A 55,649-nucleotide genomic window follows, 5' to 3' on the forward strand; every position below is an offset into this window, starting at 1 on the left:
GCTGCTGGGCGCCTCGGTGGTGCCCGTCGAATCGGGCTCGCGCACCCTGAAGGACGCCCTGAACGAGGCCATGCGCGACTGGGTCACCAATGTCGAGGACACCTTCTACATCATCGGCACCGTGGCCGGCCCGGATCCCTATCCCCGCATGGTGCGCGACTTCCAGACCATCATCGGCCGCGAATGCCGCGAACAGATGCCGCGCGACGCAGGCCGCCAGCCCGACTATGTGATCGCCGCGGTGGGTGGCGGGTCGAATGCCATCGGCATCTTCCATCCCTACATCGAGGACGAATCCGTCCAGCTGATCGGCGTCGAGGCCGCCGGCGAAGGCCTGGACACGGGCCGACACGCGGCGTCGCTGAACCGTGGCGTGGTGGGGGTGCTGCATGGCAACCGCACCTACCTGCTGCAGGATGCGCACGGCCAGATCACCGAAACCCATTCCGTATCCGCCGGCCTGGACTATCCGGGCGTCGGTCCCGAACACGCCTGGCTGCACGACAGCGGGCGCGCGCAGTACGTCGGCATCACCGACCAGGAAGCCCTGGCCGCCTTTCACGACTGCTGCCGCATCGAAGGCATCATGCCTGCCCTGGAATCCTCGCACGCCATCGCCCAGGCGGTGAAGCTTGCCCCGACCCTGCCACGCGACCGGATCATCCTGGTCAACCTGTCGGGCCGGGGCGACAAGGACATGCACACCGTGGCCGAATACAGCGGCATCACGCTCTGAGGCTCAGGAACCCATGACCACGACTTCTTCCAATGCCCGTCTGGCGGCCCGCTTCTCTTCGCTGGCGGGGCGGGCGGCCTTGATCTCCTATGTGACGGCGGGCGATCCCCTGGTGGCGTCCACACCGGCGTTGATGCACGCCCTGGCGGCGGCCGGCGCCGATGTGATCGAGCTGGGCGTGCCGTTTTCCGACCCCATGGCCGACGGCCCGGTGATCCAGCAGGCCGGAGAGCGCGCCATTGCCGCGGGCGTCAGCCTGGAATCCGTGCTGGGCTTCGTGGCCGAATTCCGCCGCCAGGACACCGAGACCCCGGTCGTCCTGATGGGCTATGCCAATCCCGTCGAATGCATGGGCCAGGAAGCCTTCGTGCAGCGGGCCGCCCAGGCCGGTGTCGATGGCGTGCTGACCGTGGACTACACGCCCGAGGAATCGGCCGGATTCGCTGCCTTGCTTGGGCAGGCCGGCCTGGACCCCATCTACCTGCTGGCGCCGACGTCCGTCGATTCCCGCATCCGCGACGTCGCCCGCCTGGCCCGGGGCTATGTCTATTACGTTTCACTCAAGGGCGTGACTGGCGCCGGTCACCTGGATACCGACGACGTGGCGCGCCGCCTGGCCGAAATCCGCCGCCACGTGCGCATCCCCGTGGGCGTGGGCTTCGGCATCCGCGATGCCGACAGCGCCGCACGCGTGGCCCGGCACGCCGATGCCGTGGTGATCGGCAGCAAAATCATACAGATCATCGAGGAAGCGTCCCTGCGCGACGGCCCGCAGGCGGCCATCGGTGCGGCCGCCCAGTGGCTGGCCCAGGTGCGCCAGGCCATAGAACCCATCCGGAAAGAAGGTTGACCATGAGCTGGTTTGAAAAAATCCTCCCCCCGCGCATCAACCGCAACAGCGATTCGGCCTCCAAGCGGGTGCCCGAAGGCCTGTGGGTAAAATGCCCGTCCTGCGAATCCGTCCTCTATAAAGAAGACCTGCAGGCAACCCTGAACGTCTGCCCCAAGTGCAGCCACCACATGCGGATCGGCGCCCGGGCACGCATCGACGCCCTGCTGGACCCCGAAGGCCGCGAGGAAATCGGCGCCCAGACCCGCCCCATGGATCCGTTGAAGTTCAAGGATTCGCGCAAATACCCGGAACGCCTGACCGAAGCAGCCAAGCAGACCGGCGAGACCGAAGCGCTGGTGGTGATGAGCGGCACGGTGCTGTCGGTGCCCACGGTGCTGGCGTGCTTCGAATTCGCCTTCATGGGGGGATCGATGGGTTCGGTGGTGGGCGAGCGTTTCGCCCGGGGCGTCCAGGTGTCCATCGACCGGCGGATGCCTTTCGTCTGCGTGTCGTCGTCGGGCGGTGCGCGCATGCAGGAATCCCTGTTCTCGCTGATGCAGATGGCCAAGACCACCGCCATGCTGCACCAGCTGTCCGAGGCCGGCCTGCCGTTCATCAGCATCCTCACCGACCCGACCATGGGCGGGGTGTCGGCTTCCTTCGCCTTCATGGGCGACGTGGTCCTGGCCGAACCCAATGCCCTGATCGGTTTCGCGGGTCCGCGCGTGATCGAGCAGACCGTGCGCGAGAAGCTGCCGGAAGGTTTCCAGCGCGCCGAATTCCTGCTCCAGAAGGGCGCCATCGACCGGGTGGTCGATCGCCGCGAGATGCAGGCCGAACTGGCGCATCTGCTGGCGCTGTTCACCCGCCAGCCGATCGAGGTCGTGAAGGCCGCCTGACGCCAGCCGGCGGCTGCCGCCCCAGGGCGGCATGCAGGAACGGCAACGCCGTCTCCCCAATGAAAAATGCCCGAAGCAAGCGCTTCGGGCATTTTTTCGTGGGTGGGAAGCCTTAGTGCGTGGTTTCCACCTGCTGCAGCGGTTCGTCCTGCGTGCGGGCCACCGGCTTGCGGGCTCGGCCCAGGGGCTTGGGCGGTGCGGGCGGCACATAGGGCGCGGTGGAGCGGGTCTCGACCATCTGCATGCCGGCGGCCTGCAGGGTTTCGTCCAGCGAGGCCAGGGAGATCGGCCGGGATGGTTCCTGCACTGGCGCGGCGGATGCGGTTTCCTGCACATCAGGTTCCCTGTCTTGCGCAGCCGCGGTGTGCTCGGCGGTCACGACCGTTTCCTGGGGCTCGGCCTGGGGCGCCGTATCGGCGGCCGGGGCGGCGTCTTCCGCCACCGGCTCGGCCGCAGGCGTGGGCTCGGCCACGGGTGCGGTTTCGACTGCGGTTTTGGCGGCCGGCTCCTGCCGGACGGGCTCGACCGCTTGCGGCGGCACGGCGTGTGCGAACGGAGCGGCGGCGGGGGCTTCATCGGCCACGGGCTGGGTTTCGGCCAAGGCAGGTGCCGGCACATCGACGGCTTCGGCCTGCGCGGGCTGGGCAGCCGGCGTTTCGGCCGGTACCGGCGCGGCGGGTGCATCGGCGGTCAGCACTTCGGGATCGAAACGCGGTGTTTCGTGCGTTTCGATGGCCGGCGTGTCGTCTTCGGTGGCGATGGACGCGGTTTCGGTGGAAGCCGAGTCGGCGGCATCGCTGCTGCGGCGGCCACGGCGGCCGCGACGACGGCGGCGTTTGCGTTCCGGATCCGGGGTATCCAGGTCGGTGTCGGCTTCGGCGTCCACGGCCGGGCCGGCGACGGGGGTGTCGTCATCCTGCGCGTCGGCGTCGGGCGTGCTCTGCGGCGCATCGGGCAGGCCGTAGGGGTTCGCGGCGGACTGGGGCCGGGCCTGGGGAGCGGCCGATTCGTCGGCCGGGGCGACAGCCTGTTCGGCCTGCAGGGCGATCGTTTCGCCGGACAGGGCGGCCGATTCGGCCGGGCGGTTGCGGCCGCGGCCGCGGCGGTTGCGGCCACGGCGCGGTTCGGCGGTTTCGTCATGGAGCTCGACGGCGGAAGCTTCCGCCTGGACCGGCTGGGCGATGTCCTGGGCCGGGCGTTCGCGGCGGGCGGCGGGGCGGCCTTCCGTGCGTTCGGCACGTTCCGTGCGTCCGGCACGTTCGCCGCGCGGGGCGTCGGAGCGGCGTTCGCCCCGGCGTCCACCGTTGCGGCCCGCGCCGTTGCGCCGGCGGCCGTCGCCGGATTCGCGCGCCGGCGCGGCGGCTGGTTCGGGGGCAGGGGTGGCCGTGCCGGAGGCGGAGCCCGTGATCCAGCCGATCAGGCGCTTGAGCAGACCGCCCTGCGGGGCAGCGGGCGCGGCGGTGGCGGGGGCTGCCTCGGCAGCGCGAGGCGCGCGTTCCACGTGGGCCGGTGCCGGCTGGGCGGGCTGGATGCCCTTGACCAGGGCTTCGGGCCGGGCCTTGGCTTCCTGGGCCTTGTTCGGCTGCCAGATGAGCTTGTCCTCGGGTTCCTGCGCGAGTTCGAAACTGGTCTTGTTCTCGTCCAGGCGCGGGTCGTCGTGGCGCAGGCGTTCGATGTGGTGGTGCGGGGTTTCCAGCGACTTGTTGGGGATGAGGACCAGATTGACCTTCAGGCGGGATTCGATCTGGCTGATGTCGCGGCGCTTTTCATTGAGCAGGAAGGTGGCGACGTCGACCGGCACCTGGGCGTGCAGGGCGGCCGTGCCTTCCTTCATGGCTTCTTCCTGGAGCAGGCGCAGCACGTGCAGGGCGCTGGACTCGGCGTCGCGGATCACGCCGGTGCCGGTGCAGCGCGGGCAGGTGACGTGCGAACCTTCGTTCAAGGCCGGGCGCAGCCGCTGGCGGGACAGCTCCATCAGGCCGAAGCGGGAAATCTTGCCCATCTGGACACGGGCGCGGTCGAAATGCAGGGCATCGCGCAGGCGCTGTTCGACGGCGCGCTGGTTCTTGCTGTCCTCCATGTCGATGAAGTCGATCACGATCAGGCCGCCCAGGTCCCGCAGGCGCAGCTGCCGCGCGACTTCGTCGGCCGCTTCCTGGTTGGTGCGCAGGGCGGTTTCCTCGATGTCGGCGCCGCGCGTCGAACGCGCGGAGTTGACGTCCACCGCCACCAGGGCCTCGGTGTGGTCGATCACGATGGCGCCGCCCGAAGGCAGCGTGACCGTGCGCGAGTAGGCGGTCTCGATCTGGTGTTCGATCTGGAAGCGGGAAAACAGGGGCACGTCGTCGCGGTAGCGTTTCACGCGGTTGACGTTGTCGGGCATGACCACGCTCATGAACGCGGTCGCCTGGTCGTGGATGTCGTCCGTATCGATCAGGATTTCACCGATTTCGGGCGAAAAATAATCGCGGATGGCGCGGATCACCAGGCTGGATTCCAGGTAGATCAGGATCGGTGCCTTGTTCTCGCGGGCGGCCGCGTCGATGGCGCTCCAGAGCTGCAGCAGGTAGTTCAGGTCCCATTGCAGTTCCTCGACGCTGCGGCCGATGCCGGCGGTGCGGGCAATCATGCTCATGCCGGAAGGGATTTCCAGCTGATCCATGGTTTCGCGCAGTTCCTGGCGGTCCTCGCCCTCGACGCGGCGCGACACGCCGCCGCCGCGCGGGTTGTTGGGCATCAGCACCAGGTAGCGGCCGGCCAGGGAAATGAAGGTGGTCAGGGCGGCGCCCTTGTTGCCGCGCTCTTCCTTTTCGACCTGGATGATGAGTTCCTGGCCTTCGGTCAGGGCGTCCTGGATGCGGGCGGTGCGCACATCCACGCCTTCCTTGAAGTAGCTGCGGGCGACTTCCTTGAAGGGCAGGAAGCCGTGGCGGTCTTCGCCGTAGTTGACGAAGCAGGCTTCCAGGCCCGGTTCGATCCGGGTGATGACGCCCTTGTAGATGTTGCCTTTGCGCTGTTCGCGCCCGGCGGTCTCGATGTCCAGATCGATCAGCTTCTGGCCATCGACAATCGCGACGCGTAGTTCTTCTTGGTGCGTCGCATTGAACAGCATGCGTTTCATGAGTGGGTTTCTCCGTAGTCAGGGCGCGCCGGATTCGGCGCACGGCCACGGGTCACTCGGTGTGCGATGCAGCAGTCTGCGAGGAGATCGGTGCGCTGACGAGGTCAGGCCGCGCCGGTCTCCTGGGGAGGGGGCACGGTGCGCCGGTAGGCGCAAGGTTCTGTCAGCAGGGAGGTCAAGGGCACGATGCGTGATTGACGAAATGATTGCTGGGAACGGCGAACGCGGGCTGTGGGCCGCATCCGGTGCGGAAGAGCGAGCAGAATCTGCAGCGTCGCACGCGGCCTGACGTCGATTCCTGCGCCCGGCGGCAGTGCGCGGGGGAAGGGAACCGGGACGGAGCCGGCGACCAAGGACCTGGAGGCTGGAAGTGAGGCAGTACAATGGGGTCCCTGCTGCCAGACGGAGATGCATCCATTGCGTCTCTACGCCCGGCGGTTTCCAGCCTCTATGGGCTGTTGCGATTATATGCCGCTTTTCCCTATGCGCAAAATAGTTGATCCCCCCGCTTCGCCGCCGTCCGTCCGTCTGGTGGCCGTGGGGACCGAACACGAAGGGCAGCGGCTGGATAATTTCCTGTTCAGGCTCTGCAAGGGCGTGCCCAAGAGCCACGTCTACAAGGCCATCCGCGACGGCCAGGTGCGGGTCAACAAGGGCCGTTGCCGGGCCGAGACGCGCCTGTCGGCCGGCGATTCCGTTCGCATCCCGCCGCTGCGCCTGCCCGCGCCGGGGACGTCGGCGCCGGTGCCGCCGGCAGCCTTTCCCGTGCTGTATGAAGACGCCCACCTGCTGGTGATCGACAAGCCCGCCGGCGTGGCCGTGCATGGCGGCAGCGGGGTGTCCTTCGGCGTGATCGAGCAATTGCGCGCGGCGCGTCCCGAAGAACGCCTGCTGGAACTGGCGCACCGCCTGGACCGGGAGACATCCGGGGTGCTGATGGTGGCGCGCAGCCGCAAGGCCCTGGTGGCCCTGCACGACATGATGCGCGAGAGCAGGGGCCGCAAGCACTACCTGGCGCTGGTCGTGGGCGACTGGGTCAACGACCGCCAGCACATCCGGCTGCCCCTGTTGAAATACCTGACGCCGGACGGCGAGCGCCGGGTGCGCGTCGACGCCCTGGGCAAGCCCGCCCATACCATCGTCACCCTGCGGCACCGCTACGCCGGGCGCTATTCCCTGGTGGGGGCCGAACTGCGCACCGGGCGCACCCACCAGATCCGGGTGCATCTGGCGGCGCAGGGGCATCCGATCGCCGGCGACGAGAAATACGGGCCGGATGAGATTCGCGCCGCCCTGGCCGCCCAGGGTTTCCGGCGCATGTTCCTGCATGCGCACCGGCTGGAGATCCCGCATCCGGTTTCCGGCGAACCCCTGGTTTTCGAAGCCCCGCTGCCGCCCGCCTGCCTGGCGCTGCTGGACCATCTGGAACACGACCGTCCATGACCTCCCCGAGCCTGCCGGAAAAACAATATCGCGCCGTGATCTTCGACTGGGACGGCACCCTGCTGGATTCCACGCACCATATCGTCGGGGCGCTGCTGGGGGCCTGCCGCGACCTGGGCCTGCGCGAACCATCGCGCGAAGAGGCCGGCTGGGTGATCGGGCTGTCGCTGCAGGCGGCCTTGTACCGCCTGGTGCCGGACCTGGGCGCCGATCGTGTGGACATTTTCGTCCAGCGCTATCGCGCCCACTTCATGGCGCTGCAGCATGAAATGCGCCTGTTCGAGGGTCAGGATCTCCTGCTGCGCGAACTGAGCGCGGGCGGCGCGGTGCTGGGCGTGGCCACGGGCAAGAGCCGCCGCGGCCTGGACGAATCGATCGAACGGCTGGGCCTGCGCGACCTGTTTCGCGCCACGCGCACGGCCGACGAAGCGCGCGGCAAGCCGGATCCGGATATGCTGTTGCAGTTGCTTGCCGAACTGGGCCTGGCGCCGGAATCGGTGCTGATGGTGGGCGATACCACGCATGATGTCCTGATGGCGCGCGCCGCCGGAGTGGACAGCCTGGCGGTCGCCTATGGGGCCCACGCACCGTCGCTGCTGGAATCGGCCGGGCCGACGGCGCTGGTGGCCACGGTGCCCGACATGCAGGCCTGGATCCGGTCGCGAGCGGGCTGAACCCCGCCGGAATCGACTGTTTTCCTGCGCGGCGCCGAACTTTTTTCTCTGGCGGCGATCTAATCCGGATTGCCACTCTGCAGGTGGATCATCATGCGCGCACCCTGGGAAATCGGTATTCCGCCCTCTGAAATCACGCCCGAGTCCGTCTGGTTGTCGCGACGGCGCTGGCTGCGGCAGGCCGCCCTGGGGTCGCTGGCGCTGGGCGCCGGTGGCCTGGCCAGGGCGGTGCCTGCCGATGGGCTCGAAGGCGCCGTGCTGGAAGCCCCGCGCGATGCCCGCTGGTCGACCGATGAGTCGCCCAATCGCTGGAAGGACATCACCACCTACAACAATTTCTACGAGTTCGGCACCGGCAAGGGCGACCCGGCCGAATATGCCGGCCGGATGCGGCTCGAGCCCTGGACGGTGCGGATCGACGGCGCCGTGCGCAAGCCCATGACCCTGGACGTGGATGCGCTGCGGCGCCTGGCGCCCCTGGAAGAGCGCGTCTACCGGCTGCGCTGTGTCGAGGCCTGGTCCATGGTGGTGCCCTGGACGGGTTATTCCCTGTCCCACCTGCTGCGCCAGGTCGAGCCGACGGCGGACGCCCGCTATGTGGTGTTCACGACCGCGCTGCAGCCCGATGCCATGCCGGGCGTGGCGGCCGGGGTCCTGGACTGGCCCTATGTCGAGGGCCTGCGCATGGACGAGGCCATGCATCCGCTGGCGCTGCTGACCTTCGGCGTCTACGGACGCGTCCTGCCGCCCCAGAACGGCGCGCCCTTGCGGGTGGTCGTGCCGTGGAAATACGGTTTCAAGTCGGCCAAGTCGCTGGTCGGGATCCATCTGCAGGCCGAGCCGCCCGTCACCAGCTGGATGCGTGCCGCACCGCGGGAATACGGGTTCTATGCCAACGTGAACCCGGCGGTGCCGCATCCCCGCTGGAGCCAGGAAACCGAACGCCGCATCGGAGCCGGTTTCTTCGCGCCCCGCCTGCCCACGCAGCCCTTCAACGGTTATGCCGAGTCGGTGGCCGGGCTGTATGCGGGCATGGATCTGGCGCGCAACTTCTGATGGGTGCGCGTGCAGCCGGCATGCAGTCCGCCGCGCCGGGGGCCGGCGCGCGCCGGCCGCGTCCGGGCGGGGGGCGGCTCCTGGGGGTCTGCATCCATGCCTGCGGTTTGTTTCCCCTGCTGCGATGGTTCGCACTCGGGGCGGCCGGGGGGTTGGGGGCCAATCCGCAGGAATTCCTGACCCGTTCCTCGGGCATCTGGGCGTTGGCGCTGCTCTGGGCCACGCTGGCCGTGACGCCGGCGCGCCGGCTGGGCTGGACGAGCCTGCTGCGCCATAGGCGCAAGCTGGGCCTGTATGCATTCTTCTATACCGTGCTGCACGTCCTGGCCTGGGCGGTCTGGGACCGCGGCGGTGTGCCGGCCGCGATGTGGGAAGACCTGTGGCGGCGCGACTTCATCGGCGTGGGCGCTCTGGCCGTGCTGTGCCTGGTCCCGCTGGCGCTGACGTCCACCCAGGGCTGGATGCGGCGCCTGGGGCGCGGCTGGAAGCGCCTGCATACACTGGTCTATCCCGCCGCTGCCCTGTCGGTGCTGCATTTCGACTGGATGCGGGCGGGGAAGAACGACTTCCTGGAACCGCGCCTGTACGCCCTGGTGCTGGCCCTGCTGCTGGCCGCGCGCCTGCCGGGGTGGTGGCGTGGCTGGCGCACGGCGCGGCGCGGCGCCCCGGGCAGCCAGGGCTGAGACCACCACCCCGGCCGGCTTCAGCTGGCCAGGTACAGGAACAGCGTCGGCTTGCGTTCGAAATCCGGCGGCCCGGCCTTGCGCCACTGGGCGATGGTGCGCGTGGCGATGGCCTCGTCGTCGCAGGTCAGGGAACTGGCGATGCACAGCCGGGTCGTGTCGCGCAGGGTGCGCAGCAGGGCCTCGAAGAGCGCGCTGTTCCGGTAGGGCGTTTCGATCAGGATCTGGGTCTGCTGCTGCTTGTGGGATGCCGATTCCCAGGCGCGCAGCTGGGCGTCGCGCTCGTGCGCCTTGACCGGCGCGTAGCCATGGAAGGCGAAGCGCTGGCCCTGCAGGCCGCTGGCCATCAGCCCCAGCATGATGGACGAAGGCCCGGTCCAGGGCACGACCCGGATGCCGGCGGCGTGCGCCTGGGCCACGACCAGCGCGCCCGGGTCCGCCACGGCGGGGCAGCCGGCTTCCGAAACCAGGCCGATGTCTTCGCCTGCGGGCACGCCGTTCAGCCAGGCGCGGATTTCCGCGGCCTGCGTGTCCGGCTTCAGGGTATGGATGAGGATTTCCTGGAGCGGAACGGTGGTTTCGACCTGCTTCAGGAAGGCGCGCGCCGATTTCGCGTTTTCGGCGATGAAGCAGCGCAGCGTGGCGGCGATTTCGCGGGCGGCGAGCGGCAGCCAGCGCCCGGGGTCGGCCTGGCCCAGGCCGACGGGGATCAGGTGCAATGTGGTCATGGTTGTCCGTTCCCGGTGTGGGCGCCCAGCGGTTCCAGGCCGAAGGCCCGCAGCATGCGGCACAGGGCGATCAGGGGCAGGCCGATCAGGGCGGTGGGATCGTCGCTGCGCATGCGCTCCATCAGGGCCACGCCCAGGCATTCGGCCTTGGCGCTTCCGGCCGTATCATATGGCTGCTCGACGCGCAGGTAGTGTTCGATCCGGGCGTCGTCCAGGGCCAGGAAGCGGCATTCGGTCGGCACGTGTTCCAGCAGATGGCGCTGCCCGTCGGTGACGCACAGGGCCGTATGAAACAGGACGTCGTGGCCGCCGAAGCGGCGCAGCTGTTCGCGGGCTGCCTCGAAGGATCCCGGCTTGCCGACGGGTTCGCCCTGGAACGCGGCGACCTGGTCCGAACCGATCACCAGGGCGCCAGGGTTGCGCGCAGCGATCGCGGCGGCCTTTTCCCTGGCCAGGCGCAACGACAGGTCGAGCGGCGTTTCGCCCGGCAGGGGGCTTTCGTCGATGTCCGGGGATTGGACCGAAAAGGGCAGGTTCAGCCGCTGCAGCAAGGCGCGGCGGTAAGGTGAACTGGAGGCCAGTATGAGCGGCATGGGGAAATCCTGGTAAGCGTGCGCCAGTTTACCGTGCGGAGCGGGTCTGCGAGTAAACATTGACCCTGTGCCCTGGGATCGAGTATCATCTAAAGTTTTCCCGAGCAACAAAACTTCATGGTCATCGATGCGATCGGGTTCGCACGGGCCGGACAGGCCCTGGATGGCGTCGTGCGAGCGGACCGGTTCGCGCGCCTGTGCCAGGATCTGCCCGAACCCCAGGACCACGATATCCGCTGGCAGGTGCGCGGGCGGGCCGATGCGTCGTCCGGCCAGTCCTGGCTGGATGTCGAGGCCAGCGGCCCCGTGCGGGTCGTCTGCCAGCGCTGCCTGGAAGTCTTCAGCCTGACGCTGCGGGTGTCCAGCGCGCTGGGCCTGGTGGAAACCCAGGCGCAGCTCGATGCCATGGATGCGCTCGAAACCGAAGGCCGTGGCCCCGAGATCGAATACCTCGTGGCCGAGCAGCGCCTGGATGTCCTGGGCCTGGTCGAAGACGAGCTGATCCTGGCGCTGCCCTATGCTCCCCGCCACGATGTGTGTCCGGGAGACGGGGATGTGCCGGAAGCGCCCCGGCGCCCCTCGCCGTTCGCTGTCCTGGAACGGCTTGGGAAAGACTGAATTTTTCGTTTAACACACGGGCTTGTGCTTACCTTAAAATGAGCGGCCCCGATCACAGGAGTCATCATGGCTGTCCAGCAAAACAAAAAGAGCCCGTCCAAGCGCGGCATGCATCGTTCGCACGATTTCCTCACGGCTCCCGCCACGGCCATCGAGCCCACGACCGGTGAACTGCACCTGCGCCACCACATCAGCCCGAACGGCATCTATCGCGGCCGCAAGGTCCTGAAGACCAAGAACGACGAATAAGCCATCCGCGCCTAGGTTCCTCCACGCGCCGATGTCCCATTCCAATCCGACCATCGCCATCGATTGCATGGGCGGCGACCATGGCTTGCCGGTCACCGTGCCGGCGGCGATGGCGTTCGCCCAGTCGCACCCCGATACCCGGTGCCTGCTGGTCGGCGACGAGGCACTGATCCGCCAGGCCCTGCAGCAGAACGCGGCGGCGGCCGGCCAGTTCGAGATCCTGCATGCCTCCGAAGTCGTCACCATGCACGATTCGGTGGAAGTCGCCCTGCGCCGCAAGAAAGACTCTTCGATGCGGGTGGCGGTGCAGGCCGTGAAGGACGGCCGCGCCGATGCCGCCGTATCGGCCGGCAACACCGGCGCCTGGATGGCGATCTCCCGCTACGTGCTCAAGACGCTGGACGGCATCGACCGACCGGCCATCGCCACCGCGCTGCCCAACCAGAACGGCGGGTCCACCACCGTGCTGGATCTCGGGGCCAATGTGGATTGCACGGCCGAGCACCTGCTGCAGTTCGGTCTCATGGGGGCCGCCCTGGTGTCCGCCGTGGACCGCCGCACACAGCCCTCCGTCGGCCTGCTGAACATCGGCGAGGAACTCATCAAGGGCAACGAGGTCGTCAAGCAGGCGGCCGACCTGCTGCGCGGCAGCGGCCTGAACTTCTACGGCAACGTGGAAGGCGACGACATCTTCAAGGGCACGGTGGACGTGGTCGTCTGCGACGGCTTCGTCGGCAACGTGGTCCTCAAATCCGTCGAAGGCCTGGCGCGCATGATCAGCGGCATGATGCGCGAGGAATTCCGCCGCAATCCCCTCACCATGGCCGCGGGCCTGGTGGCCACGCCCGTGCTGCAGCGCTTTCGCGCCCGCGTGGACAATCGCCGCTACAATGGGGCGGCCCTGCTGGGCCTGCGCGGCATCGTCATCAAGAGCCATGGCTCGGCCGACGCCTATGCCTATGGCCAGGCGCTGCAGCGTGCCCGCGAAGCCGTGCTCAACGGTCTCCTCGAAGGCACCATCCAGCGTCTTGAAGTCCTGCGCGGCCGGCTGCAAACCCCCGCAGCAGGCGACCCGGCCCCGACGGCCTAGCCTTCTTTTTCCGGAATCGATATGCCTTACGCCAGGATCACAGGAACGGGCGGCTATCTGCCCCCACGCGTCGTCAGCAACGATGATCTGGCCGCCGACCTGGCCACGCGCGGCATCGAGACCTCCGATGCCTGGATCACGGAGCGCACCGGCATCCGCCAGCGCCACATCGCCGAACCGGGCACCAAGACCAGCACGCTGGCCACGGCGGCCGCGCGCGCAGCCCTGGACAGCGCCGGCCTGGCGGCCGAACAGCTCGACCTGATCATCGTCGCCACCTCCACGCCGGACTTCATCTTCCCCAGCACCGCCTGTCTGGTGCAGGCCAACCTGGGCGTGGGCGGTGCCGCCGCCTTCGACGTCCAGGCCGTGTGCAGCGGTTTCGTCTATGCCCTGGCCACCGCCGACGCCTTCGTGCGCGCCGGCCGCGCGCGCCATGCCCTGGTGATCGGTGCCGAGGTCTTTTCCGGCATCCTCGACTGGAACGACCGCCGCACCTGCGTGCTGTTCGGCGATGGTGCCGGGGCCGTGGTCCTCAGCGCCTCTGACGAACCGGGCATCCTGGCCACCCGGCTGAATGCCGACGGGCGCCAGCAGCACATCCTGTGCGCCGCGGGCAACGTCGAGGGCGGCCAGGTCACGGGCGACCCCTTCCTGCGCATGGACGGCCAGGCCGTGTTCAAGCTGGCCGTCAATTCCCTGACGCGTTCCGCGCACGAAGTCTGCGAGGAAGCCGGCATCGACGTGTCCGAACTCGACTGGATGGTGCCCCACCAGGCCAACATCCGGATCCTGAATTTCATCGCCCGCAAGCTCGACCTGCCCGAAGAAAAGCTCATCGTCACCCTGGACCGGCATGCCAATACCTCGGCGGCCAGCGTGCCGCTGGCGCTGGACGTCGCCTGGCGCGACGGCCGCATCCGCGCCGGCCAGACCGTGCTGCTGCAAGGGGTGGGCGGCGGCTTCACCTGGGGCTCCGTCCTCGTGAAAATCTGAAGACCTCGACAATGAAGATTGCATTCGTATTTCCCGGCCAGGGCTCGCAGACCGTCGGCATGATGGACGCGTGGTCCGAGGACGCCGGCGTCCAGGCCACGCTGCGCGACGGCGACCAGGCCCTGGGAGAAGACCTGTCCGGCCTGATCGCCCGCGGTCCCGCCGAGACCCTGAATCTGACCACCCACACCCAGCCCGCCATGCTGCTGTGCTCCGTCGCCCTGTACCGCGCCTGGCGGCAGGCGGGCGGCGTCGAGCCCGCGCTGGTGGCCGGCCACAGCCTGGGCGAATATTCCGCCCTGGTGGCGGCGGGGGCCCTGGACCTCGCAGACGCGGTCCGCACCGTGCGCGTGCGGGCCGAGGCCATGCAGTCCGCCGTGCCGGTGGGCGAGGGCGCCATGGCCGCCATCCTGGGGCTGGACGACGAAGCCGTGCGCCAGGCCTGTGCCCAGGCTGCCGAAGGCCAGGTCGTCGAGGCCGTCAACTACAACGCCCCGGCTCAGGTCGTGATCGCCGGCCATACGGCCGCCGTCGAGCGCGCCTGCGAACGGGCTCGCGCCGCCGGCGCCAAGCGCGCCGTGACCCTGCCGGTGTCGGCGCCCTTCCATTCGCGCCTGCTGGAGCCGGCGGCCGCCGTGCTTGCCCGGACGCTGGCCGGCGTGGCCGTGGCGTCCCCGGCCATCCCGCTGATCAATAATGTCGATGTCGCCCGGCCGACGGATCCGGATGCCATCCGCGATGCGCTGGTGCGCCAGGCATGGCACCCGGTCCGCTGGGTGGAGACCATACAGGCCATGAAGCAGGACGGCGTCACCCACATCGTCGAATGCGGGCCCGGCAAGGTCCTGTCGGGACTGGTCAAGCGCATCGACCGCGAAATCAACACCTTCAACATCACTGATCCGGCGTCCCTGAAAGAAACGCTGGAAGCTCTGGGAGGCTGACATGTCGGAACCTGTGCTGGCGGGCAAGATCGCCCTCGTGACGGGCGCTTCGCGCGGCATCGGCCGCGCCATCGCCCTGGAACTGGCCGCTGCTGGCGCCACGGTCGTGGGGACGGCAACGTCCGAGACGGGTGCCCAGGCCATCACCGAAGCCCTGGCGCCGCAAGGCGGCCGCGGTGCGGTCCTGGAAGTCAATGATCCTGCGGCCTGCGACGCCCTGCTGGCCGAGCTGGCCGGCCAGGGCGGGCCGCACATCCTGGTCAACAATGCCGGGATCACCCGCGACGGCCTGATCCTGCGCATGAAGGACGAAGACTGGGCCGCGGTGCTGAACACCAATCTTTCGTCCGTATTCCGCCTGTCGCGCGGCGTGGCCAAGACCATGATGAAGGCCCGCTGGGGCCGCATCATCAACATCACCTCGGTGGTGGGCTACAGCGGCAACGCGGGCCAGGCCAATTACGCCGCCGCCAAGGCCGGCGTGGCCGGCATGTCGCGTGCCCTGGCGATCGAGCTCGGCAGCCGTGGCATCACGGTGAACTGCGTGGCGCCGGGCTTCATCGATACCGACATGACGCGGGCCCTGAACGAGACCCAGACGGCTGCGATCCTGCAGCAGATTCCCCTGGGGCGCCTGGGCTCGGCGGCGGAAATCGCCCATGCGGTCGCCTACCTGGCCAGCCCCCAGGCGGGGTATGTAACAGGGACGACGTTGCACGTCAATGGTGGTATGTACATGTAGGGATCGGGAACGGAGCCGGCCCGTCTAAGGTAAAATCCGTTCAACCTCAGCAGGCAGGCCCGGGTGCGACCGTGCTTCCCCAGGAAGCCGTCCGATGGCCGGGACTGTTTTTTTTGACACAAACCCGCAGCCCCGTTGAACTCATTTGGCTATAATTCGCGGGATTTTTCCTAACTGGAGATATGCATGGAAAGCATCGAACAGCGCGTCAAGAAGATCGTCGCTGAGCAACTCGGCGTCAACGAAGCCGAGATCAAGAACGAATCTTCCTTCCTTGACGACCTCGGTGCCGATTCGCTCGATATGGTCGAGCTCGTGATGGCCCTCGAAGACGAATTCGAAACCGAAATCCCCGACGAGGAAGCCGAGAAGATCACGACGGTCCAGCAAGCGGTCGACTACATCACCTCGCACAGCAAGCAATAACCTTCACCACCCTGCTGCGGCTTGCCGCGCCAGGGCACGACGGCCTGTCGCACCGAGCCGGACAGGCTGCCGGGGCGGTTCGTGGCGGGCGCCATCGGCGGGCTGAAGCAGCCCGCCCAACCGGGTCCGCCGCGGACCGCCTTTTTCATCGCCGGGGCGCCCGGGATGAAAACGCTGCCCCTGCAGGCAGCAGGCAGGCATCGCCTGCGCGGCGCGGGGCCCTCTTTCATTTCCAGTTTCAGGAGCCGAGTCAGTGAAACGACGTGTCGTCATAACCGGGTTGGGCATCGTGTCGCCCGTGGGCAACGATGTCCAGACCGCCTGGGACAATCTCATCCACGGGCGCTCGGGCATCGGTCGGGTGACGCGTTTCGACGCCTCGGTGCTCAACAGCCAGATCGCCGGCGAAGTCAAGGGCTTCGACGTGACCGAATACATGGGCGCCAAGGAAGCCAAGCAGATGGATACCTTCATCCATTACGGCGTGGCGGCCGGCATCCAGGCCTGGCGCGATTCCGGCCTGGACATCTCCGCCGAGGACGCCGACCGCGTCGGCACCATCATCGGCTCGGGCATCGGCGGCCTGCCGCGGATCGAGGAAACCCAGATCGAATATCTGCAGCGCGGCGCGCGGCGCATCTCGCCGTTCTTCGTGCCGGCCTCGCTCATCAACCTGATCTCGGGGCAGCTGTCCATCATGCTGGGTCTGAAAGGCCCCAGCTATGCCGTGGTCTCGGCCTGCACGACCGGCCTGCACTCCATCGGCGATGCCGCGCGGCTGATCGAATATGGCGATGCCGACATCATGGTGGCGGGCGGGGCGGAAAGCTCCGTGTCCCCCCTGGGCATGGGCGGCTTTGCCGCGATGCGTGCGCTGTCCACCCGCAACGACGATCCCGAGACCGCCTCGCGCCCCTGGGACCGCGACCGCGACGGCTTCGTCCTGGGCGAAGGCGCGGGCGTGCTGGTCCTGGAAGAGTACGAACACGCGCGGCGCCGCGGCGCCCGGATCTACGCCGAATTCCTGGGATTCGGCATGAGCTCCGACGCGCACCACATCACCAGCCCGGACCAGGACGGTCCGCGCCGGGGCATCCTGCATGCCCTGCGCAACAGCGGCGTGACCCCCGAGCAGGTCAGCTACGTGAACGCCCACGGCACGTCCACCCCGCTGGGCGACAAGAACGAGACGGCTGCGCTCAAGCTGGCGTTCGGCGATCATGCATACAAGCTGGTGGTGAATTCCACCAAGTCCATGACCGGGCACCTGCTGGGCGCCGCGGGCGGCATCGAGGCGGTCTTCACGGCCCTGGCGGTGCACCATCAGATCTCGCCCCCGACCATCAACCTGTTCAACCAGGATCCCGAATGCGACCTGGACTATTGCGCCAACGAGGCGCGCGACATGAAGATCGACGTGGCGCTGTCCAATTCCTTCGGTTTTGGCGGCACCAACGGCTCGATGCTGGTTGGACGCATCTGACCGCTCGATCGGACGCGCCCCCGGCCCCGTGCGGGTCCAAGGGGGCGGCATGACCGAGCGCGACGTCGATCTCGCGCTGGTCGAGCGTGTCAGGCGCGGGGAGCGCCATGCCTTCGATCTGCTGGTGATCAAGTACCAGCGCAAGATCATGCGGCTGCTGTCGCGCATGATCCACGATCAGGCCGAGATCGAGGACGTTGCCCAGGAGGCCTTCATCAAGGCCTATCGCGCCTTGCCCCAGTTCCGGGGCGACAGCGCCTTCTATACCTGGCTTTACCGCATCGCCCTGAACACCGCCCGCAATTGGCAGGCGGCCAGTTTCCGCCGGCCCGCCACCGTGGCGCCCCTGGAAAACGAGGACGGTGAAACTTTTGACCAGATCGATGGCCTAAGCGATCACAGTACCCCTGAATCGCTGATGGCCAGCCGGCAGGTCGCCCAGGCCGTCAACGAGGCCATCGACGATCTGCCGGACGATCTGCGCACTGCGATCGTGCTGCGGGAAATCGAGGGGATGAGTTATGAAGAGATTGCCAGTGTCATGCAATGTCCCATCGGCACGGTCCGTTCGCGCATCTATCGTGCCCGCGAAGCCATCGCGGCCCGTTTGCGGCCGGTCATGGAACGCGATTCGGAACACCGCTGGTAAGGAGCCGTCATGAACGCCAAATCCGATTCCATTGCGACCGAACCCGCCTGGGAGGCCTCGGTGTCCTCCTGGGTGGACGGCGAGGCCGACATCCGCTCCGAGGAACTCGATACGCCCTACGGCCGCCAGATCTGGGATACCTATCACCTGATCGGCGATGTCATGCGCAGCCCCGACCTGGCAATCCAGCCGTCCGACCGCTTCTACGCGCGCGTGTCGGCCGCCATCGATGCCGAGCCGCCGATCGTCGCGCCCTCGCCGCTGGTCCGGCGCCACCTGATGCGCAACGGCCTGTCGGGCCTGGCGGTCGCGGCCGCGGTGGCTTCCGTCGTCTGGATGGCACGTCCCTTCTTCTTCACCCCGGATGCGTCTCCCGCGGCCCCGGTCGTGGCCCAGGCCGAAGAGCCGGACGCCGCCGATCCGGGGCTGGCCGACTACATGGCTGCGCACCAGTCGATGGCGGGTGCCGGCGCCGTGCGCCAGGTTTCCTACGACGGGATGGGGGCGCGCTGATGCCGGCCTGGGCGCGGACCGCATGCCGGGCCGGGCTGGGCCTGGTGCTGGCCTTGTCATGGGCCGCCGCCATTGCGGCAGAGGACGACCCCCTGGCCTTCCTGCGCCAGGTCCAGTCCGCCGCGCGCACCCTGGACTATGCCGGCGTCACGGTCTACCAGCAGGGCCGCATGCTGCAGGCCACGCTCCTGGTGCACCAGGTCGACGGCACGGGCGAACGGGAGCGCCAGGAAGTCCTGGACGGCACGCCCCAGGAATGCCTGCGGCAGAACGGCATGGAACAATGCCTGCTGCCCGAGCATCGGCTCATCGTCATGCGGCCCGCACACAGCGATCATTTTCCGGCGCTTCTCCTGGGCGAAGGCAGGGCCATCGCCCAGCACTACGACTGGAAATCCCTGGGCCGCACCTATCGCGTGGCCGGGCGCGAATGCGCCGTCTCCGAACTGCAGGCGCGCGACGACCTGCGCTACAGCTACCGGATCTGCACCGACCTGAAGAACCACCTGCTGCTCAAGAGCCAGACCCTGGATGCCCAGGGTCGCCTGGTCGACCAGATGGCCTTCAGCAGCGTCCATTTCGGTGCCGATATTCCCCCCGGGTCGCTGGCCTCGCGCTGGGACACGCGCGACTGGAAGCTGCGGACCGAATCCAGCCAGCCGGCCAACCTGGCATCGCGGGGCTGGCGTTTCGTGTTGCCCGCGGGCTTCCAGCCCATCGCCGAACTGACGCGCCAGATGGGGCCTGGCCACATGGTGGATCAGCTCGTGCTGTCCGATGGTCTGGCCGCAATTTCGATCTTCATTGAAACCTTTGACCCGAAACGCGATCAAAACATCAGACAGGGCGGCCTGCGGCAGGGCGCGATGAGCATCTACCGCATGCGACTGGCATCCTACTGGCTGACCGCCGTTGGAGAGGTGCCCGCGCAGACCGTGCATGACCTGGCCCATGCGGTGCAGTACCTGCCCCAGGCCGCCCAGTGATCCCCGTATCCTCCAAGGAGAATTTCATGGTTTTTCATCTGCCGTATGCCGCCGCGAAGCGTGCGGCGGCGAGCGCCGCCGTCTGCATGGCGCTGGCGACCGTCCTGCCCATCGGCGCTGCCCAGGCGCAGGCGGTGGCCGCCCCCAGCGCGGCACTGCCCGATTTCACCCAGGTGGTGGCCGAGACCGAAGGCTCGGTGGTCAACATCCGCACCACCGAGGCGGTGCCGGTGCGCCGTTCGCCGATGATGCCCGGAGACGGTGATCCTTCCGAGCTGTTCCGCTGGTTCTTCGGGCCGGACTTCATGCCCCCGGGCTTCGGCCAGCCCAACCAGAACCCGCGCGCCCGGCCCAAGCAGCCGCCCCAGTCCCAGGGCGAGCGCACGGTGCCGCGCGGCATCGGTTCGGGCTTCGTGATCTCCGAAGACGGCTACATCCTGACGAACAATCACGTCGTGGACAATGCCAACGGCATCTTCGTCACCATGACCAGCGGCAAGGAATACAAGGCCAAGGTCATCGGCACCGACGCGCGCACCGACATCGCCCTGATCAAGATCGATGCCTCCGGCCTCAAGCCGATTCCCATCGGCGATTCGGACAAGCTGCGCAAGGGCCAGTGGGTGCTGGCGATCGGCTCGCCCTTCGGCCTGGATTCCACCGTGACGGCCGGCATCGTCAGTGCGATCAATCGCGACACGGGCGACTACCTGCCGTTCATCCAGACCGACGTGGCCGTCAACCCCGGCAATTCCGGCGGTCCGCTGATCAACCTGCAGGGCCAGGTGGTCGGGATCAATTCCCAGATCATCTCGCGCAGCGGGGGATTCATGGGCATTTCCCTGGCCATCCCCATCGACGAGGTCATGCGCGTGGTCGAGCAGCTCAAGGCCCACGGAAAGGTCACCCGTGGCCGCATCGGCGTGCAGATCACCGAGGTCCAGGACGATGTCGCCAAGGCATTGGGGCTGGACAAGGGCCAGGGCGCCCTGGTCAGCAGCGTCGAGGCCGATGGTCCCGCCGCCAAGGCGGGTGTGCATCCGGGTGACGTGATCACGGCTTTCAACGGCCAGGCCATCAAGCACATGACCGACCTGCCGCGCCTGGTGGGGTCGACCCGTCCCGGCACGAGCGCCACGATCCAGGTCTGGCGCAAGGGCAAGTCGCTCGAGCTCAAGACCACGGTCGCCGAACTCGACGACAAGGCCGCGGCCCAGAGCGGCGAAGCGCCGTCCGCCAACGATGGCACGGACCGACTGGGCCTGAGCGTCAAGGCGCTGCCGGCCGATGCCGGCGACCAGGGCGTCGTGGTCGAGCAGGCCGAGGGCGCTGCGGCGGAAGCCGGCATCGAACCGGGCGACGTGATCCTGCGGATCAACGACACCGACATCACCAGCCCGAAGCAGTACGCCCAGATCGTCAAGGGCCTGGACAAATCCCGGCCGGCCGTGCTGCTGGTCAGCCGCGACCAGCAGTCCCAGTGGGTGATCATCAAGCCGCAGTGATGGCTGGCCCGGGAAAAAGCTAAAATACGGCCTGAACGAGAAGGGGACGCCCCGCGGCGTTCCCTTTTCGCTTGGGAACGCGGGGTGGCCCCAGGCCCCGCCTCCGGTGGCGGGCGCGGGCATGCCCGGCGCCCGCCATCCGCACCGCGCGGGGGCCCCATCCACCCTGTCGCCGAGCACCCGCTTTTCTATCCTTATGGACCATATCCGCAACTTTTCCATCATTGCGCACATCGATCATGGCAAATCGACCCTCGCCGACCGCCTGATCCAGCGTTGTGGCGGCCTGCAGGACCGTGAAATGGAAGCCCAGGTCCTGGACTCGATGGACATCGAGCGCGAGCGCGGCATCACCATCAAGGCCCAGACCGCGGCATTGCGCTATACGGCGGCCGACGGCCGCGTCTACGCCCTGAACCTGATCGACACGCCGGGCCACGTCGACTTCTCCTACGAAGTCAGCCGCTCGCTGTCGGCCTGCGAGGGCGCGTTGCTGGTGGTGGATTCCACCCAGGGCGTCGAGGCGCAGACGGTTGCCAATTGCTACACCGCGATCGAACTGGGCGTGGAAGTCGTGCCCGTCCTGAACAAGATGGACCTGCCTTCGGCCGATCCGGACGCCGCCGCCGCCGAGATCGAGGACGTGATCGGCATCGATGCCACCGATGCCATCCAGGCCAGCGCCAAGACCGGCCTGGGCATCGACGAAATCCTCGAAGCCGTGGTCACGCGCATCCCCCCACCCAAGGGCGATCCCGATGCGCCGCTGCAGGCCCTGATCATCGACTCCTGGTTCGACAACTACGTCGGGGTGGTGATGCTGGTGCGCATCGTCAACGGCACCCTGCGACCCAAGGACAAGATCCTGCTGATGGCCACCGGCGCCACCCACCTGTGCGAGCAGCTGGGCGTCTTCACGCCCAAGTCCCAGCCGCGCGACCAGCTGTCGGTCGGCGAGGTCGGCTTCATCATCGCCGGCATCAAGGAACTCGAGCACGCCAAGGTCGGCGACACCCTGACGCTGGCCGGCAAGCCTGCCGCCATCCCCCTGCCGGGCTTCAAGGAAGTCAAGCCCCAGGTCTTCGCCGGGGTCTATCCGGTCGAATCCAGCGAATACGACCAGCTGCGCGATTCCCTGGAAAAGCTCAAGCTCAACGATTCCTCGCTGATGTTCGAGCCCGAGGTCTCCCAGGCGCTGGGCTTCGGCTTCCGCTGCGGCTTCCTGGGGCTGCTGCACATGGACATCGTCCAGGAGCGGCTGGAGCGCGAGTTCGACATGGACATCATCACCACCGCGCCGTCGGTGGTCTACGAAGTCCTGCACCGCGACGGCACGCTGCTGATGGTGGACAGTCCTTCGCGCATGCCCGAAGTCGGGCACATCCAGGAAATTCGCGAACCCATCATGACCGTGACGCTGTTCATGCCCCAGGAATACGTCGGCCCGGTCATGTCGCTGTGCACGTCCAAGCGCGGCGTGCAGCTGGACATGAGCTACCACGGCCGCCAGGTGCACCTGCGCTACGAAATTCCGCTGGCCGAGATTGTGCTGGATTTCTTCGACCGACTGAAATCCGTGTCGCGCGGCTATGCGTCCATGGACTACGAGTTCAAGGAATACCGCGTGGCCGACGTGGTGCGCGTGGATCTGCTGATCAACGGCGACCGGGTCGATGCCCTGTCCATGATCGTGCACCGCGCCAACGCCCGCCACCGGGGGCGGGAAGTGGTCACGCGCATGCGCGGCCTGATCCCGCGCCAGATGTTCGATATCGCCATCCAGGCCGCCATCGGGGCGGAAGTCGTCGCCCGCGAGAATGTCAAGGCCTTGCGCAAGAACGTGCTGGCCAAGTGCTACGGCGGCGACATCACCCGCAAGAAGAAACTGCTCGAAAAGCAGAAGGCCGGCAAGAAGCGCATGAAGCAGGTCGGCAGCGTGGAAATCCCGCAGGAGGCCTTCCTGGCTGTCCTGCAGGTGGAAGACAAGTGAAAAAGGACGTCGCATGAGTTGGGATTTCGCTCTGTTGCTGTTCGTCGCGCTGGTCGTGACGGGCCTGGTCTGGCTGCTGGACCTGGGCATTCTGCGCGGCCGGCGCCGCGCCCGCGCCCAGGCGGCCGCGCAGGCCTGCCGCAACAACGCCGCGGGGCTCGATCCCGCCGCCCTGCAGGTCGAATGCGACCAGATCTACGAGCGGGCCAACCGTCCTCCCTGGTGGGTGGAATACTGCACCAGCTTCTTTCCGGTGATCCTGTTCGTGTTCGTGCTGCGTTCCTTCGTGGTCGAACCCTTCCGGATCCCGTCGGGCTCCATGCTGCCGACGCTCGAGAACGGCGACCTGATCCTGGTGAACAAGTACGAATACGGCATCCGCCTGCCTGTGATCGACCGCAAGGTCCTCGAACTGGGTTCGCCCCAGCGCGGCGACGTGGTCGTGTTCCGCTATCCGGTGGATCCCTCGGTGGACTACATCAAGCGGGTGGTCGGGGTGCCGGGCGACGTGATCGAATACCGCAACAAGGTCCTGACCATCAACGGCGAGCCGGTCAGGCGCGTGCGCGACGGCGATTACTACGAGCCCGACCGCGCGGTCTACGTGGGTCAGTATCGCGAGCAGCTGGGCGATGTGTCGCATCGCATCCTGCTCAACCTCCAGGCGCCCCAGGAATTCATGCCGATCACGCGCTTTCCCGATTTCCAGGCCTGCTCCTACCTGTCCGACGGGGTGCGCTGCACGGTGCCCGCCGGCCATTACTTCATGATGGGCGACAACCGCGACAACAGCCTGGACAGCCGCTACTGGGGCTTCGTGCCCGACCGCAACATCGTCGGGCGCGCGTTCTTCATCTGGATGAACTTCGGTTCGCCCAGCCGGATAGGCGGGTTCGAGTGATGGCTTCCCTGGATTCCCTGCAGTCCGCGCTGGACTATCGCTTCCGGGATCCGGGCCTGCTGGAGCGGGCCCTGACCCATCGCAGCCACGGCATGCCCCACAACGAGCGCCTGGAATTCCTGGGTGATTCGGTGCTGAATTTCATCGTCTCCACGCTGCTGTTCGACGAGCATGCCGAGATGGACGAAGGCGATCTGTCGCGGGTGCGGTCCAACCTGGTCAAGCAGTCCGCGCTGGCCGATATCGCCCAGACGCTGTCTCTTTCTGCCCACCTGCGCCTGGGCGAAGGCGAACTGAAAAGCGGCGGTTTCCGCCGGCCCTCGATCCTGGCCGATGCGCTCGAGGCGATCTTCGGTGCCATCTACCTGGATGGCGGCTATCCGGAAATCAGCCGGGTCATCGAACGCCTGTACCGCCCGATCCTGGCGCACATCGATTTGCGCACCTTCGGCAAAGACCCCAAGACCCTTCTGCAGGAACTCGTCCAGGGGCGCGGCCACCCGCTGCCGCACTACGAGGTCGTCGCCACCCGTGGGGCGGCGCACGACCAGATGTTCGACGTGGTGTGCGAGGTGCCCGCGCTGGGCATCCGGGTGCAGGCTTCCGGCAGCAGCCGGCGGGCGGCCGAGCAGGCAGCCGCCGGCCAGGCGATCACCGCCATCGAATCGCTGGGGCCGGCGCGCCGGTCGGCACGCCGCCGCAAGCCGGCCCAGCTGTCCCTGCCCGTGGCTGTGGCCCAGGAAAAGCCCCAGGCCCCGACTTCCCAGGACAAGAAATGAATGCCTCCAGCCCCAGCCGTTGCGGTTTCGTCGCCATCGTGGGCCGCCCCAACGTGGGCAAATCCACCCTGGGCAACGCCCTGGTCGGGGCGAAGCTGTCCATCGTTTCGCGCAAGGCGCAGACGACCCGCCACCGCATCCACGGCGTGCTGACGCGCGACCAGGACCAGTTCATCTTCGTCGACACCCCCGGCTTCCAGACCCGGCACGGCGGGGCGATGAACCGCATGATGAACCGGGTGGTCACCCAGGCCCTGGCGGAAGTCGATGTCGTGGTGCACGTGGTCGAGGCCGGGAAATGGTCGGCGGGCGATGCGGGCGTGGTGCCGTTGCTGCCGAAGAACCGGCCGGTGATCCTGGCGGTCAACAAGGTCGATGCGGTCAAGGACAAGAATTCCCTGTTCGCCTATGTGTCGCGCCTGATGGACCACTTCCCCTATGCGGCCGTGGTGCCGGTCAGCGCGCTGCGCGACGTGCAGCTCGAAGTCCTGCTCCGGGAGATCGCCAGCCACCTGTCGGAAGGCGAGCACCTGTTCGAGCCCGACACCCTGACGGACCGGCCGCTGCGCTTCCTGGCGGCAGAGCTGATCCGGGAAAAGATCTTCCGCCTGGTGGGCGACGAACTGCCCTACGGTTGCACCGTGGCCATCGAGCAATGGGAAGAAAACGACGAGGGTGCGCGCATCGCGGCCTGCATCGTGATCGAGCGCGACAGCCACCGGCCCATCCTGCTGGGGGCGGGCGGCCAGCACATGAAGCGCATCGCCACCGAGGCCCGCCAGGACATCGTCAAGCTGCTCGACAAGCCGGTCTTCCTGGACGTCTACATCAAGGTCCGCAAGGGCTGGTCGGATCGCGAAGCGGCCCTGAGGGAACTGGGCTATGAGTAGACGTGGCCAGCGCATCCTGGATGCGCGCGGCTATGTGCTGCATGCCAGCCCCTGGCGTGAAACTTCCCTCGTCGTCCAGGCCTTCACCCGCGACCACGGCTGCGTGGCGCTGGTGGCCAAGGGGGCCAAGCGCCCCTATTCGGCCCTGAGGCCGGTGCTGGTCGGCTTCCAGCCGCTCTGGCTTTCCTGGACCGGTTCGGCCGAGATCCACACCCTGACGCGCGCCGAGTCCGGCCCGATCCGGCTGCTCGACGGCCGGGCGATGATGTCGGGCTGGTACATGAACGAACTGATCCTGCGCCTGCTGGCCCGCGAAGACCCGCATCCGGGTGTGTTCGACGCCTACGAGGCCACGCTGGACGCGCTGGCCGGCGCGCGCGGCCGCCCCCATGCCGCGGCGCTGCGCCGCTTCGAGTGGCTGCTGCTGGAGCAGGCCGGCTATGGACTGGATGCCCCGATGCCCGACTTCGATCGGGCGGACGCCGAGCCGGCCCTGCGCCAGGCGCTGCGGGAACGCCTGGATGAACTGCTGGATGCGCCCCTGCGCACGCGCCAGGTTCTGATGGACCTGCAGCGCTACTGAGACCTATGAAAAAGGGCATCCTGCTGTCGGTGGCGTCCTCGGCGCTGTTCGCCACCATGTACTTCTACGCGACGCTGATGCAGCCCTTCGATGGCGACATCGTGTTCGCCTGGCGGATCCTGATGGGCCTGCCGATGCTGGCGCTGGTGGTGCAACGCGCGCGCGGCTGGGGCGCGGTGCGCCAGACTGCCCACGATTTTTCCCGGCCCCGTTTCCTGGCGGCCATGATCGCATGCTCGCTCCTGCTGGGAGTCCAGTTGTGGCTGTTCGTCTGGGCGCCGCTGCATGGCCAGGCGCTGAACGTGTCCATGGGCTATTTCCTGCTGCCGCTGGTGATGGTCCTGGTCGGGCGGCTGTTCTATCGCGAGCAGCTCAGCGCCTGGCAGGCCTGGGCAGTGGCGTTCGCGGTGCTGGGCGTCGGGCACGAGTGGTGGCGCCTGGGGACGGTGTCCTGGACCACGCTGCTGGTGGCCCTGGGCTATCCGCCGTATTTCATGCTGCGCCGCCGGCTGCGGGTCGATTCGCTCACCAGCCTGTGGTTCGACATGTTCTTCCTCCTGCCCGCGGCCGTGGTGATCCTGCAGTCCCAGGCGGGCGAGGCCGTGCGCCTGTTCGCCGCGCATCCGCGCCTGATCCTGCAGGTCCCCCTGCTCGGGCTGTTGAGCGCGGTGTCGCTGTCCATGTACCTGGCGGCCAGCCGGATGCTGCCCATGTCCCTGTTCGGGCTGTTGAGCTACGTCGAGCCCGTGCTGCTGTTCTGGGTGGCGTTCCTGCTGATGGGCGAGCCCGTGGCGCCTGCGCAGTGGCTGACCTATGTGCCGATCTGGATCGCGGTGGGCCTGGTGGCTGCCGAAGGCGTCAGAAAACTGCCCTCGCGCGCGTCCGGCTGACCCCGGTCTGCTGTCCGTCGGCCTCCAGGCGGTGCCATGCGGCGGCGATGCGTTCGACGGCGTCGCGCAATTCGGCCTCGGGCCGTGTCCAGGGCAGGCGCACGAATGTGTCCAGCCCGCCACCGGGAGAAAACACGGGGCCCGGCGTCAATGCGACCCGGCTGGCCGCGACCGCGGCGGCCAGCGCGGCCGCTCCCCGGTGCGGCAGTTCGCACCACAGCGTCAGCCCGCCCGCGGGCGGGTTGAAGCGCCAACTGGGCAGATGGGTCTTCACGAGCCCGATCAGGGCGTCGCGTTGGGTGCGCAGGCGTTCGATCTGCCGTGGTGGCACGGGCCCCAGGCGCAGCAGGTGTGCGGCGGCGAGCTGCTCGACGACGGGCACCCCCAGGTCGAGCGACATGCGGGCCTGCACCAGTGTCCCGACGAGCGTGCGGGGGGCGCGGATCCAGCCGATGCGCAGTCCTCCCCAGTGGGTCTTGCTCATGCTGCCGAGCGTCACGGCCTCGGGATCGAAGACGGCGAACGGCGGCGGCATGGCCTGGCCGTCGAGGGCCAGGGCATGGTGGGTCTCGTCCACGATCGCACGCGTCCCGTGGCTGCGCAGGGCCTGGGCCAGCTGCCGCCGCTGCGCCGCGGGCATCACGGCGCCGGTCGGGTTCTGGAAGTCGGGGATCAGGTAGACAAAATCCGGCCGCACCCGCGCAAGGGTGTCCGCGATTCCGGCGATGTCCCATCCGTTCCCGTCCAGGGGGCATTCGTGCAGCTGCAGGCCCGATGCGCGCAGCATCTCGCTGGCGTTGGGGTAGGTCGGGGATTCGAGCAGCACGCGTCCCGGATGTCGGGCCAGGGCGCGCACGACGACGCCAGCCGCCGTCAGGGCGCCGGGCGTGATCACGATCTGACCTGGGTCGGTCGGCAGCCCCCGTGCGGCATAGCCGGCAGCGATGGCTTCCTGCAGGACCGGCAGGCCGGAGGGAAAATAGCCGTGCCTGCCCAGGTAGGCCGGCAGGTCGGCCAGGGCCGCCGCATAGGCCGCCATCACCTCCGCCGGGGCGGAGTCGGCGGCGCAGCCCAGGTCGATCCAGTCGTCGCCGGCGCCGCCGGCAACGAGCACACGGTCGTGGGCACGCTCATGGCCGCCCGGCACGGCCGTGAAGGTGCCCGAACCCTGCGCCGCATGTGCATAGCCATTGTCGCGCAGCGTATCGTAGGCGCGCGTGACGGTGGTGCGGGACAGGCCTAGGGCAGCCGCCAGCGCCCGTTCGCTGGGCAGCCGCACATTCAGTGGAATCCGCCTGTCTCCGATCAGCAGGGTGAGCCTGTCGGCCAGGCCGGAATAGGCAGGCCCCGCCGGCAGCTCGCCCACCAGTTCACGCACGCGGCGCGCAGAAATGGCTTCTTTCATAAGAGCCACTTTCTCATGATTGGCTATTTTCTACAAGGCCAATATTCGGCAAGATACCGCCATGAATACTTCGATCGAACTCGTCCAGCTCGGCCCCCTGGCGCAACTGCGCACGGGAAAGCTGGCCAGGCGCCTCGTGCAACTGATGGTCGGCCTGTTTTTCTATGGCGTATCCATGGCGATAATGATACGTGGCGATCTCGGGCTGTCGCCCTGGGATACGCTGCACATCGGTCTCACAGAACGCCTGTCGCTGAGTTTCAGCGCGGTGGTCATCGGCCTGTCTTTCCTGGTGCTGCTGCTGTGGATCCCCCTGCGGGAAATTCCGGGGCTGGGCACCATCGCCAATGCCATCGTGATCGGCCTGTCAGCCGACCTGGGCCTGCGGATGCTGGAGACGCCCGAAGGTCTGCCCGCGCGCCTGGTGCTCACCGTCGGGGGCGTGCTGCTGTGCGGCCTGGGTTCGGCCTTGTACATCGGCGCGCAGCTGGGCCGGGGGCCCCGCGACGGCCTGATGACCGGGCTGCACCGCGTCACCGGCCTGTCGCTGCGGCTGGTGCGCACGGGGCTCGAGGTGGCGGTATTGCTCATGGGCCTGGCCCTGGGCGGCCTGGGGCTGCTCGGGATCGGCACCGTGCTGTTTTCCCTGGCCATCGGCCCGCTGACGCAGGCCCTGCTGCCGTGGGTCCTGGTGGCGCCCCGGCAGAGATGATAAAAAACGGCGGACCGAAGTCCGCCGGGGTGTTTCAGACGCCTGGAATAGGGGGGTTATTCGCGATCGCCGCCGAAGATGCCCAGCAGCATCAGCAGGTTGGCGAAGATGTTGTACAGGTCCAGGTAGACGGCCAGGGTGGCGGTCACGTAGTTGGTTTCGCCGCCCTGGACGATGCGCTGCAGGTCGACCAGCAGGAAGGCCGAGAAGATGCCGATGGCCAGCACCGACAAGGTCAGCATCAGGGCCGGGATCTGGAAGAACAGATTGGCCAGCGAAGCCAGGATCAGCAGCACCACGCCCACGAACAGGAATTTCTGCAGGTGGGTGAAATCGCGCTTGGTGGTCGTGGCGACGGTGGCCATGACGCCAAAGACCGCCGCCGTGCCGCCGAAGGCCAGCATGATCAACTGGGCGCCGTTGCCCAGGCCCAGGACATGGCCCAGCAGACGGGACAGCATCAGGCCCATGAAGAATGTGAATCCCAGCAGCAGGGCGACGCCCAGCGAGGAATTCTTGTTGCGTTCGATCATGAACATCAGGCCGATGGCGCCCACCAGGAACACCAGCGTGCTGATGCCCGGGCTGGAGGCCATGGCCTGGTTCATGCCGAAGGCCAGGCCGACGGCGGCCCCCAGGACCGTGGGAATCAGCGACAGCGCGAGCAGCCAGTAGGTGTTGCGCAGGACGCGGTTGCGGACGGCGACCGAGGCCGAAGCCGGGTAGGCGCCGGTGTCGGGAAGGGTGTTGCGGAAGTCGGACATGGCGGTTTCCTGTGATGCGTGAGACCGATGCGGGCACCGGCCGGAATGATTCAATCTTACAACAAGCTGAACGGCATCGTCCATAAGGAGCCCGGACATCGTCCGGGGCCGGCGGGGTGGCGGCACATGCTGTTGGACACTCAGGCGCCGCGATGGTTCCCGGCGGCGGGATGGCTTGCGGGCAGGCGGTGGCCGCGGACGTCGTGGCCTGCCTGCTGGTATTGGGCCCAGCGCCGCCGCGCGGCCTGGATGTCGGCCTCGTGGCCGGACACGATTTCCAGGATGCGCTCGAAACGTTCCGCCTGCGGCGGACAGTCCAGGTCCAGGTTCAGCAGCCAGCCCGGGGAAGGCATGCCGGCCAGGGCCGAAGGATCGCTCACCAGGATCACGTCGGCCCGGTCGGCCAGGGGGTCGCCGGCCCGGGTGTGCGGGATGAAGCTGGTGGGCTCGAATTCCCAGAGCAGGGCGTCGAAGCGCCGCAGGCGGCGCTCGTCGGTGCAGTACACCAGCAGTCGGCGGCCCGCGCCGACGTGGCGCGCCGCGGCATGGCAGGCCGTGCGCAGCCGGTGGGCCGCGCCGTAGGCGAAATCCACCCGGCTCATCGGCCTGCATCCCTGTGGCGAACCGGCATACTGTTTACCCGGTCCTGCGTGCTCATGCCTGGCATTGTCCCAGCAGGTAGCTCACCAGCAGGGGCACCGGGCGGCCAGTGGCGCCTTTCTGCTTGCCTTCGAGCCAGGCCGTGCCGGCGATGTCCAGATGCGCCCAGGGATACTTGCCGGTGAAGCGCGACAGGAAGCAGGCTGCGGTTACCGAGCCGGCGGGCCGGCCGCCGATGTTGGCCATGTCGGCAAAATTGGATTTCAGCAGGTCCTGGTAGGCGTCTTCCAGGGGCATGCGCCAGGCCGGATCGAGCGCCTGCCGGCCGGCGGCGAGCAGGTCGGCCGCCAGGGTTTCGTCCTGGGTGAACAGGCCGCTGTTGACATGACCCAGGGCGATCACGCAGGCGCCGGTCAGGGTGGCGACGTCGATCACGGCGGCGGGCTTGAAGCGCTCGGCGTAGGTCAGGGCGTCGCACAGGATCAGGCGGCCCTCGGCGTCGGTGTTGAGGATCTCGATGGTGCGACCCGACATGCTGGTGACGATGTCGCCGGGCTTGTTGGCCGTGCCGCTGGGGAGATTTTCGCAGCTGGGCACGATGCCGATGATTTCGCGCTGCAGGTTCAGTTCGGCAACGGCGCGCATGGTGCCCAGCACGCTGGCGGCGCCGCACATGTCGAATTTCATTTCGTCCATGCCGGGGCCGGGCTTGAGCGAGATGCCGCCTGCGTCGAAGGTGATGCCCTTACCCACCAGCACGATGGGGGCGGCCTTGCGGGCGGCCGTCCCGGCCGGGGTGTGGCGCAGGACGATGAAGGCGGGCGGTTCGGCCGATCCGCGCGCCACCGACAGGAAGGAACCCATCTTCAGGGCCTCGATCTTCTTCTGGTCCAGGACTTCGGCCTTCAGCGTCTTGAACTGCTTGGTCAGGCCGCGCGCGGTGTTGCCCAGGTAGGTGGGGGTGCAGACGTTGGGGGGCAGGTCGCCCAGCAGGCGGGCCAGGTTCATGCCCGCGCCGATGGCCGCGCCCTGGTCCAGGCCCGTGCGCGCGCGCGCAGCCTGGCTGCGGCCCAGGTGCAGGACGAAGGTGCGCAGCTTCGTGGCGGTCTTGGGCTTGCTGAGGGTTGCGTCGTAGCGATAGGTGGCGGCGCTGACCAGCCGGGCCGCCGTGCGTGCGCAGTCGGCAATGTCGGCGTCGGCGCAGGGCAGGGCGCACAGGGTGGAGACCGCATGGTTCAGCCCGGCGCGCACGCAATAGGCTGCCAGGGCTTCGTGGGCGCGCGCCAGGGTGGCCGCCAGGAGGCGGTCCTGGGCGCCCAGGCCGAGTAAAATGACCCGTTCGGCGGCGATGCCGGCAGGTGCGTGCAGGGTCAGGATGCCGCCGGGGGCGGCGTCGAATTCCGCCTTGACGATGGACCGGATCGCGCCTTTGGATGCCTGGTCCAGCGCGTCGGCCGCGGGGCTCAGGACGCCGTCCTGGAACACGCCCACGGCCAGGGCCTGGGTCTTCAGCGTGTGCAGGGATGCCGACGTCGTTGTGCTAAATTCCATTCGTTTTCCTTGGGTCCGGTGGATTCGAGAGTAGACGGTCCATTATTCCGCATTTTCCCATGTCATTGTTCAAGCGCGCCGTCTTCTCCGAGATCACCAGCCACGCGGGCATCGTGTTTTCCACGCTGCTGGTGGTGTGGCTGAGCGTGCTGATCGTGCGCCTGCTGGGCGAAGCCGCCAATGGCGACATCGGGGCCAACGTGGTGCTGGGCCTGGCCGCCTTTTCCAGCATCACGGCGCTGCCGGTGATCCTGTCCGTATCCCTCTTCGTGGCGGTGCTCACCACCATCACGCGCAGCTATCGCGAATCGGAAATGTCCGTCTGGTTCGCCAGCGGCCTGTCGCTGGGCCAGTGGCTGCGGCCGGTGATGCGCTTCGCGCTGCCGGTGGCGGCCGTGGTGGCCGTGCTCACGCTGTCCGCTTCGCCCTGGGCCTACGGCCAGATCGCCGAATACCGCCAGCGCTTCGAGCAGCGCTCCGACCTGTCCAAGGTCTCTGCCGGCCAGTTCATCGAAACCGACGACGGCCGCCGCGTCTTCTTCGCCGAATCCCCCACGCGGCCGGACGACGAACTGGGCAGGGTGGTGGCACGCATCATCGAGCCCGACTGGCTCAGCGTGATCACGGCCGAAAGCGCCGCCATCCGGGCCGAGACCAATGGCGACCGCTTCCTGGTGCTTGGACCGGGGCACCGCTACGACCTGAAGCCGGGTTCGCCTGAAATGCGCATGCTGGATTTCGACCGTTACGGCGTGCGCATCGAAAGCCGCACCGATCCGGGGGCGCTGGAAGCCAAGCGCCAGCAGGCCCTGCAGCAGATCAAGGCGCGGCCGACGCTGGCGCTGATCGCCAGCGGCGATCCCGAATCCATGTCCCAGCTGATGTGGCGGCTGTCGCTGCCGCTGGCGGTGCTGAACCTGGCGCTCATCGCGTTGCCGCTGGGGGCGGTCAATCCGCGCCTGGGGCGTTCGGGCGACCTGCTGATCGCCGGCCTGCTGGCGCTGCTGTACATGAACCTGATCAATCTGTCGCGCGGCTGGATCGCCAACGGCACGCTGTCCTTCGGCGTCGGCCTGTGGCTGGTCCATGCCGCTTTCCTGGCCCTGGGCCTGGGGCTGATGTGGCGGCGGATCCGCATGCCCAGGCCCAGGCGCCGCAAGGTTCCTGCGGCCTGAGTCGTGGCCTGGGCCCTGCTCAGGCGGCGGATGCGGGATCCCCGTGGTCGCCGTGCCCCGGGCGCTGGGCGGCGTACGACGGCGTCCAGTCGCCGGCCGGGGTGCGCAGCACCCGGGCGCGGCCATGCAGCAGGTCGCGATTCAGGGCCACCGTCTGCTTCAGGTAATCCCATAGCGCCATCACGCGGCGGGTACGGCGCAGGTCTTCGTGGCAGTACATCCAGAAACTGCGCGTGACCAGGATAGAGTCGGCCAGCACGGGTTCCAGGCGTTCGTCCTGCGCCGCCAGGAAGCAGGGCAGGATCGCCAGCGCCTGGCCTCCCAGGGCCGCCTGGTACTGGGCCAGCACGCTGGTGCTGCGGAACACCACCCGGGAAGGCTGCACCAGGTCGTCCAGGTAGCGCAGCCGGTCGCTGAACAGCAGCTCGTCCACATAGCCGATGAAGGTGTGCCTGCCCAGGTCGGCCTGGCGGCGGATCGGCGCATGGCTGGCCAGGTAGTCGCGGGTGCCGTACAGCCGCAGGCTGTAGTCGGCCAGCTTGGTGCACAGGTAGGGGCCGCGCTGCGGGCGTTCGAGCGCGATGGCGATGTCGGCCTCGCGCTTGGACAGGCTGATGAACCGCGGCACCGGCATGATGTCCAGCGTCATTGCGGGGTGGCGGCGCTGGAAGTCCACCATCAGGGGGGTCAGGACCGTGCTGCCGAAGCCTTCGGTGGAGCCGATGCGCAGGTGGCCCGAAGGCATCTGGGCTGCGCCGGACAGGGATTCGCGGGCCGCCAGCAAGGTGCTCTCGACCTGCTCGGCATGAGCGAAGAAGCGCAGGCCTTCCTCGGTGGGGGTGTAGCCGCTGGCACGCGATTTCTCGAACAGCGTCACCCCCAGGTCCTGTTCCAGCGCCCGGATGCGCCGCGTGACGGTGCTGTGCCGAACCCCCAGGCGCTGTGCGGCCGCGCTGGCCCGCTGCGTGCGCGCGACTTCCAGGAAATAGCGGATCGCATCCCAATCGGGCATGGGTTTTCCTTGTGCAAATATCGTCAATGAATGTGCAAATATTTTGATGGTAATAAGTTTTTTACACAACTAAACTGGGCCGGGGAGCGACGACTCCCGATCCCGCCGCACAAAGAGCGGCCCAGGGAATCTCAACGACAACGGAGACAAGACCATGCAGAAATTCACGCCCACCCTGGCGGCCGTGTTATGCGCCGCCGCGATGTCGATGTCCGTTTCGCAGGCGGCGACTCCGCCGGTCAAGATCGGCGTGCTGACCGACATGTCGGGCACGTATGCATCCATGGGTGGCATGGGCTCGGTGGCGGCGGCGCAGCTGGCCATCGACGATTGCCTGAAGGCCGAATGCAAGGGCATGTCGATCGACCTGGTCTCGGCCGACAACCAGAACAAGGCGGACGTGGGGGCGGCGCGCGCCCGCGAGTGGTTCGACCGCGACGGCGTGACGGCGATCGCCGACCTGACCAATTCCGCCGTGGCCCTGGCGGTGCAGAACATTGCCCGCGAAAAGAACAAGGTCGTGATGTTCTCGGGGCCGGCCACCACGGACCTGACCAACAAGAATTGCTCACCGGTGGGCTTCCACTGGATGTTCGACGTCTATTCCCAGTCGATCGGCGGCGTCAAGGCCATGTTCGACAAGGGCGGCAAGTCCTGGTTCTTCATCACGGTGGACTATGCCTTCGGCCATTCCCTGGAAAAGGGCGCATCCGACATGGTCAAGAGCCTGGGCGGCACGGTCAAGGGCTCCGTCCCGCACCCGCTGAACGCGCCCGACTTCGCTTCCTACCTGCTGCAGGCGCAGACTTCCGGCGCCCAGGTCGTGGCCCTGGCCAACGGCGGCCAGGATACCGTCAACGTGATCAAGCAGGCGCGTGAATTCGGCATCGTCAAGGGCGGCCAGCGCCTGGCGTCCCTGCTGGTGTTCCTGTCCGACCTGCGCGCGCTGGGCCTGGAGACCGCCCAGGGCCTGAGCTACGTGGACGGCTTTTACTGGGATTTCGACGACGCTTCGCGCGCCTGGTCCGACCGCTTCGCCCAGGCCTTCCAGGGCAAGAAGCCGACCATGACGCAGGCCGGCGTGTATTCCAGCGTGCTGCATTACCTGAAGGCCGTGGCGGCCACGGGTTCCACGCAGGGCGATGTCGTGGCGGCGAAGATGCGCGAGATTCCGATCCAGGATCCGATCATGCACAATGCATCCATCCGCCCCGACGGCCGGGTGATCCACGACATGTACCTGTACGAAGTCAAGACGCCCGCCGAGTCCAAGGGCGAGTGGGATCTGTCCAAACTGGTGGCCACGATTCCGGCCCAGGACGCCTTCCAGCCCCTGTCGGCCTCGACCTGCAGTCTGGTCAAGCATTGATTTCCGCTTTAACGCATCTACCCCGGAGGTTTGAATGAGCGACATCCCACGCGTCCCGCTGCTGATCGGCGGGGAACTCGTCCAGTCCGAAACCAAGGAATGGCGCGACGTCATCGATCCGGCGACCCAGGAGGTGGTCGCCCGGGTGCCTTTCGCCACGCCTGCCGAAGTCGAGCGGGCGGTGGCCAATTCCAAAGAGGCCTTCAAGACCTGGCGCAACACCAGCCAGGCCAAGCGCCGCCAGATCATGGTGGATTTCGCGCAACTGCTGCGCGAACACACGCCGAAGATCGCCGAGGTCATTTCCCGTGAGCACGGCAAGACCCTGCCCGACGCCGAAGGCGAAGTCGCCCGCGGCCTCGAGGGCGTGGATCACGCCGTGTCGGCCAACACCCTGCAGCTGGGCGACTACGCCGAGAACGCCGCCACCGGCATTGACGTCTACTCGGTCCTGCAGCCCCTGGGCGTCTGCGCCGGGATCACGGCCTTCAACTTCCCCGTGATGCTGCCGTGCTGGATGTTCCCCATCGCGGTCACCTGCGGCAACACCTTCGTCTACAAGCCGTCCGAGCAGGATCCCACGGCCTCGCTGATGGTGGCCCAGCTGGCCCTGGAAGCGGGCCTGCCGCCCGGCGTGCTGAACGTGGTGCACGGCGGCCCCGACGTCGCCAACGCGCTGTGCGACCATCCCGACATCAAGGCCGTGTCCTTCATCGGCTCGACCCGCGTGGGCACGGAAATCTACCGCCGCTCCTCGGATGCCGGCAAGCGCTGCCAGGCCATGATGGGCGCCAAGAACCACAGCGTCATCATGCCCGATGCCGACCGCGAGGCGGCGCTGAATTCGATGCTGGGCGCCGCTTTCGGCGCGGCAGGCGAACGCTGCATGGCGATTTCCGTGCTGGTGCTGGTGGGCGAGGCACAGAAGTGGCTGCCCGATTTCGTGGAACGCGCCCGCAAGCTGAAGGTCAACGTCGGCACCGACCGCCAGGCGGACCTGGGCCCGCTGATCTCGCCCGCCGCGCGCCAGCGCGTCGAGGGGTTCATCCAGAAGGGCATTGACGAAGGCGCGGAACTGCTGCTCGACGGCCGCGGCATCCAGGTGCCCGGCTATGAAAAGGGCAACTTCGTCGGCCCGACGGTATTCAGCGGCGTGAAGGCCGACATGAGCATCTACCGCGAGGAAATCTTCGGTCCGGTGCTGTCGGTGGTGCTGGTGGACACGCTGGAAGAGGCGGTGGAATTCATCAATGCCAATCCCAACGGCAACGGCACCTCGATCTTCACGCAGGACGGCGGCCATGCGCGCTACTTCCAGAACAATGTCGACGTCGGCCAGGTGGGGATCAACATTCCCATCCCGGTGCCGGTCGCCTGGTTCAGCTTCACGGGCTCGCGGGCCTCGAAGCTGGGCGACCTGGGCCCCAACGGCCGCCAGTCGATCTACTTCTGGACCCAGACCAAGACCGTGACCGCCCGCTGGCAGGCGCATCCGCGCGAGGTCAACACCACGATCTCGATGAAATAGCCGCCTGCGGCGCCTGCTCGCCGCTGTGCGCGGCGGGCAGGCAGGACCGGGATGCGCGCCCAGCGTATCCCGGGACCTAAACTAATAACAAAAAATCATATAAACTAGGTTCTATATTCCATATAATGGCTCTTCCTATAGGGCCATTGCCATGAACCTGCAGCAATTCCGATTCGTCCGCGAAACGATCCGGCGCAACTTCAATCTGACCGAAGCCGCCCGTTCGCTGTACACGTCCCAGCCGGGGGTGTCCAAGGCCATCATCGAGTTCGAGGATGAACTCGGCGTGCGGATCTTCGAGCGCCATGGCAAGCGCCTCAAGGGTCTGACCAAACCGGGCCAGGCCGTATCCGAAGTCATCGACCGCATCATGCGCGAAGTCGACAACCTGAAAAAGGTCAGCGACGAATTCGCCCAGCGCGACGAGGGCTCGCTGGTGATCGCCTGCACCCACACCCAGGCCCGCTACCTGCTGCCGCGCGTGATTCCCGCGTTCCGTGCGCGCTTTCCCAAGGTCCACGTGTCGCTCGCCGAAGGCAATCCCGAGCACCTGGCCAAACTGGTCCTGCACGAGCAGGCGGACCTGGCCATCGCCACCGAGACGCTGGCCCAGACCCCGGGCCTGGTGGCCCTGCCAGTGTACGCCTGGGAGCACACTCTGGTGGTGCCGCCCGACCATCCCCTGACCGAGCTCACTTCCAGCGCCGCCCGCAATCTTTCCCTGGAACATCTGTCCCGGTATCCCATCGTGACCTACGACCGGGCGTTCTCGGGCCGGCGCGCCATCGACGAGGCCTTCGACCGGGCCGGGATCGTTCCCGACATCGTGCTCGAAGCCATCGACGCCGACGTGATCAAGACCTATGCCGACATCGGCCTGGGGATCGGCATCATCGCGGGCGTGGCGTTCGACCCGCGCCGCGACAAGGGCCTGGTCGGCCTGCCCGCCGGCCATCTGTTCGGCAGGCACACCACCAGCGTCGCAATCAAGCGCGGCGTGTTCCTGCGCGATTTCGTCTACGTGCTGATGGAGATGCTGGCGCCGGAACTGACGCGCGACGTGGTGGCCGAGGCCGTCTCCCAGCCCGCTCCCCCGGTCCGGGACGCTGCCTGATCCGGGCTACACCCCCAGGTAGGCGCGCTTCAGTTCCGGGTCCTCGATCAGGTCGCGGGCCGGCCCTTCGCGCACGACGCGGCCGGTTTCCAGCACATAGGCCCGGTCGGCGGCCGCCAGCGCCAGGTGGATGTCCTGCTCTACCAGCAGGATGGTGACCCCCTGGTCGCGGATGGCGGTCAGGTTCTCCATCAGCTGGTCCACGATGATCGGGGCCAGTCCCAGGCTCATTTCATCGACCATCAGCAGGCGCGGACGAGCCATCAGGGCGCGCGCCATGGCGCACATCTGCTGCTCGCCGCCGGACATGCTGCCGGCCAGCTGTCGCCGCCGCTCGGCCATGCGGGGGAACAAGCCATAGACCTTGTCCAGGTCGGCGCGCACGCCCGGCTTGTCGTCGCGCCGGTAGGCGCCCATCAGCAGGTTGTCCTGCACCGACATGCGGGGAAAGAGCTGGCGGCCTTCGGGCACCTGGACGATCCCCTGGCGGAAGATCGCGTCGGGCGTGAGCCCGCCGATGGGGCGGCCTTCCCATTCGATGGTGCCCGACTGGACCGGCAGCAGCCCCGAGAGCGTGCGCAGCAGCGTGGTCTTGCCGGCGCCGTTGCTGCCCACCAGCGCCAGGAATTCGGCCGGCCGGACATCCAGGGAGACCGATTGCAGCACTTCGACCAGGCCATAGCCGGCCGACAGGCCGCGGATCCGCAGCAGCGGGTCCTGAGAAGAGGGCGGGGTGGCGTTCATGAGCGCTTCTTTCCGAGATAGGCTTCGACGACGCGGCTGTCGGTGAGCACGCTGTCGGGAGCGCCGTCGGCGATCTTCTCGCCGTGGTGCAGCACCATGATGCGGTCCGACAAGGTGCGGATCGCCTTGATGACGTGCTCGATGACGATGACGCTGATGCCGGTGTCGCGCACTTTGCGGATGATGTCGATGACCTCGTCGATCTCCACCAGGTTCAGGCCGGCCATGACCTCGTCGCACAGCAGCACGCGCGGCTGCATGGCCAGGGCCTTGGCCAGTTCCAGCCGCTTGCGGTCCGGGCCCCCCAGGTCTTCGGCGCGGTGGTCGACGTGCTTGCCCAGGCCGACGAATTCCAGGCATTCACGGGCGCTTTCGCGCGCCAGCGCCAGTTTCGACTGGCCCCGGCCGCGACCGAACAGGGCGCCGACCGCCACGTTGTCCAGCACCGACAGGCCGGGAAATGGCTGCATGATCTGGAAGGTGCGGCCGATGCCCAGGCGCGCCCGCCGGAAGGCGGCCAGGCGGTCGATGCGCCGGCCCTCGAACCAGACCTCGCCCTCGGTCGGGGCGAGGGTGCCGCTCAGCAGGCTGATGAGCGTGGTCTTGCCGGCGCCGTTGGGGCCGATGAAACCCAGGATCTCGCCGGGCGACAGCGAGAAGCTGACGTCGTGCACGGCCACCAGCCCTGCAAAGCGGCGTGTCAGGCCGCGGGCTTCGAGGATGGGGCTCATAGGCGATGCATCCTGATGTTTTCGATGAAATAGCGCCAGCCCGTGCGGTGGAAGCGCCGCGCCACGTCGGCCAGACCGCGCGGCATCAGCACCACGGCGACGACGATCACGACCCCGAAGAACAGGCCGGCGATGCTGGTGACCTCGCTGGACAGGAACTCGGAGATGGCCGACAGAATGAAGGAGCCGACGATGGGGCCGAGGATCGTGCCCGGGCCGCCGAAGACCGCCATGATGATCATCTTCACGTTCAGCGTGATGTCGAAGGCGCTCTCGGGATCCAGGAAGGTGATCCAGTAGGCATGGATGCCGCCGGCCAGGGCGCTGAACACGCCCGCCAGGGCGAACGCCAGGACTTTGTAGCGCGTCGTGTCCACGCCCATCACGACCGCGCCTTCCTCGTTCTCGCGGATCGCGATCAGACCGAAGCCGAAGCGGCTGCGGGTCAGCCACCAGACCGTCAGGGTGGCCGCCACCAGCAGGACCAGGGACAGCTCGTAGAACAGCGCGTCGTCGTTGAGCGGCGGCAGCACCAGGCCGATGTTCTGACCGGCCAGCTCCACGTTGGAGACGATGGCCGCCATCACCTGGGCCAGGGCCAGGGTGGCGATGGCGAAATAGTGGCCTTTCAGTCGCAGCACCGGGATGCCCAGGCAGATGGCGAAGACCACGGCCAGGATCACACCCAGGGCCAGCCCGACGGCGAAGGGCAGCTGCCACTGCACCATGGCGATGCCCACGCCGTACGCGCCCAGGCCGTAGAAGGCGGAATTGCCGAAGGACGGGTAGCCGGCGTAGCCGCCGATGATGTTCCAGCCCTGGGCCAGCACGGCCAGCAGCAGGGTGCTGATGCCGAACTGCACGATCGTGTCCGAGCCGTACAGCGGCAGCAGCGCGAGCGCGATCAGGACGATCAGGATGAGGGGGATGCGCAACGGCCTCATGCGGTTCTCCCGAGCAGGCCGCTGGGGCGCACGATGAGCACCAGCACCAGGACGCCGAAACTGGCCACGTCGGCGAAGGTCGGCCCGACGTACAGGGTGGTCAGGGCCTCGATCAGGCCCAGCACCAGGCCGCCGGCGATGACGCCCAGGGGCGTGTCCAGCCCGCCGATGATGGAGATGGCGAAGGACTTGGCGGTCAGTGTCGCGCCGATGTAGGGGTTGATCTGCGACACGGTGCCGTACAGGCCGCCGGCCGCGCCCGCCAGGGCCAGGCCCAGGCCGAAGGTCACCGCGTACAGGTGGCGCGGCTCGACGCCGTGCAGGCGGGCAGCCGGCAGGTTCTGGGCGGTCGCGCGGATCGCACGCCCCAGGCGCGTGTGCAGCAGAAAGCGCCACATGACCAGCGTCAGCAGGATGGCCAGGCCCGATGCAGCCAGGCGGACCACCGGGATGGTCACGCCCAGGACATCGATATTCCGGCCGGAATAAGAGGGATTGATGGTGCGGAAGTCGGCCGAGAACACCAGTTGCGCCAGGTAAGTGAGGACGACTTCCAGGCCGAAGGTGATCAGCAGCGTGTTGAACATGGGCGCCCGGGCGACCAGGTTCAGGATGCCGCGCTGGATGGCGTATCCGACGCCGAACATCAGGACTGCCGTGAGCGGCAGCCCGATGAAGGGATCCAGGCCCAGCCAGCTGAAGCTGTACCAGGAAATGTAGGCGCCCAGCATGATGAAGGCGCCGTGGGCCAGGTTGACGATGTTGAGCACCCCCCAGACCAGGGCCAGGCCGAGCGCCATGATGGCGTACAGCCCGCCCTGCAGGATGCCGTTGACGAGGACTTGCAGCAGAAGGTCCAAGGCGTGCGCTCCGGGTGTCGTTCAGCCGATCAGCGCTTCGACCAGTCGGGCATCGGGTATTTCGCGTCGCGCAGGAACTTGCTGCCGTCGAACACGGCCGCCGGCTTGCCGTTCTGGACCTGGATCACGACCTGGTCGAGATTGATCTGGCCGTTGTCGGCGAAGGCGATGTGGCCGTAGAGGCTCTGGAAGTCGCTGGCGGCCAGGGCATCGCGCACGGCCTTGGGATCGAGCGATCCGGCCTTCTCGATGGCCTTGACGATCGCCTCGACGTCGGACACGCCGGAAGCGGCATGGTAGTCGGGCTCGTAGCGGTACTGGGCGCCCCAGGCCTTGGCGAACTGGGCCGCGTCGCCGAACCAGTCGTCCTTCAGGTTCTCGCTGGGCAGCCACGCGGTCATGCCGAAGGCGTATTCGGCATCCGCGCCCAGGGCCTTGCGGAAGTCCTCGCTGGGCACGCCCACGGTGAAGGAGTAGAGCTTGGGCGACACATCCAGGCTCTTTGCCTGGCGGATGAAGTTCAGGATCTCGGTCTCGTGCCCGGCGACCAGCACGGCGTCGGTCTGCTTGGCCTTGATCTGCGACAGCAGGGTGTTGAAGTCGCTGGCGTTGCTGCTGTAGCGCTCGTCGATCACGGCCTTCAGGCCGGCCTTCTCCAGCAGGGGGCGGGTGCCCTTGGCCACCGAGACATCGAAGGCATCGTCCGCGTAGAGCAGGGCGATCTGCGCGGGAGCCGGCTTGAGCTGCTTCAGCATGGCGATGGTGCTGCCGAAGTAGTTGCTGGCGGGTGCCAGCGTGCCGAAGACGTACTTGAAGCCGCGCGAGAAGATCTGGTCGGAAGCGCCGCCGCCCTGCACCATGGGGATCTGGTATTTTTCGGAGACGGCAGAATCGGCCAGCGCGAAGTTGCTGGCGAAGGGGCCGAGCAGGAAATTGACCTTGTCCTTGGAGACCAGCTGCGTGTATTGGCGCACGCTCAGGTTCACGTCGGACTGGTTGTCGTAGATCTTCAGCGCCAGCGTGTATTTCTTGCCGCCGACCTGGACACCGCCCTTGCGGTTGATCTGGTCCACGGCCAGCTGGTAGGCGTCCTTGTAGTAACGCCCGGTGTTGGCCACCGGTCCGGTCAGCTGGACCGAGGCGCCCAGGACGATTTCATTGCCAGCCGCATGGCTGGCGGGACTGCTCAGGCTCAGGGCCAGTGCCAGGGCCGCGCAGGGCAGCCCGTCGCGCAACAGGGTATGCATGATGTGTCTCCGGTCGAAAAGGATTCTTTTCCGGAAATTGTGCGCTGCGCCCGGTAACAGCATTCTGAACAGAAACTGACGAGGCGCTGAATCCCCCTGCAGGCCATCGGCGGGGATCCGGGTAAATCCCGACAAATCCAGTGGATCTTCCGCATTCGATGGAATTGCGTTTGTTAATGGTAATGATTATCATTAACTATGAAAGCCACGATGACGTGCCGGTCGTGCCGCACCGGCCCACCACAGGAGTCCATTCCATGGCGCAATCTCAAGTCAGTGCATTGATCGTCGGCGCAGACCGGCTGGGCAATATCCCGGACCTGCTGCGCGACCACAATATCGCCATCCGCCATCACATCAGCGGCCGTGATCCTGCGCACCAGAAGAAGGCGCCGGCCTTGCCTTCCGGCACGGATCTGGTCATCTTGCTGACGGATTTCCTGGGGCACAACGTGATGAAGACATTCCGCCTGGCGGCACAGCGTGCCGGCATCCGGGTGCTGGCGTGCCGGCGGTCGGTGTGCAGCATGCAGCAGGCACTGGACCAGTGCGGCTACTGTAAGGCGTGCCCGCTGCGCGAGGAAAATGCGGCCCGGACGAAGGGGCGGACGGGGCGGGAAGCGCAGGGCCGCCTGGCCCTGCAGGGGTGATCCGGCGCCTGCCGGGGGGCCTGGCTCAGCGCCGGGCGGTTTCGGGCTGGGCCTGAAGGCGCCGGGCGCCGTTGTAGCGCTTGCGCCAGTAGGCCACGTCCATGCTGTCGACCCGGATGCTGGCGCCGGTGCGGGGGGCGTGCAGGAACTTGTGGTCGCCCAGGTAGATGCCGACGTGCGAGAACCGCCTGCCCAGGGTGTTGAAGAAGACCAGGTCGCCGCGCTTGAGCTCGTCGCGATCCACGGAGATGCCGAGCTTGGCCTGGTCGCGTGCCTGTCGGGGGAGCTTCAGGCCCAGGGATTTCTCGGCGGCGTAGGCGACCAGGCCGCTGCAGTCGAAGCCTTCGCCGGGGGCGTCGCCGCCGTAGCGGTATTTGACGCCCAGGAATTTCAGGGCGGTGGACGCCAGGGTCTTGGGCGCCGGGCTGGCGCCGTAGGTTTCGGATTCGGGGTAGTCGATGGCCAGGCTGCGCTTGTTGTCGAGCCAGGCGCCCAGCGGATCGGATTGGGTGCTGAGCAGGTAGCTGTCGCGCAGCAGGTGGGTGGAATTGAGGTCGGCGTCGGCCGTCTTGCGGGGCTGGTTTGCGCAGCCGGCCAGCACCACGAGTCCGGCGCACAGCAGCAGTTTCAGGGAACGGGCTGCCGGGAGGCGGGGCGGATTCGGCTGATCTGGGGCAGAGTGAGGCGGCGGCATGGGCGGATCTTCGGATGTCGGCATCCGCAAAGCCGCCTTGCCTGGCTGCGGCGGTGCAATGACCGCAACGCAGACCACAGGCCGGGCCCAAATGGAAGCCGGATTGATCGTGCAGGTTGCCCGCCCTGCGGACAACTCTTTGAGTGTAGTGGATCGGCAGGATCGAGTAAAGTGTCCCTGCTTTCGTCAGTCTCGTGTCAGACTGGCATTGTATGGTCGGCCAGGGTGTAGCATGTCACCCATCCAATTCCTCTAAGAAATGCCCGCGGTCCGCTCGGCCGCAGGGTGGCACAGGAGACAGTCCCATGCAGAAAATCCGCGAGTTCCATCGCCAGTCGATCCAGGACCGGGAGGCCTTCTGGGCGCAGGAGGCCCAGCGCATCCACTGGGAGACCCCCTTCACTCAGGTACTGGACTATTCCCGTCCGCCCTTTGCGCGCTGGTTCGTCGGCGGGCGCACCAACCTCTGCTACAACGCCGTCGACCGCTGGCTCGACACGCGGGGCGACCAGCCCGCCCTGATCTGGGTGTCCACCGAGGTCGACCAGGAAATCGTCTATACCCGCGCCGACCTCGCGCGCGAGGTCAATGCGGCCGCCGCCACGCTGCAGGAACTCGGGGTGGTCCAGGGCGACCGCGTGCTGATCTACCTGCCCATGATTCCCCAGGCGGCCTTCTTCATGCTGGCCTGTGCCCGGCTCGGGGCCATCCATTCGGTCGTGTTCGGCGGTTTCGCGGCGCACAACCTGGCCCAGCGCATCGACGACGCCCAGCCCCGCGTGATCGTGTCCACGGATGCCGGCTCCCGCGGCGGGCGGCCGATCGCCTACAAGCCGCTGCTGGACCAGGCGATCGTCCAATCGTCCCATGCGCCCGAACGCGTCCTGCTGGTGAACCGGGGTCTGGCGCCCATGGACCTGACGCCCGGCCGCGACCTGGAATACGCGCCGCTGCGGGCGCGCCACCTGGACGCCCAGGTGCCCGTGGTCTGGCTGGAATCCAACGAGCCCAGCTACATCCTGTATACCTCGGGCACGACGGGCAACCCCAAGGGCGTCCAGCGCGACGTCGGCGGCTATGCGGTGGCGCTGTGCGCGTCCATGGAATACATCTACGGCGGCAAGCCGGGCGATGTCTATTTCTCCAGCAGCGACGTGGGCTGGGTGGTGGGGCATTCCTACGTGGTCTACGGGCCGCTGCTGAACGGCCAGGCCACCGTCATGTACGAAGGCACGCCGGTGCGCCCCGATGCGGCCATTCTCTGGCGCATCGTCGAGACCTACCGCGTCAACGCGCTGTTCTCGGCGCCGACGGCGATCCGGGTCCTGAAGAAGCACGATCCCGCACTGCTGAGCCGCCACGACCTGTCCAGCCTGGAGCGCATCTACCTGGCGGGCGAGCCGCTCGACGAGCTGACCGGCCAATGGCTGTCCGAGGCCCTCGACAAGCCTGTGATCGACAACTACTGGCAGACTGAGACCGGCTGGCCGATCCTCTCGGCCCAGCCCGGGGTCGAAGAAGTCCCCACCCGCTTCGGCAGCCCGTCCTTTCCCGTCTATGGCTACGATGTGCGGGTGATCGACGAGTCCACCGGCCGGGACTGCGGCCCGAACCAGAAGGGCGTCGTGGCGATCGAACCGCCCCTGCCGCCCGGCGCGATGAGCACCATCTGGGGCAACGACGAGCGTTTCGTGCGCACCTATTTCGAGTCCTTCCCGGGCCGGCTCTGCTATTCGACCTCGGATTGGGGGCTGGTGGACGACGACGGCTACTGGTATATCCTGGGCCGCACCGATGACGTGATCAATGTTGCCGGGCACCGCCTGGGCACGCGCGAAATCGAGGAATCGGTGAACACCCATCCGGCCGTGGCGGAATCGGCGGTGGTGGGGGTGGCCGACTCGCTCAAGGGGCAGGAAGCCATGGCCTTCGCCGTGCTGCGGACGCCCGACGTGCTGGACGAACCCGGCGCGCGCGACCGCCTGGAAGCCGAGATCAAGCGTGTCATCGAGCAGCGCAACGGGGCCGTGGCCCGCCCGGCGCGCATCCTGTTCGTCAACACCCTGCCCAAGACGCGGTCGGGCAAGGTCCTGCGGCGCGCCATCGTGGCGCTGTGCGAAGGCCGGGATCCCGGCGACCTGACCACGATCGAGGATCCGGGCGCGCTCGACCAGATCCGCGCCGCACTGTGAACGAAGACCGGGACGCATCCGGACGCGCAGACGCAAGCCGTCCGGAACCGTCCGGCGCCGACCGGGCGCCCGCGCGTGCCGCCTCGCCGCTGAGGCCGGGCGTGGGGCGGCGCGAGATCTGGTCCTGGGCGATGTACGACTTCGCCAATTCCGGCTACACCACCGTGGTGCTGACCACGGTGTTCAACGCCTACTTCGTCGGCGTGGTGGCGGCCGGAAAGAGCTGGGGCACCCTGGCGCTGACGGCGGCGCTGTCCCTGTCCTACCTGGCGGTGATGCTGTGGATGCCTGGCCTGGGGGCGAGGGCGGATGCCCACGCCGGCCACCGCCGGCTGCTGTTCGCCAGTACCGCGGGGTGCGTGCTGGCCACCGCGGCGCTGGCCGGCGTGGGGCCGGGCGATATCGCCCTGGGCCTGGTGTGGCTGGCGCTGTCCAATGCCTGCTATTGCATCGGTGAATCGGCGGTGGCGTCGTTCCTGCCCGGCCTGGCCCGGTCCGAAGCCATGGGCCGGGTGTCCGGCTGGGGCTGGAGCTTCGGTTATTTCGGCGGCATGCTGGCCCTGGGGCTTTCCCTGTGGGTCGCGGCCTCGGCCGAATCCCGCGGGCTTGCCGCCCAGGAATACGTGCCCTGGATCATGGTGCTCACGGCCGTCCTGTTCGCAGTGGCGGCGCTGCCGGCATTCCTGTGGCTGCGCGAACCGGCCGCCGGCACGGGCCGGAAACCGGCCGCGATGCTGTCCCAGCTGCGCACGGCCTGGCGTGAGACCCGCCGCGATTTTCCCGATTTCCGCCGCCTGCTGCTGTGCATTGCCTGCTACCAGGCGGGGATCGCGGTGGTGATCACCCTGTCGGCCGTCTACGCCACCGAGGCCATGGGTTTCGGCATGCGCGAGACCATGCTGCTGGTGTTCCTGGTGAACATCGCCGCCGCGGCCGGCGCGTTCGGTTTCGGCTACCTGCAGGACCGCATCGGCCATCGCCGGGCGCTGACACTGACCCTGCTGGGCTGGATCGTCATGGTGCTGGTCGCGGTCTCGGCCCGTTCCGTGCCGGTGTTCTGGTCGGCCGCCGTGCTGGCCGGATTGTGCATGGGCTCCAGCCAGAGCGCGGGCCGGGCCATGGTCGGGGTGCTGGCGCCGGCCGACCGCCCCGCGGAATTCTTTGCCCTCTGGACCTTCGCCGTGCAGCTGGCGGCCGTCGTCGGGCCGCTGTCCTATGGCGTGCTGGTCTGGGTCACCGCGGGCAACCACCGCGCCGCCCTGCTGGCGACCGGCCTGTTTTTCCTGGCGGGACTGGCCCTGTTGAGGCGCCTGGATTTCGAACGCGGCATGCGCGCCCGGGACGCGGCCGCGCATCGCAACCCCGGCGCCGACCAGGCGTCAGCCGCCTGAGGCCAGGGCCGGGTTGCATTTGTCAGTATCGAGTAAGCATTGTGCAGTACGGTTGCAACATTCAAACATAAAGTGAAGACAACACTAAACTCAGGAGCGAGCCATGACCACGGAGATTGAATCCATATTGGTGGAAAACAGGGTGTTTCCGCCCCCTGCGGACCTCGTCGCGCAGGCCAATGTGTCGGGGATGGAGGGCTACCAGGCACTGTGCGACGAAGCCAAGCGCGATCCCGATGCCTTCTGGGCCCGGCTGGCCAATGAAAATCTGGTCTGGTCCAAGCCCTTCACCCGGGTGGTCGACGAATCGAACAAGCCCTTCTACAAGTTCTACCCCGACGGCCAGTTGAACATCTCGGCCAACTGCCTCGACAAGCACCTGGGCACCCCCGTCGAGAATCACACCGCCATCATCTTCGAGGCCGACGACGGCAAGGTGACCAAGGTCACCTACAAGGAACTGCATGCGCGTGTGTCGCAGTTCGCCAATGCGATCAAGTCGCTGGGCTTCAAGGCCGGCGAGCGTGCCATCATCTACCTGCCCATGTCCATCGAGGCCGTCGTGGCCATGCAGGCCTGCGCCCGCCTGGGCATCATCCATTCGGTGGTGTTCGGCGGCTTCTCGGCCAAGAGCATCCACGAGCGCACCGTCGACGTCGGCGCCACGCTGATGATCACGGCCGACGCCCAGATCCGCGGCGGCAAGGTCATCCCCCTGAAGGACGCCGTGGACGAGGCCATCGCCATGGGCGGCTGCGATGCGGTGCGCAAGGTCATCACCTACAAGCGCGCCGGCTCCAGCGTCCAATGGAACGCCGACCGCGACCTGTGGTGGCACGACGTCATCCAGGGCCAGTCCGCCGACTGCCCGCCGGTTCCGGTCGATGCCGAGCACCCGCTGTTCATCCTGTATACGTCCGGTTCCACCGGCAAGCCAAAAGGCGTGCAGCACTCCAGCGCCGGCTTCCTGCTGTGGTCGCTGATGACCATGAAATGGACCTTCGACTCCAAGCCGACCGACGTGTTCTGGTGCACGGCCGATGTGGGCTGGGTCACGGGCCACTCCTACGTCACCTACGGCCCGCTGGCGGCCGGCGTGACCCAGGTGGTCTTCGAGGGCGTGCCCACCTATCCGGACGCCGGGCGCTTCTGGAAGATGATCCAGGAGCACAAGGTCACGGTCTTCTACACCGCGCCCACGGCCATCCGGTCGCTGACCAAGCTGTCCGAGGCCGATCCCAAGGTCCATCCCAAGTCCTTCGACCTGAGCACGCTGCGCATCATCGGTTCGGTGGGCGAGCCCATCAATCCCGAAGCCTGGGTCTGGTACTACAACAACGTCGGCGGCCAGCGCTGCCCGGTGATCGACACCTGGTGGCAGACCGAGACCGGCGCGCACATGATCACGCCGCTGCCGGGCGTCACCACCCTCAAGCCGGGTTCCTGCACGCTGCCGCTGCCGGGCATCGATGCCGCCATCGTCGACGAGACGGGCGAGGAAGTCGAGCGCGGCAAGGGCGGCTTCCTGGTGATCCGCAAGCCGTGGCCGTCGATGATCCGCACGATCTGGGGTGATCCGGAACGCTTCAAGAAAACCTACTTTCCCGAAGAGCTCAAGGGCTACTACCTGGCGGGCGACGGCGCGCAGCGCGACAAGGACGGCTATTTCTGGATCATGGGCCGGATCGACGACGTGCTGAACGTCTCGGGCCACCGGCTGGGCACGATGGAAGTCGAATCCGCCCTGGTGGCGCACGAACTGGTGGCCGAAGCTGCCGTGGTCGGCCGTCCCGACGACACGACGGGCGAAGCCGTGGTGGCCTTCGTGGTGCTCAACGGGCCGTTGCCCCAGGGCGACCAGGCCGCCGCAGTGGCCAAGCAGCTGCGCGACTGGGTGGCCAAGGAAATCGGCCCCATCGCCAAGCCGCGCGAGATCCGCTTCGGCGAAAACCTGCCCAAGACGCGTTCGGGCAAGATCATGCGCCGCCTGCTGCGCGTGGTCGCCAAGGGCGAGCCCATCACCCAGGACGTGTCCACGCTGGAAAACCCCGGCATCCTGGACCAGCTGGCCCAGGTGCGGTAAAGCGCGTTGAAAGGCGCCCTGTGATCCAGGGCGCCGGATGCAGCCGAAGGGGCGGGAATGTATTCCCGCCCCTTTTTTGCCGCCGGGCCGCCCCAAGGCAAAAAGCGCCCCCTTGGGGGATGAGACAATTCAATGCAATATGATGATGTCGGCGGCGCGCGGCCATGGGTCGCAGGCGCCGGTTGATCAAGACGACGGAACGATGGAATGAATCAAATGCTTGAATCGAACGCTTCCGGGCCGGATGGCGGGATCCGGGTGCGGGACGCAGCCGACGAAGACATCGCGGTCATCCAGGCCATTTACGCGCATCATGTGCTCAACGGGATCTCGACGTTCGAGGAAATCCCGCCTTCGGTCGATGAAATGGCGAGCCGGCGCGATGCGATCATCCGTAGCGGCCTGCCCTATCTGGTGGCGGAAGTGGATGGCAGGGTGGTGGGCTATTGCTGCGCGGCGGCCTATCGCGCGCGTCCCGCCTATCGGTACGCCATCGAAAACTCCGTCTACGTCGAAGACGGCATGGACGGCAAAGGCGTGGGAAGCGCGCTGCTGCGCGCGCTGATCACGCGGTGCGAAGCCGGGCCATGGCGCCAGATGATCGCGGTGATCGGCGATCGCGCCAATACCAGCTCGATCATCCTTCACCAGAACTGCGGGTTCCGCCACGTCGGAATCCTGACCGGGGTCGGCTTCAAGCTGGGCCAGTGGGTGGATACGGTGCTGATGCAGCGCGCTTTGGGCGGCGGCACCGGGACGCCGCCGGCGGCTTAGCGCCTGGCGGCGCACAGGTCCTAGTGCGCCAGCCCCGGCAGCATGGCCTTGGCGCCCGCGAAAGTCATTTCCACGGCGATGGCCGCCAGGATCATGCCCATCACGCGGGCCATGATGACGCGCATCTTGGTGGAGAGCAGCTTGCCGATCGAGGCGGCGAAATACAGCACTGCGAACAACGAGGCCAGCACCGCCACCAGCACGATGCCGAACCCCAGGTACTGCGCCGTCTGGTGCGCCTGTGCCCCGTAGATGATCAGCGTGGCGATGGTGCCGGGGCCGACGATCATGGGAAAGGTCAGGGGATAGAACGCGGGGTTGTCTTCGACCTCGGCCCGTGCGGCCGGGCCGCCGACGTTCTTTTCCTGGGTGGCACGTTCGTGGGAAGTGATCGGCTGGCCGTTGAGCATGGTCAGCGCGATGCCGCTCAGCACCAGGCCGCCGGCGACGCGGAAGGCATCCAGGCTGACGCCGAAGAAGCGGATGATGTGGCTGCCCGCCAGCGAGATGACGATGCACATCGCGGCGGTGTAGATCACGATCGCCACGGCCTGGCTGCGCTGTTCGGCCACGGTCTTGTTGGCCGTGATTGCCAGGAACAGCGGCAGGGTGATGAATGGGTTCATGATGGCGAACAGCGCGCCCAGGAACTTGGTGGCGAAAGTGATATCCATCGGCGATGGGCTCCCGCCCGGCAGGCCTGCGTGATCGGAACCGGGCGCCGCGCGCAGCGGCGCCCGGGGTGCGTTTTACATGCCGTTGTAGACCGGTCCTTCGCCGCCCTGGGGCGTCACCCAGACGATGTTCTGCGTCGGGTCCTTGATGTCGCAGGTCTTGCAATGGATGCAGTTCTGGGCGTTGATCTGCAGGCGGTCCTCGCCGGTTTCCGTCTTGACGAACTCGTAGACCCCGGCCGGGCAGAAGCGCATTTCGGGGCCGCCGAATTTCGCCAGGTTGATGGCGACCGGGACGGTGTCGTCCTTCAGCGTCAGGTGGACGGGCTCGTTCTCGTCGTGGTTGGTGTTGGAGATGAACACCGAGCTGAGACGGTCGAAGGTCAGCTTGCCGTCGGGCTTGGGGTAGTCGATGCGTGCGCACTCGGCCGCCGGCTGCAGACAGGCGTGGTCGGGCTTGGTGCGGTGGATCGTCCAGGGCATCTTGCCCTTGAACAGCCATTGCTCGATGCCGGTCATCAGCGTGCCGATGGTGCGGCCTTTCTTGAACCACTGCTTGAAGTTGCGTGATTTGTTCAGCTCGGCGTGCAGCCAGGACCGCTCGAAGGCGGCCGGGTAGGCGGTGAGTTCGTCGTGGCTGCGGCCCGCCACCAGGGCGTCGAAGGCGGCTTCGGCGGCCAGCGCGCCGGACTTGATGGCCGAATGGCTGCCCTTGATGCGGGAGGCGTTCAGCATGCCGGCCTCGCAGCCCACCAGGACGCCGCCGGGGAAGCAGAGCTTGGGCAGGGACAGCAGGCCGCCCGCCGTCAGGGAGCGCGCGCCGTAGGCGATGCGCTTGCCGCCTTCGAACGTAGAGCGGATCGCCGGGTGGGTCTTGTAGCGCTGGAATTCCTCGAACGGGGAAAGCCAGGGGTTGGCGTAGTCCAGCCCCACGACCAGCCCCACGGCCACCAGGTTGTCGTTCAGGTGGTACAGGAACGAGCCGCCGTAGGTGTCCGAATCCAGCGGCCAGCCGGCGGTGTGCATCACCAGGCCGGGGCGCGATTGCGCCGGATCGACTTCCCAGAGTTCCTTGATGCCGATCGCGTAGCTTTGCGGGTCGCGACCTGCGTCCAGGCGGTATTGCTCGATCAGCTGGCGGCCCAGGTGGCCGCGCGAGCCTTCGGCGAAGATCGTGTAGCGCGCCAGCAGTTCCATGCCGGGCTGGTAGGCGTCGGTATGGCTGCCGTCGCGCGCCACGCCCATGTCGCCGGTCAGCACGCCGCGCACGGCCCCGGATTCGGAATACAGGATCTGGGCGGCCGCGAAGCCGGGGAACACGTCCACGCCCAGGGCTTCGGCCTGCTCGCCCAGCCAGCGGGTGACGTGGCCCAGGCGCACGATGTAGTTGCCGTGGTTCTTGAAACAGTCCGGCAGCAGCCAGGCCGGGGTGGCGCGCGCGCCCGATTCGGTCAGGAACAGGAACCGGTCGTCCGTGACCGCCACATCCAGCGGTGCGCCGCGTTCCTTCCAGTCCGGGATGAGCTCGGTCAGGGCCTGGGGATCCATCACGGCGCCCGACAGGATGTGCGCGCCGATTTCGGCTGCCTTTTCCAGCACGCAGACGCTGATGTCCTGGCCGCGCTCGGCGGCCAGCTGCTTCAGGCGGATCGCCGCCGACAGCCCGGCCGGCCCGCCTCCGACGACGACGACGTCGTATTCCATCGATTCACGTTCAGTCATGGGTGCATCCCCGTTGATTGATGAGCGGTGAGGAGGCTTCGGACGAGTCGAGCGGAAAGCAGGTGCGCGCGGCCCGGGGACTTGTCCAGAGCATCCTTGAAGCGAGGCGGGACCCCGCCATATTGCGGGCCATTGTATTGCAGATCGTTATACTGCACCTCTGTTGCCGGGCCTTCCGGCCGGACTTTTGGAGCTTGCCCGTGTCGTCCGAATCCCTTGATATTCAAACGCCTTCCGGAACGTTTGAAACCCGGATCGATGTCCGATGGGGCGAAATGGACGCGCTGCGCCACGTCAACAACACGGCCTACTTCCGTTATTTTGAAGAGGCCCGCGTACGTTTGTTCTCCGCGATGGGGCTGGATGCGGGCTCGGGCCGCTACGGCGTGCTGGCGCATGCCTCGTGTGATTTTCTCAGACCGCTGATGTATCCTGCCCGTGTCGTCGTCGGCATGAAGCTCGCGCGCATCGGGCGGACCAGCCTCGAGCTGGACTGCTGGATCGCGGACGCCGAAGATGCCGGGGTGCTGCATGCGCGCGGCCGCAATGTGCTGGTGTGCGCCGATGCTGCCACCGGCCGGCCGCAGCCCTGGACCGACGCCGACCGGCAGGCGCTGGAACGCTGCTTTGCCCCCTGACGCGCCATCGATTTCTGTTCATCCACGAAGGAACCGTTGTATGGATAAAGTCTACGAGAGTGCCGAGGCCGCCCTGCGCGGCGTCGTGGCCGACAACCAGATGATCGCCGTGGGCGGTTTCGGGCTGTGCGGCATCCCCGAAGCCCTGATCGCGGCCCTGCGCGATTCGGGCGTGCGCAACCTGACCTGCGTCAGCAACAACGCCGGGGTCGACGGCTTCGGTCTGGGGCAGCTGCTGTCCACGCGCCAGATCACCAAGATGATCGCGTCCTACGTGGGCGAGAACAAGGAATTCGAACGCCAGTACCTGGCTGGCGAGCTGGAACTTGAATTCACGCCGCAGGGCACGCTGGCCGAGAAGCTGCGCGCCGGCGGCGCCGGCATCCCGGCGTTCTTCACCGCCACCGGCGTGGGGACCGTGGTGGCCGAAGGCAAGGAAACCCGCGAGTTCGATGGCCGCACCTACATCATGGAACGCTCCCTGGTGCCGGACGTGTCCCTGGTCAAGGCCTGGAAGGCCGACCGCAGCGGCAACCTGAAATTCCGCCGCACGGCGCGCAACTTCAACCCCAATGTCGCCATGGCGGGGCGCATCACCATCGTCGAGGTCGAAGAGATCGTGCCCACCGGCACGTTCGACCCGGACGAAGTCCATCTGCCGGGCATCTACGTGCACCGCATCGTCCTGAACGCGCATCCCGAAAAGCGCATCGAACAACGCACCATTCGTCAATAAGGAGGCAGATCATGGCTTGGGATCGCGAACAGATGGCCGCGCGCGCCGCGCAGGAACTACAGGACGGCTACTACGTCAATCTGGGCATCGGCCTGCCCACCAAGGTCGCCAACTACGTGCCCGAGGGCATGGAAGTCTGGCTCCAGTCGGAAAACGGCCTGCTGGGCATCGGCCCCTTCCCCACGGACGAAGAGGTCGACGCCGACCTGATCAACGCCGGCAAGCAGACCGTGACGACGCTGCCGGGCTCCTCGATCTTCGCCTCGGCGGATTCATTCGCCATGATCCGGGGCGGCAAGATCAATCTCGCCATCCTGGGGGCCATGCAGGTGTCCGAAAAGGGCGACCTGGCCAACTGGATGATTCCCGGCAAGATGATCAAGGGCATGGGTGGCGCCATGGACCTGGTGGCCGGCGTGGGCAAGGTCGTGGTGCTCATGGAACACGTCGCCAAGGCCAAGGACGGCACCGAATCCCTGAAGCTGCTGCCCGCATGCACGCTGCCGCTGACCGGCGTGGGCGTGGTGAACCTGATCATCACCGACCTGGGCGTGATGGAAGTCACCGATGACGGTCTGCGCCTGACCGAACTGGCGCCGGGTGTCACGGTGGACGAGATCCGCGCCAAGACGGCCGCCAGGCTGGACGTATCGGCCTTCGCCTGAAGGAAATCGCCGTGACCTTGCCGCATTCCCTAGCGACGCCCGCCGAGCGCCTTGCCGCCCTGCGCGGGCAGCTGGCGCAGTCGGGCCTGCACGCGTGCCTGGTGCCGACCGCCGACCCGCACCTGTCGGAATACCTGCCCGAGCACTGGGCCGCCCGAGCCTGGCTGTCGGGCTTCGACGGTTCGGCGGGCAGCCTGCTGGTCACGGCGGATTTCGCCGGCCTGTGGACCGACAGCCGTTACTGGGTGCAGGCCGAAGCCCAGTTGCGGGGCTCCGGCATTGTCCTGATGCGTGCCGGCGCGCCCGATGTGCCGGACGCCCTGGACTGGGCGCTGGCGCATCTGGCGCGCGGCGACCGGGTCGCGGTCGACGGCCGGGTGCTCGACCTGGCGGCGGAACGCCGCTGGCGGTCCGCCCTGGAAGGGGCCGGCATGGCCCTGGTGCTGGACCAGGACCCGGTCGGCGCCATCTGGACCGGTCGTCCGACACTGCCGGCGGCGCCGGTTTTCGAGCATCTGCCGCCGCACGCCTGCCGCACCCGTGCCGACAATCTGGCCGCCGTGCGGGCCGCCATGCGCAATCATGGCGCGGCCTGGCATCTGCTGTCCTCGCTGGACGACATCGCCTGGCTGCTGAACCTGCGCGGCACGGATGTGGACTACAACCCGGTCTTCC

At 67.4% G+C, this 55,649-nt stretch carries 55 protein-coding genes (2 of these 55 cut by a window edge); 39 read left to right on the forward strand and 16 right to left on the reverse strand.

From position 1 onward, the window contains the following. The 3 genes in view from trpB to accD are tightly spaced (at most 13 nt apart) and all read left to right on the forward strand, a layout consistent with a single transcriptional unit that may run on beyond the window. Positions 1-736 carry the 3' portion of a tryptophan synthase subunit beta gene (trpB, locus tag ABD022_RS13040; protein WP_325127116.1) on the forward strand. It extends 464 nt beyond the left edge of the window, so 736 of the gene's 1,200 nt are visible here — the last part of the coding sequence; the start codon falls outside the window, past its left edge; it ends in the stop codon at positions 734-736. Positions 737-749: 13 nt separating this feature from the next. Then, positions 750-1,586 (forward strand): tryptophan synthase subunit alpha, encoded by an 837-nt coding sequence (gene trpA / locus ABD022_RS13045; protein WP_343821640.1) that lies wholly within the window; start codon positions 750-752, stop codon positions 1,584-1,586. A gap of 2 nt (positions 1,587-1,588) precedes the next feature. Beyond that, on the forward strand, positions 1,589-2,467 hold the full coding sequence (gene accD, locus ABD022_RS13050; protein WP_325127120.1) for an acetyl-CoA carboxylase, carboxyltransferase subunit beta: 879 nt from the start codon (positions 1,589-1,591) through the stop codon (positions 2,465-2,467). Positions 2,468-2,579: 112 nt separating this feature from the next. Here accD and ABD022_RS13055 read toward each other — a convergent pair whose 3' ends face one another. Further along, positions 2,580-5,588 carry an Rne/Rng family ribonuclease gene (locus ABD022_RS13055; protein WP_343821642.1) on the reverse strand — a complete coding sequence of 1,003 codons (3,009 nt, stop codon included), beginning with the start codon at positions 5,586-5,588 and terminating at the stop codon, positions 2,580-2,582. A 483-nt stretch (positions 5,589-6,071) separates the two neighbouring features. Here ABD022_RS13055 and ABD022_RS13060 point away from each other — a divergent pair, with 483 nt between their 5' ends. The 4 genes from ABD022_RS13060 to ABD022_RS13075 all read left to right on the forward strand — a co-directional run bounded on the left by ABD022_RS13060 (position 6,072) and on the right by ABD022_RS13075 (position 9,444). Next, complete coding sequence (locus tag ABD022_RS13060) at positions 6,072-7,031, forward strand: RluA family pseudouridine synthase (protein ID WP_325127124.1); 960 nt, start codon at positions 6,072-6,074, stop codon at positions 7,029-7,031. Further along, complete coding sequence (locus tag ABD022_RS13065) at positions 7,028-7,705, forward strand: HAD-IA family hydrolase (protein WP_325127126.1); 678 nt, start codon at positions 7,028-7,030, stop codon at positions 7,703-7,705. Before ABD022_RS13060 ends, ABD022_RS13065 begins: the two co-directional genes overlap by 4 nt. Positions 7,706-7,792: 87 nt before the next feature. Continuing rightward, positions 7,793-8,761 (forward strand): protein-methionine-sulfoxide reductase catalytic subunit MsrP, encoded by a 969-nt coding sequence (msrP, locus tag ABD022_RS13070; RefSeq protein ID WP_325127153.1) that lies wholly within the window; start codon positions 7,793-7,795, stop codon positions 8,759-8,761. After that, the gene (locus tag ABD022_RS13075) at positions 8,761-9,444 is read left to right on the forward strand and encodes a protein-methionine-sulfoxide reductase heme-binding subunit MsrQ (RefSeq protein WP_325127128.1); all 684 of its coding nucleotides are present in this window, start codon (positions 8,761-8,763) and stop codon (positions 9,442-9,444) included. The genes msrP and ABD022_RS13075 overlap by 1 nt, the downstream gene beginning before the upstream one ends. Positions 9,445-9,464: 20 nt before the next feature. Here ABD022_RS13075 and ABD022_RS13080 read toward each other — a convergent pair whose 3' ends face one another. Beyond that, the gene (locus ABD022_RS13080; RefSeq protein WP_325127130.1) at positions 9,465-10,172 is read right to left on the reverse strand and encodes an SAM-dependent methyltransferase; all 708 of its coding nucleotides are present in this window, start codon (positions 10,170-10,172) and stop codon (positions 9,465-9,467) included. Next, positions 10,169-10,765: a Maf family nucleotide pyrophosphatase gene (locus tag ABD022_RS13085; RefSeq protein ID WP_343821645.1), complete on the reverse strand. Its 597-nt coding sequence runs from the start codon at positions 10,763-10,765 to the stop codon at positions 10,169-10,171. Before ABD022_RS13085 ends, ABD022_RS13080 begins: the two co-directional genes overlap by 4 nt. A 117-nt stretch (positions 10,766-10,882) precedes the next feature. On the opposite strand from ABD022_RS13085, the gene ABD022_RS13090 reads away from it, so the two are divergent. The 18 genes from ABD022_RS13090 (at position 10,883) to rarD (ending at position 26,999) form a co-directional block, all read left to right on the forward strand. Then, positions 10,883-11,383 (forward strand): YceD family protein, encoded by a 501-nt coding sequence (locus ABD022_RS13090; RefSeq protein ID WP_325127133.1) that lies wholly within the window; start codon positions 10,883-10,885, stop codon positions 11,381-11,383. 66 nt (positions 11,384-11,449) lie between these two features. After that, positions 11,450-11,632, forward strand: coding sequence for a 50S ribosomal protein L32 (rpmF, locus tag ABD022_RS13095; RefSeq protein ID WP_043680877.1), 183 nt, complete (start codon positions 11,450-11,452; stop codon positions 11,630-11,632). A 31-nt stretch (positions 11,633-11,663) separates the two neighbouring features. Then, positions 11,664-12,722, forward strand: a complete 1,059-nt coding sequence (gene plsX / locus ABD022_RS13100) for a phosphate acyltransferase PlsX (protein ID WP_343821648.1) — start codon at positions 11,664-11,666, stop codon at positions 12,720-12,722. A 21-nt stretch (positions 12,723-12,743) separates the two neighbouring features. Further along, positions 12,744-13,718, forward strand: coding sequence for a beta-ketoacyl-ACP synthase III (locus tag ABD022_RS13105; protein ID WP_325127139.1), 975 nt, complete (start codon positions 12,744-12,746; stop codon positions 13,716-13,718). Between the two features lie 11 nt (positions 13,719-13,729). After that, a complete protein-coding gene (gene fabD, locus ABD022_RS13110) occupies positions 13,730-14,662 on the forward strand; it encodes an ACP S-malonyltransferase (RefSeq protein ID WP_325127141.1) in 933 nt (310 codons plus the stop codon). Between the two features lies 1 nt (position 14,663). Further along, a complete protein-coding gene (gene fabG / locus ABD022_RS13115) occupies positions 14,664-15,404 on the forward strand; it encodes a 3-oxoacyl-ACP reductase FabG (protein WP_325127143.1) in 741 nt (246 codons plus the stop codon). Between the two features lie 186 nt (positions 15,405-15,590). Beyond that, complete coding sequence (gene acpP / locus ABD022_RS13120; protein ID WP_043680887.1) at positions 15,591-15,830, forward strand: acyl carrier protein; 240 nt, start codon at positions 15,591-15,593, stop codon at positions 15,828-15,830. A 253-nt stretch (positions 15,831-16,083) separates the two neighbouring features. Then, complete coding sequence (gene fabF / locus ABD022_RS13125; RefSeq protein ID WP_343821651.1) at positions 16,084-17,313, forward strand: beta-ketoacyl-ACP synthase II; 1,230 nt, start codon at positions 16,084-16,086, stop codon at positions 17,311-17,313. 49 nt (positions 17,314-17,362) lie between these two features. Next, positions 17,363-17,962: an RNA polymerase sigma factor RpoE gene (gene rpoE / locus ABD022_RS13130; RefSeq protein WP_343821653.1), complete on the forward strand. Its 600-nt coding sequence runs from the start codon at positions 17,363-17,365 to the stop codon at positions 17,960-17,962. A gap of 9 nt (positions 17,963-17,971) precedes the next feature. Continuing rightward, on the forward strand, positions 17,972-18,475 hold the full coding sequence (locus ABD022_RS13135; RefSeq protein ID WP_343821655.1) for a sigma-E factor negative regulatory protein: 504 nt from the start codon (positions 17,972-17,974) through the stop codon (positions 18,473-18,475). Beyond that, positions 18,475-19,461, forward strand: coding sequence for a MucB/RseB C-terminal domain-containing protein (locus tag ABD022_RS13140; protein ID WP_343821657.1), 987 nt, complete (start codon positions 18,475-18,477; stop codon positions 19,459-19,461). Before ABD022_RS13135 ends, ABD022_RS13140 begins: the two co-directional genes overlap by 1 nt. Positions 19,462-19,487: 26 nt before the next feature. Next, positions 19,488-20,966 (forward strand): DegQ family serine endoprotease, encoded by a 1,479-nt coding sequence (locus ABD022_RS13145; RefSeq protein ID WP_343821658.1) that lies wholly within the window; start codon positions 19,488-19,490, stop codon positions 20,964-20,966. 196 nt (positions 20,967-21,162) lie between these two features. After that, positions 21,163-22,956: a translation elongation factor 4 gene (lepA, locus tag ABD022_RS13150; RefSeq protein WP_343821660.1), complete on the forward strand. Its 1,794-nt coding sequence runs from the start codon at positions 21,163-21,165 to the stop codon at positions 22,954-22,956. 13 nt (positions 22,957-22,969) lie between these two features. Next, on the forward strand, positions 22,970-23,857 hold the full coding sequence (gene lepB / locus ABD022_RS13155; protein ID WP_343821662.1) for a signal peptidase I: 888 nt from the start codon (positions 22,970-22,972) through the stop codon (positions 23,855-23,857). Beyond that, positions 23,857-24,636 (forward strand): ribonuclease III, encoded by a 780-nt coding sequence (rnc, locus tag ABD022_RS13160; RefSeq protein ID WP_343821664.1) that lies wholly within the window; start codon positions 23,857-23,859, stop codon positions 24,634-24,636. Before lepB ends, rnc begins: the two co-directional genes overlap by 1 nt. After that, a complete protein-coding gene (era, locus tag ABD022_RS13165) occupies positions 24,633-25,526 on the forward strand; it encodes a GTPase Era (protein ID WP_343821666.1) in 894 nt (297 codons plus the stop codon). Before rnc ends, era begins: the two co-directional genes overlap by 4 nt. After that, entirely contained in the window at positions 25,519-26,109 is a 591-nt protein-coding gene (recO, locus tag ABD022_RS13170) for a DNA repair protein RecO (protein WP_343821668.1), read from the forward strand. Before era ends, recO begins: the two co-directional genes overlap by 8 nt. Positions 26,110-26,114: 5 nt before the next feature. Further along, complete coding sequence (rarD, locus tag ABD022_RS13175) at positions 26,115-26,999, forward strand: EamA family transporter RarD (protein WP_343821669.1); 885 nt, start codon at positions 26,115-26,117, stop codon at positions 26,997-26,999. Here rarD and yczR read toward each other — a convergent pair. Further along, entirely contained in the window at positions 26,968-28,404 is a 1,437-nt protein-coding gene (gene yczR / locus ABD022_RS13180) for a MocR-like transcription factor YczR (RefSeq protein WP_343821670.1), read from the reverse strand. The two genes, rarD and yczR, sit on opposite strands and share 32 nt — an antisense overlap. Positions 28,405-28,465: 61 nt before the next feature. Between yczR and yczE the strand changes: the two genes are divergently transcribed. Further along, positions 28,466-29,116 (forward strand): membrane protein YczE, encoded by a 651-nt coding sequence (gene yczE, locus ABD022_RS13185; protein ID WP_343821671.1) that lies wholly within the window; start codon positions 28,466-28,468, stop codon positions 29,114-29,116. 56 nt (positions 29,117-29,172) lie between these two features. On the opposite strand, the gene ABD022_RS13190 is transcribed toward yczE, so the two are convergent. The 3 genes from ABD022_RS13190 to ABD022_RS13200 form a co-directional block, all read right to left on the reverse strand. Continuing rightward, the gene (locus ABD022_RS13190) at positions 29,173-29,880 is read right to left on the reverse strand and encodes a Bax inhibitor-1/YccA family protein (RefSeq protein ID WP_343821673.1); all 708 of its coding nucleotides are present in this window, start codon (positions 29,878-29,880) and stop codon (positions 29,173-29,175) included. A 140-nt stretch (positions 29,881-30,020) separates the two neighbouring features. Continuing rightward, positions 30,021-30,482, reverse strand: coding sequence for a DNA polymerase III subunit chi (locus ABD022_RS13195; RefSeq protein ID WP_343821674.1), 462 nt, complete (start codon positions 30,480-30,482; stop codon positions 30,021-30,023). A gap of 52 nt (positions 30,483-30,534) precedes the next feature. Then, a complete protein-coding gene (locus ABD022_RS13200; RefSeq protein ID WP_343821675.1) occupies positions 30,535-32,031 on the reverse strand; it encodes a leucyl aminopeptidase in 1,497 nt (498 codons plus the stop codon). A gap of 59 nt (positions 32,032-32,090) precedes the next feature. On the opposite strand from ABD022_RS13200, the gene lptF reads away from it, so the two are divergent. Continuing rightward, positions 32,091-33,206: an LPS export ABC transporter permease LptF gene (gene lptF, locus ABD022_RS13205; RefSeq protein ID WP_343821677.1), complete on the forward strand. Its 1,116-nt coding sequence runs from the start codon at positions 32,091-32,093 to the stop codon at positions 33,204-33,206. Positions 33,207-33,225: 19 nt separating this feature from the next. Here the strand turns inward: lptF and ABD022_RS13210 are convergent, their stop codons facing one another. Further along, positions 33,226-34,218, reverse strand: a complete 993-nt coding sequence (locus ABD022_RS13210; RefSeq protein ID WP_343821678.1) for a LysR family transcriptional regulator — start codon at positions 34,216-34,218, stop codon at positions 33,226-33,228. Positions 34,219-34,372: 154 nt separating this feature from the next. Here ABD022_RS13210 and ABD022_RS13215 point away from each other — a divergent pair, with 154 nt between their 5' ends. The 3 genes from ABD022_RS13215 (at position 34,373) to ABD022_RS13225 (ending at position 38,229) form a co-directional block, all read left to right on the forward strand. Continuing rightward, positions 34,373-35,587, forward strand: coding sequence for an ABC transporter substrate-binding protein (locus tag ABD022_RS13215; protein ID WP_425545227.1), 1,215 nt, complete (start codon positions 34,373-34,375; stop codon positions 35,585-35,587). Between the two features lie 34 nt (positions 35,588-35,621). After that, positions 35,622-37,115: a CoA-acylating methylmalonate-semialdehyde dehydrogenase gene (locus ABD022_RS13220; RefSeq protein WP_343821680.1), complete on the forward strand. Its 1,494-nt coding sequence runs from the start codon at positions 35,622-35,624 to the stop codon at positions 37,113-37,115. Between the two features lie 151 nt (positions 37,116-37,266). Further along, complete coding sequence (locus ABD022_RS13225; protein WP_343821682.1) at positions 37,267-38,229, forward strand: CysB family HTH-type transcriptional regulator; 963 nt, start codon at positions 37,267-37,269, stop codon at positions 38,227-38,229. Between the two features lie 6 nt (positions 38,230-38,235). On the opposite strand, the gene ABD022_RS13230 is transcribed toward ABD022_RS13225, so the two are convergent. From ABD022_RS13230 to ABD022_RS13250, 5 genes are read right to left on the reverse strand one after another with little or no spacing between them, the layout of a single operon-like run. Then, entirely contained in the window at positions 38,236-38,973 is a 738-nt protein-coding gene (locus tag ABD022_RS13230; RefSeq protein ID WP_343821683.1) for an ABC transporter ATP-binding protein, read from the reverse strand. Continuing rightward, the gene (locus ABD022_RS13235) at positions 38,970-39,704 is read right to left on the reverse strand and encodes an ABC transporter ATP-binding protein (RefSeq protein WP_343821684.1); all 735 of its coding nucleotides are present in this window, start codon (positions 39,702-39,704) and stop codon (positions 38,970-38,972) included. The genes ABD022_RS13230 and ABD022_RS13235 overlap by 4 nt, the downstream gene beginning before the upstream one ends. Beyond that, positions 39,701-40,648, reverse strand: a complete 948-nt coding sequence (locus ABD022_RS13240; protein ID WP_343821686.1) for a branched-chain amino acid ABC transporter permease — start codon at positions 40,646-40,648, stop codon at positions 39,701-39,703. Before ABD022_RS13240 ends, ABD022_RS13235 begins: the two co-directional genes overlap by 4 nt. Next, positions 40,645-41,508: a branched-chain amino acid ABC transporter permease gene (locus ABD022_RS13245; RefSeq protein ID WP_343821688.1), complete on the reverse strand. Its 864-nt coding sequence runs from the start codon at positions 41,506-41,508 to the stop codon at positions 40,645-40,647. Before ABD022_RS13245 ends, ABD022_RS13240 begins: the two co-directional genes overlap by 4 nt. A gap of 29 nt (positions 41,509-41,537) precedes the next feature. Further along, positions 41,538-42,755 (reverse strand): amino acid ABC transporter substrate-binding protein, encoded by a 1,218-nt coding sequence (locus ABD022_RS13250; RefSeq protein WP_343821690.1) that lies wholly within the window; start codon positions 42,753-42,755, stop codon positions 41,538-41,540. 257 nt (positions 42,756-43,012) lie between these two features. Here ABD022_RS13250 and ABD022_RS13255 point away from each other — a divergent pair, with 257 nt between their 5' ends. After that, positions 43,013-43,405, forward strand: coding sequence for a DUF2325 domain-containing protein (locus ABD022_RS13255; protein WP_343821817.1), 393 nt, complete (start codon positions 43,013-43,015; stop codon positions 43,403-43,405). A gap of 25 nt (positions 43,406-43,430) precedes the next feature. On the opposite strand, the gene ABD022_RS13260 is transcribed toward ABD022_RS13255, so the two are convergent. Further along, complete coding sequence (locus ABD022_RS13260) at positions 43,431-44,099, reverse strand: C40 family peptidase (protein WP_343821692.1); 669 nt, start codon at positions 44,097-44,099, stop codon at positions 43,431-43,433. Between the two features lie 305 nt (positions 44,100-44,404). Between ABD022_RS13260 and ABD022_RS13265 the strand changes: the two genes are divergently transcribed. From ABD022_RS13265 to ABD022_RS13280, 4 genes are all read left to right on the forward strand, one after another. Next, the gene (locus ABD022_RS13265) at positions 44,405-46,291 is read left to right on the forward strand and encodes a propionate--CoA ligase (RefSeq protein ID WP_343821694.1); all 1,887 of its coding nucleotides are present in this window, start codon (positions 44,405-44,407) and stop codon (positions 46,289-46,291) included. Beyond that, complete coding sequence (locus tag ABD022_RS13270) at positions 46,288-47,682, forward strand: MFS transporter (protein ID WP_425545228.1); 1,395 nt, start codon at positions 46,288-46,290, stop codon at positions 47,680-47,682. The genes ABD022_RS13265 and ABD022_RS13270 overlap by 4 nt, the downstream gene beginning before the upstream one ends. A 103-nt stretch (positions 47,683-47,785) precedes the next feature. After that, the gene (gene acs, locus ABD022_RS13275) at positions 47,786-49,765 is read left to right on the forward strand and encodes an acetate--CoA ligase (RefSeq protein WP_343821696.1); all 1,980 of its coding nucleotides are present in this window, start codon (positions 47,786-47,788) and stop codon (positions 49,763-49,765) included. Between the two features lie 216 nt (positions 49,766-49,981). Beyond that, positions 49,982-50,539 carry a GNAT family N-acetyltransferase gene (locus ABD022_RS13280; protein ID WP_343821698.1) on the forward strand — a complete coding sequence of 186 codons (558 nt, stop codon included), beginning with the start codon at positions 49,982-49,984 and terminating at the stop codon, positions 50,537-50,539. Between the two features lie 20 nt (positions 50,540-50,559). Here the strand turns inward: ABD022_RS13280 and ABD022_RS13285 are convergent, their stop codons facing one another. Together ABD022_RS13285 and ABD022_RS13290 are read right to left on the reverse strand one after the other, a co-directional pair. Then, a complete protein-coding gene (locus ABD022_RS13285) occupies positions 50,560-51,213 on the reverse strand; it encodes a MarC family protein (RefSeq protein WP_343821700.1) in 654 nt (217 codons plus the stop codon). 75 nt (positions 51,214-51,288) lie between these two features. After that, entirely contained in the window at positions 51,289-52,935 is a 1,647-nt protein-coding gene (locus ABD022_RS13290; protein WP_343821702.1) for an electron transfer flavoprotein-ubiquinone oxidoreductase, read from the reverse strand. 200 nt (positions 52,936-53,135) lie between these two features. Between ABD022_RS13290 and ABD022_RS13295 the strand changes: the two genes are divergently transcribed. The 4 genes in view from ABD022_RS13295 to ABD022_RS13310 are tightly spaced (at most 40 nt apart) and all read left to right on the forward strand, a layout consistent with a single transcriptional unit that may run on beyond the window. After that, on the forward strand, positions 53,136-53,573 hold the full coding sequence (locus ABD022_RS13295; RefSeq protein ID WP_343821822.1) for an acyl-CoA thioesterase: 438 nt from the start codon (positions 53,136-53,138) through the stop codon (positions 53,571-53,573). Between the two features lie 40 nt (positions 53,574-53,613). Further along, positions 53,614-54,309 carry a CoA transferase subunit A gene (locus ABD022_RS13300; RefSeq protein WP_343821704.1) on the forward strand — a complete coding sequence of 232 codons (696 nt, stop codon included), beginning with the start codon at positions 53,614-53,616 and terminating at the stop codon, positions 54,307-54,309. Between the two features lie 11 nt (positions 54,310-54,320). Continuing rightward, positions 54,321-54,974 carry a CoA transferase subunit B gene (locus tag ABD022_RS13305; protein ID WP_343821706.1) on the forward strand — a complete coding sequence of 218 codons (654 nt, stop codon included), beginning with the start codon at positions 54,321-54,323 and terminating at the stop codon, positions 54,972-54,974. A 5-nt stretch (positions 54,975-54,979) separates the two neighbouring features. After that, a protein-coding gene (locus ABD022_RS13310) for an aminopeptidase P family protein (RefSeq protein ID WP_425545239.1) crosses the window boundary here: on the forward strand, positions 54,980-55,649 show its beginning. 1,145 nt of this gene lie beyond the right edge of the window; only the first 670 of its 1,815 coding nucleotides appear in the window; its start codon is at positions 54,980-54,982; its stop codon lies beyond the right edge, outside the window.

Origin of the sequence: Castellaniella daejeonensis (assembly GCF_039523555.1) — a bacterium.
Taxonomy (GTDB): Bacteria; Pseudomonadota; Gammaproteobacteria; order Burkholderiales; family Burkholderiaceae_B; genus Castellaniella; species Castellaniella daejeonensis.

Bases quoted from the DNA above. Each gene is read 5' to 3' on its own strand.
- trpA (WP_343821640.1), top strand. From the start codon at position 750: ATGACCACGACTTCTTCCAATGCCCGTCTGGCGGCCCGCTTCTCTTCG.
- accD (WP_325127120.1), top strand. From the start codon at position 1,589: ATGAGCTGGTTTGAAAAAATCCTCCCCCCGCGCATCAACCGCAACAGC.
- ABD022_RS13055 (WP_343821642.1), bottom strand. From the start codon at position 5,588: ATGAAACGCATGCTGTTCAATGCGACGCACCAAGAAGAACTACGCGTC.
- ABD022_RS13060 (WP_325127124.1), top strand. From the start codon at position 6,072: ATGCGCAAAATAGTTGATCCCCCCGCTTCGCCGCCGTCCGTCCGTCTG.
- ABD022_RS13065 (WP_325127126.1), top strand. From the start codon at position 7,028: ATGACCTCCCCGAGCCTGCCGGAAAAACAATATCGCGCCGTGATCTTC.
- ABD022_RS13075 (WP_325127128.1), top strand. From the start codon at position 8,761: ATGGGTGCGCGTGCAGCCGGCATGCAGTCCGCCGCGCCGGGGGCCGGC.
- ABD022_RS13080 (WP_325127130.1), bottom strand. From the start codon at position 10,172: ATGACCACATTGCACCTGATCCCCGTCGGCCTGGGCCAGGCCGACCCC.
- ABD022_RS13085 (WP_343821645.1), bottom strand. From the start codon at position 10,765: ATGCCGCTCATACTGGCCTCCAGTTCACCTTACCGCCGCGCCTTGCTG.
- ABD022_RS13090 (WP_325127133.1), top strand. From the start codon at position 10,883: ATGGTCATCGATGCGATCGGGTTCGCACGGGCCGGACAGGCCCTGGAT.
- rpmF (WP_043680877.1), top strand. From the start codon at position 11,450: ATGGCTGTCCAGCAAAACAAAAAGAGCCCGTCCAAGCGCGGCATGCAT.
- plsX (WP_343821648.1), top strand. From the start codon at position 11,664: ATGTCCCATTCCAATCCGACCATCGCCATCGATTGCATGGGCGGCGAC.
- ABD022_RS13105 (WP_325127139.1), top strand. From the start codon at position 12,744: ATGCCTTACGCCAGGATCACAGGAACGGGCGGCTATCTGCCCCCACGC.
- fabD (WP_325127141.1), top strand. From the start codon at position 13,730: ATGAAGATTGCATTCGTATTTCCCGGCCAGGGCTCGCAGACCGTCGGC.
- fabG (WP_325127143.1), top strand. From the start codon at position 14,664: ATGTCGGAACCTGTGCTGGCGGGCAAGATCGCCCTCGTGACGGGCGCT.
- acpP (WP_043680887.1), top strand. From the start codon at position 15,591: ATGGAAAGCATCGAACAGCGCGTCAAGAAGATCGTCGCTGAGCAACTC.
- rpoE (WP_343821653.1), top strand. From the start codon at position 17,363: ATGACCGAGCGCGACGTCGATCTCGCGCTGGTCGAGCGTGTCAGGCGC.
- ABD022_RS13135 (WP_343821655.1), top strand. From the start codon at position 17,972: ATGAACGCCAAATCCGATTCCATTGCGACCGAACCCGCCTGGGAGGCC.
- ABD022_RS13140 (WP_343821657.1), top strand. From the start codon at position 18,475: ATGCCGGCCTGGGCGCGGACCGCATGCCGGGCCGGGCTGGGCCTGGTG.
- ABD022_RS13145 (WP_343821658.1), top strand. From the start codon at position 19,488: ATGGTTTTTCATCTGCCGTATGCCGCCGCGAAGCGTGCGGCGGCGAGC.
- lepA (WP_343821660.1), top strand. From the start codon at position 21,163: ATGGACCATATCCGCAACTTTTCCATCATTGCGCACATCGATCATGGC.
- lepB (WP_343821662.1), top strand. From the start codon at position 22,970: ATGAGTTGGGATTTCGCTCTGTTGCTGTTCGTCGCGCTGGTCGTGACG.
- rnc (WP_343821664.1), top strand. From the start codon at position 23,857: ATGGCTTCCCTGGATTCCCTGCAGTCCGCGCTGGACTATCGCTTCCGG.
- era (WP_343821666.1), top strand. From the start codon at position 24,633: ATGAATGCCTCCAGCCCCAGCCGTTGCGGTTTCGTCGCCATCGTGGGC.
- recO (WP_343821668.1), top strand. From the start codon at position 25,519: ATGAGTAGACGTGGCCAGCGCATCCTGGATGCGCGCGGCTATGTGCTG.
- rarD (WP_343821669.1), top strand. From the start codon at position 26,115: ATGAAAAAGGGCATCCTGCTGTCGGTGGCGTCCTCGGCGCTGTTCGCC.
- yczR (WP_343821670.1), bottom strand. From the start codon at position 28,404: ATGAAAGAAGCCATTTCTGCGCGCCGCGTGCGTGAACTGGTGGGCGAG.
- yczE (WP_343821671.1), top strand. From the start codon at position 28,466: ATGAATACTTCGATCGAACTCGTCCAGCTCGGCCCCCTGGCGCAACTG.
- ABD022_RS13190 (WP_343821673.1), bottom strand. From the start codon at position 29,880: ATGTCCGACTTCCGCAACACCCTTCCCGACACCGGCGCCTACCCGGCT.
- ABD022_RS13195 (WP_343821674.1), bottom strand. From the start codon at position 30,482: ATGAGCCGGGTGGATTTCGCCTACGGCGCGGCCCACCGGCTGCGCACG.
- ABD022_RS13200 (WP_343821675.1), bottom strand. From the start codon at position 32,031: ATGGAATTTAGCACAACGACGTCGGCATCCCTGCACACGCTGAAGACC.
- lptF (WP_343821677.1), top strand. From the start codon at position 32,091: ATGTCATTGTTCAAGCGCGCCGTCTTCTCCGAGATCACCAGCCACGCG.
- ABD022_RS13210 (WP_343821678.1), bottom strand. From the start codon at position 34,218: ATGCCCGATTGGGATGCGATCCGCTATTTCCTGGAAGTCGCGCGCACG.
- ABD022_RS13215 (WP_425545227.1), top strand. From the start codon at position 34,373: ATGCAGAAATTCACGCCCACCCTGGCGGCCGTGTTATGCGCCGCCGCG.
- ABD022_RS13220 (WP_343821680.1), top strand. From the start codon at position 35,622: ATGAGCGACATCCCACGCGTCCCGCTGCTGATCGGCGGGGAACTCGTC.
- ABD022_RS13225 (WP_343821682.1), top strand. From the start codon at position 37,267: ATGAACCTGCAGCAATTCCGATTCGTCCGCGAAACGATCCGGCGCAAC.
- ABD022_RS13230 (WP_343821683.1), bottom strand. From the start codon at position 38,973: ATGAACGCCACCCCGCCCTCTTCTCAGGACCCGCTGCTGCGGATCCGC.
- ABD022_RS13235 (WP_343821684.1), bottom strand. From the start codon at position 39,704: ATGAGCCCCATCCTCGAAGCCCGCGGCCTGACACGCCGCTTTGCAGGG.
- ABD022_RS13240 (WP_343821686.1), bottom strand. From the start codon at position 40,648: ATGAGGCCGTTGCGCATCCCCCTCATCCTGATCGTCCTGATCGCGCTC.
- ABD022_RS13250 (WP_343821690.1), bottom strand. From the start codon at position 42,755: ATGCATACCCTGTTGCGCGACGGGCTGCCCTGCGCGGCCCTGGCACTG.
- ABD022_RS13255 (WP_343821817.1), top strand. From the start codon at position 43,013: ATGGCGCAATCTCAAGTCAGTGCATTGATCGTCGGCGCAGACCGGCTG.
- ABD022_RS13260 (WP_343821692.1), bottom strand. From the start codon at position 44,099: ATGCCGCCGCCTCACTCTGCCCCAGATCAGCCGAATCCGCCCCGCCTC.
- ABD022_RS13265 (WP_343821694.1), top strand. From the start codon at position 44,405: ATGCAGAAAATCCGCGAGTTCCATCGCCAGTCGATCCAGGACCGGGAG.
- acs (WP_343821696.1), top strand. From the start codon at position 47,786: ATGACCACGGAGATTGAATCCATATTGGTGGAAAACAGGGTGTTTCCG.
- ABD022_RS13280 (WP_343821698.1), top strand. From the start codon at position 49,982: ATGCTTGAATCGAACGCTTCCGGGCCGGATGGCGGGATCCGGGTGCGG.
- ABD022_RS13285 (WP_343821700.1), bottom strand. From the start codon at position 51,213: ATGGATATCACTTTCGCCACCAAGTTCCTGGGCGCGCTGTTCGCCATC.
- ABD022_RS13290 (WP_343821702.1), bottom strand. From the start codon at position 52,935: ATGACTGAACGTGAATCGATGGAATACGACGTCGTCGTCGTCGGAGGC.
- ABD022_RS13300 (WP_343821704.1), top strand. From the start codon at position 53,614: ATGGATAAAGTCTACGAGAGTGCCGAGGCCGCCCTGCGCGGCGTCGTG.
- ABD022_RS13305 (WP_343821706.1), top strand. From the start codon at position 54,321: ATGGCTTGGGATCGCGAACAGATGGCCGCGCGCGCCGCGCAGGAACTA.